Source organism: Sphingopyxis panaciterrae (assembly GCF_011762125.1).
Classification (GTDB): Bacteria; Pseudomonadota; Alphaproteobacteria; order Sphingomonadales; family Sphingomonadaceae; genus Sphingopyxis; species Sphingopyxis panaciterrae.
On record NZ_JAASQN010000002.1, the window covers coordinates 685,590 to 743,260 of the forward strand.

49 protein-coding genes (2 of these 49 cut by a window edge) are annotated in these 57,671 nt (G+C 63.5%); 19 read left to right on the top strand and 30 right to left on the bottom strand.

The annotated features are described in order from the left end of the window. From FHR22_RS10805 to FHR22_RS10830, 6 genes are all read left to right on the top strand, one after another. Positions 1 to 285: the 3' end of a TonB-dependent receptor plug domain-containing protein gene (locus FHR22_RS10805; RefSeq protein ID WP_166941920.1), read on the top strand. Its footprint begins 2,352 nt before the window's first position; the window shows 285 of its 2,637 coding nt (coding positions 2,353–2,637); the start codon falls outside the window, past its left edge; its stop codon occupies positions 283 to 285. Then, on the top strand, positions 285 to 1,415 hold the full coding sequence (locus FHR22_RS10810; RefSeq protein WP_243853644.1) for a pyridoxal phosphate-dependent aminotransferase: 1,131 nt from the start codon (positions 285 to 287) through the stop codon (positions 1,413 to 1,415). Before FHR22_RS10805 ends, FHR22_RS10810 begins: the two co-directional genes overlap by 1 nt. Then, positions 1,412 to 1,969 (top strand): GNAT family N-acetyltransferase, encoded by a 558-nt coding sequence (locus tag FHR22_RS10815; RefSeq protein WP_166941922.1) that lies wholly within the window; start codon positions 1,412 to 1,414, stop codon positions 1,967 to 1,969. The genes FHR22_RS10810 and FHR22_RS10815 overlap by 4 nt, the downstream gene beginning before the upstream one ends. 137 nt (positions 1,970 to 2,106) lie before the next feature. Continuing rightward, complete coding sequence (locus tag FHR22_RS10820; protein WP_243853645.1) at positions 2,107 to 3,432, top strand: alginate export family protein; 1,326 nt, start codon at positions 2,107 to 2,109, stop codon at positions 3,430 to 3,432. 30 nt (positions 3,433 to 3,462) lie between these two features. After that, positions 3,463 to 4,659, top strand: a complete 1,197-nt coding sequence (locus FHR22_RS10825) for a molybdopterin-dependent oxidoreductase (RefSeq protein WP_208417617.1) — start codon at positions 3,463 to 3,465, stop codon at positions 4,657 to 4,659. A gap of 17 nt (positions 4,660 to 4,676) precedes the next feature. Next, positions 4,677 to 4,976: a cytochrome c gene (locus FHR22_RS10830; protein ID WP_166941924.1), complete on the top strand. Its 300-nt coding sequence runs from the start codon at positions 4,677 to 4,679 to the stop codon at positions 4,974 to 4,976. A gap of 149 nt (positions 4,977 to 5,125) precedes the next feature. Here the strand turns inward: FHR22_RS10830 and FHR22_RS10835 are convergent, their stop codons facing one another. Next, a complete protein-coding gene (locus FHR22_RS10835; RefSeq protein ID WP_166941926.1) occupies positions 5,126 to 6,235 on the bottom strand; it encodes a helix-turn-helix transcriptional regulator in 1,110 nt (369 codons plus the stop codon). Between the two features lie 234 nt (positions 6,236 to 6,469). Between FHR22_RS10835 and FHR22_RS10840 the strand changes: the two genes are divergently transcribed. The 5 genes from FHR22_RS10840 (at position 6,470) to FHR22_RS10860 (ending at position 13,112) form a co-directional block, all read left to right on the top strand. After that, a complete protein-coding gene (locus FHR22_RS10840; RefSeq protein ID WP_166941928.1) occupies positions 6,470 to 8,509 on the top strand; it encodes a TonB-dependent receptor domain-containing protein in 2,040 nt (679 codons plus the stop codon). Between the two features lie 180 nt (positions 8,510 to 8,689). Continuing rightward, complete coding sequence (locus FHR22_RS10845) at positions 8,690 to 9,556, top strand: alpha/beta hydrolase (RefSeq protein ID WP_166941930.1); 867 nt, start codon at positions 8,690 to 8,692, stop codon at positions 9,554 to 9,556. Positions 9,557 to 9,594: 38 nt separating this feature from the next. Continuing rightward, on the top strand, positions 9,595 to 10,116 hold the full coding sequence (locus FHR22_RS10850) for a hypothetical protein (protein ID WP_166941932.1): 522 nt from the start codon (positions 9,595 to 9,597) through the stop codon (positions 10,114 to 10,116). Positions 10,117 to 10,131: 15 nt separating this feature from the next. Further along, positions 10,132 to 11,322, top strand: coding sequence for a serine hydrolase domain-containing protein (locus tag FHR22_RS10855; protein WP_166941934.1), 1,191 nt, complete (start codon positions 10,132 to 10,134; stop codon positions 11,320 to 11,322). A gap of 5 nt (positions 11,323 to 11,327) precedes the next feature. Continuing rightward, positions 11,328 to 13,112 (top strand): aminopeptidase P family protein, encoded by a 1,785-nt coding sequence (locus FHR22_RS10860; RefSeq protein ID WP_166941936.1) that lies wholly within the window; start codon positions 11,328 to 11,330, stop codon positions 13,110 to 13,112. A 122-nt stretch (positions 13,113 to 13,234) separates the two neighbouring features. On the opposite strand, the gene FHR22_RS22765 is transcribed toward FHR22_RS10860, so the two are convergent. The 8 genes from FHR22_RS22765 to FHR22_RS10900 form a co-directional block, all read right to left on the bottom strand. Further along, positions 13,235 to 13,465 carry a phosphatase PAP2 family protein gene (locus FHR22_RS22765; protein ID WP_425057439.1) on the bottom strand — a complete coding sequence of 77 codons (231 nt, stop codon included), beginning with the start codon at positions 13,463 to 13,465 and terminating at the stop codon, positions 13,235 to 13,237. Between the two features lie 60 nt (positions 13,466 to 13,525). Next, the gene (locus FHR22_RS10870; protein ID WP_166941938.1) at positions 13,526 to 13,720 is read right to left on the bottom strand and encodes a phosphatase PAP2 family protein; all 195 of its coding nucleotides are present in this window, start codon (positions 13,718 to 13,720) and stop codon (positions 13,526 to 13,528) included. Beyond that, positions 13,708 to 13,935 carry a hypothetical protein gene (locus tag FHR22_RS10875; protein ID WP_166941939.1) on the bottom strand — a complete coding sequence of 76 codons (228 nt, stop codon included), beginning with the start codon at positions 13,933 to 13,935 and terminating at the stop codon, positions 13,708 to 13,710. The genes FHR22_RS10870 and FHR22_RS10875 overlap by 13 nt, the downstream gene beginning before the upstream one ends. 65 nt (positions 13,936 to 14,000) lie before the next feature. After that, complete coding sequence (locus tag FHR22_RS10880) at positions 14,001 to 16,382, bottom strand: TonB-dependent receptor domain-containing protein (RefSeq protein WP_166941940.1); 2,382 nt, start codon at positions 16,380 to 16,382, stop codon at positions 14,001 to 14,003. Positions 16,383 to 16,386: 4 nt separating this feature from the next. Beyond that, on the bottom strand, positions 16,387 to 17,337 hold the full coding sequence (locus FHR22_RS10885; protein WP_208417618.1) for a FecR family protein: 951 nt from the start codon (positions 17,335 to 17,337) through the stop codon (positions 16,387 to 16,389). Further along, entirely contained in the window at positions 17,324 to 17,902 is a 579-nt protein-coding gene (locus FHR22_RS10890; RefSeq protein ID WP_166941942.1) for an RNA polymerase sigma factor, read from the bottom strand. Before FHR22_RS10890 ends, FHR22_RS10885 begins: the two co-directional genes overlap by 14 nt. 113 nt (positions 17,903 to 18,015) lie before the next feature. After that, positions 18,016 to 19,329 carry a lipopolysaccharide biosynthesis protein gene (locus FHR22_RS10895; RefSeq protein WP_243853646.1) on the bottom strand — a complete coding sequence of 438 codons (1,314 nt, stop codon included), beginning with the start codon at positions 19,327 to 19,329 and terminating at the stop codon, positions 18,016 to 18,018. Beyond that, positions 19,319 to 20,521 (bottom strand): hypothetical protein, encoded by a 1,203-nt coding sequence (locus tag FHR22_RS10900; protein WP_166941943.1) that lies wholly within the window; start codon positions 20,519 to 20,521, stop codon positions 19,319 to 19,321. Before FHR22_RS10900 ends, FHR22_RS10895 begins: the two co-directional genes overlap by 11 nt. A 38-nt stretch (positions 20,522 to 20,559) precedes the next feature. Between FHR22_RS10900 and FHR22_RS10905 the strand changes: the two genes are divergently transcribed. Beyond that, positions 20,560 to 21,339, top strand: a complete 780-nt coding sequence (locus FHR22_RS10905; RefSeq protein WP_341786605.1) for an HAD family hydrolase — start codon at positions 20,560 to 20,562, stop codon at positions 21,337 to 21,339. Positions 21,340 to 21,499: 160 nt separating this feature from the next. Here FHR22_RS10905 and FHR22_RS10910 read toward each other — a convergent pair whose 3' ends face one another. The 7 genes from FHR22_RS10910 to FHR22_RS10940 form a co-directional block, all read right to left on the bottom strand. After that, the gene (locus FHR22_RS10910; protein ID WP_166941945.1) at positions 21,500 to 22,699 is read right to left on the bottom strand and encodes an LptF/LptG family permease; all 1,200 of its coding nucleotides are present in this window, start codon (positions 22,697 to 22,699) and stop codon (positions 21,500 to 21,502) included. Next, complete coding sequence (locus FHR22_RS10915; RefSeq protein ID WP_166941947.1) at positions 22,699 to 23,874, bottom strand: glycosyltransferase; 1,176 nt, start codon at positions 23,872 to 23,874, stop codon at positions 22,699 to 22,701. Before FHR22_RS10915 ends, FHR22_RS10910 begins: the two co-directional genes overlap by 1 nt. After that, positions 23,871 to 24,371 carry a DUF2141 domain-containing protein gene (locus tag FHR22_RS10920; protein WP_243853647.1) on the bottom strand — a complete coding sequence of 167 codons (501 nt, stop codon included), beginning with the start codon at positions 24,369 to 24,371 and terminating at the stop codon, positions 23,871 to 23,873. Before FHR22_RS10920 ends, FHR22_RS10915 begins: the two co-directional genes overlap by 4 nt. A gap of 14 nt (positions 24,372 to 24,385) precedes the next feature. Then, positions 24,386 to 25,306: a hypothetical protein gene (locus FHR22_RS10925; RefSeq protein WP_243853648.1), complete on the bottom strand. Its 921-nt coding sequence runs from the start codon at positions 25,304 to 25,306 to the stop codon at positions 24,386 to 24,388. A 67-nt stretch (positions 25,307 to 25,373) separates the two neighbouring features. Next, positions 25,374 to 26,120, bottom strand: a complete 747-nt coding sequence (locus tag FHR22_RS10930) for a DUF2334 domain-containing protein (protein ID WP_166941951.1) — start codon at positions 26,118 to 26,120, stop codon at positions 25,374 to 25,376. A 2-nt stretch (positions 26,121 to 26,122) separates the two neighbouring features. Then, on the bottom strand, positions 26,123 to 27,229 hold the full coding sequence (locus FHR22_RS10935; RefSeq protein ID WP_166941953.1) for a glycosyltransferase: 1,107 nt from the start codon (positions 27,227 to 27,229) through the stop codon (positions 26,123 to 26,125). Between the two features lie 2 nt (positions 27,230 to 27,231). Next, the gene (locus FHR22_RS10940) at positions 27,232 to 28,050 is read right to left on the bottom strand and encodes a hypothetical protein (protein WP_166941955.1); all 819 of its coding nucleotides are present in this window, start codon (positions 28,048 to 28,050) and stop codon (positions 27,232 to 27,234) included. A 94-nt stretch (positions 28,051 to 28,144) separates the two neighbouring features. On the opposite strand from FHR22_RS10940, the gene FHR22_RS10945 reads away from it, so the two are divergent. Then, positions 28,145 to 29,227: an endonuclease/exonuclease/phosphatase family protein gene (locus FHR22_RS10945; protein ID WP_166941957.1), complete on the top strand. Its 1,083-nt coding sequence runs from the start codon at positions 28,145 to 28,147 to the stop codon at positions 29,225 to 29,227. An 18-nt stretch (positions 29,228 to 29,245) separates the two neighbouring features. Here FHR22_RS10945 and FHR22_RS10950 read toward each other — a convergent pair whose 3' ends face one another. The 4 genes from FHR22_RS10950 to FHR22_RS10965 form a co-directional block, all read right to left on the bottom strand. Further along, positions 29,246 to 32,287, bottom strand: coding sequence for an efflux RND transporter permease subunit (locus tag FHR22_RS10950; protein WP_166941959.1), 3,042 nt, complete (start codon positions 32,285 to 32,287; stop codon positions 29,246 to 29,248). Further along, entirely contained in the window at positions 32,284 to 33,327 is a 1,044-nt protein-coding gene (locus FHR22_RS10955; RefSeq protein WP_166941961.1) for an efflux RND transporter periplasmic adaptor subunit, read from the bottom strand. Before FHR22_RS10955 ends, FHR22_RS10950 begins: the two co-directional genes overlap by 4 nt. Continuing rightward, positions 33,324 to 34,682 (bottom strand): TolC family protein, encoded by a 1,359-nt coding sequence (locus FHR22_RS10960; protein ID WP_166941963.1) that lies wholly within the window; start codon positions 34,680 to 34,682, stop codon positions 33,324 to 33,326. Before FHR22_RS10960 ends, FHR22_RS10955 begins: the two co-directional genes overlap by 4 nt. A gap of 220 nt (positions 34,683 to 34,902) precedes the next feature. Continuing rightward, complete coding sequence (locus FHR22_RS10965) at positions 34,903 to 35,154, bottom strand: EamA family transporter (protein WP_341786606.1); 252 nt, start codon at positions 35,152 to 35,154, stop codon at positions 34,903 to 34,905. A gap of 503 nt (positions 35,155 to 35,657) precedes the next feature. On the opposite strand from FHR22_RS10965, the gene sciP reads away from it, so the two are divergent. Then, positions 35,658 to 35,942, top strand: a complete 285-nt coding sequence (gene sciP, locus FHR22_RS22295) for a CtrA inhibitor SciP (protein ID WP_166941965.1) — start codon at positions 35,658 to 35,660, stop codon at positions 35,940 to 35,942. Positions 35,943 to 36,319: 377 nt separating this feature from the next. Here the strand turns inward: sciP and FHR22_RS10975 are convergent, their stop codons facing one another. Then, the gene (locus FHR22_RS10975) at positions 36,320 to 37,135 is read right to left on the bottom strand and encodes a fused MFS/spermidine synthase (RefSeq protein WP_166941967.1); all 816 of its coding nucleotides are present in this window, start codon (positions 37,133 to 37,135) and stop codon (positions 36,320 to 36,322) included. 39 nt (positions 37,136 to 37,174) lie between these two features. Between FHR22_RS10975 and FHR22_RS10980 the strand changes: the two genes are divergently transcribed. Then, on the top strand, positions 37,175 to 37,378 hold the full coding sequence (locus FHR22_RS10980) for a hypothetical protein (protein ID WP_166941969.1): 204 nt from the start codon (positions 37,175 to 37,177) through the stop codon (positions 37,376 to 37,378). A gap of 161 nt (positions 37,379 to 37,539) precedes the next feature. On the opposite strand, the gene FHR22_RS10985 is transcribed toward FHR22_RS10980, so the two are convergent. From FHR22_RS10985 to FHR22_RS11000, 4 genes are all read right to left on the bottom strand, one after another. Then, complete coding sequence (locus FHR22_RS10985) at positions 37,540 to 37,728, bottom strand: hypothetical protein (protein ID WP_166941971.1); 189 nt, start codon at positions 37,726 to 37,728, stop codon at positions 37,540 to 37,542. 123 nt (positions 37,729 to 37,851) lie between these two features. Continuing rightward, positions 37,852 to 38,157 carry an alkylphosphonate utilization protein gene (locus FHR22_RS10990; protein ID WP_166941973.1) on the bottom strand — a complete coding sequence of 102 codons (306 nt, stop codon included), beginning with the start codon at positions 38,155 to 38,157 and terminating at the stop codon, positions 37,852 to 37,854. Positions 38,158 to 38,217: 60 nt separating this feature from the next. Next, a complete protein-coding gene (locus FHR22_RS10995; RefSeq protein WP_166941975.1) occupies positions 38,218 to 39,879 on the bottom strand; it encodes a sulfate permease in 1,662 nt (553 codons plus the stop codon). Next, on the bottom strand, positions 39,876 to 40,196 hold the full coding sequence (locus tag FHR22_RS11000; RefSeq protein ID WP_166941977.1) for a helix-turn-helix domain-containing protein: 321 nt from the start codon (positions 40,194 to 40,196) through the stop codon (positions 39,876 to 39,878). Before FHR22_RS11000 ends, FHR22_RS10995 begins: the two co-directional genes overlap by 4 nt. 142 nt (positions 40,197 to 40,338) lie before the next feature. Between FHR22_RS11000 and FHR22_RS11005 the strand changes: the two genes are divergently transcribed. Both FHR22_RS11005 and FHR22_RS11010 read left to right on the top strand, forming a co-directional pair. After that, positions 40,339 to 40,830, top strand: coding sequence for a DUF983 domain-containing protein (locus tag FHR22_RS11005; RefSeq protein WP_341786607.1), 492 nt, complete (start codon positions 40,339 to 40,341; stop codon positions 40,828 to 40,830). A 30-nt stretch (positions 40,831 to 40,860) separates the two neighbouring features. Continuing rightward, complete coding sequence (locus FHR22_RS11010; RefSeq protein ID WP_166941979.1) at positions 40,861 to 42,525, top strand: Na+/H+ antiporter; 1,665 nt, start codon at positions 40,861 to 40,863, stop codon at positions 42,523 to 42,525. 130 nt (positions 42,526 to 42,655) lie between these two features. Here FHR22_RS11010 and FHR22_RS11015 read toward each other — a convergent pair whose 3' ends face one another. After that, positions 42,656 to 49,687, bottom strand: coding sequence for an autotransporter outer membrane beta-barrel domain-containing protein (locus tag FHR22_RS11015; RefSeq protein WP_166941981.1), 7,032 nt, complete (start codon positions 49,685 to 49,687; stop codon positions 42,656 to 42,658). Positions 49,688 to 50,025: 338 nt separating this feature from the next. Between FHR22_RS11015 and FHR22_RS11020 the strand changes: the two genes are divergently transcribed. Continuing rightward, positions 50,026 to 51,474, top strand: coding sequence for a sensor histidine kinase (locus tag FHR22_RS11020; RefSeq protein WP_166941983.1), 1,449 nt, complete (start codon positions 50,026 to 50,028; stop codon positions 51,472 to 51,474). Continuing rightward, positions 51,471 to 52,163 (top strand): response regulator transcription factor, encoded by a 693-nt coding sequence (locus tag FHR22_RS11025; protein ID WP_166941985.1) that lies wholly within the window; start codon positions 51,471 to 51,473, stop codon positions 52,161 to 52,163. The genes FHR22_RS11020 and FHR22_RS11025 overlap by 4 nt, the downstream gene beginning before the upstream one ends. 287 nt (positions 52,164 to 52,450) lie before the next feature. Here FHR22_RS11025 and FHR22_RS11030 read toward each other — a convergent pair whose 3' ends face one another. The 4 genes from FHR22_RS11030 to FHR22_RS11045 form a co-directional block, all read right to left on the bottom strand. After that, the gene (locus FHR22_RS11030; RefSeq protein ID WP_166941987.1) at positions 52,451 to 53,992 is read right to left on the bottom strand and encodes a class I adenylate-forming enzyme family protein; all 1,542 of its coding nucleotides are present in this window, start codon (positions 53,990 to 53,992) and stop codon (positions 52,451 to 52,453) included. A gap of 153 nt (positions 53,993 to 54,145) precedes the next feature. Next, positions 54,146 to 56,341, bottom strand: a complete 2,196-nt coding sequence (locus FHR22_RS11035) for a TonB-dependent receptor (protein ID WP_166941989.1) — start codon at positions 56,339 to 56,341, stop codon at positions 54,146 to 54,148. Positions 56,342 to 56,465: 124 nt separating this feature from the next. Continuing rightward, a complete protein-coding gene (locus FHR22_RS11040; RefSeq protein ID WP_166941991.1) occupies positions 56,466 to 57,206 on the bottom strand; it encodes a hypothetical protein in 741 nt (246 codons plus the stop codon). A gap of 47 nt (positions 57,207 to 57,253) precedes the next feature. Beyond that, positions 57,254 to 57,671, bottom strand: the 3' end of a protein-coding gene (locus tag FHR22_RS11045) for an MFS transporter (RefSeq protein ID WP_243853699.1). The gene runs 827 nt beyond the window's last position; the window shows 418 of its 1,245 coding nt (coding positions 828–1,245); the start codon falls outside the window, past its right edge; its stop codon occupies positions 57,254 to 57,256.

Below are 57,671 nucleotides of genomic sequence, written 5' to 3' on the forward strand. Positions count from 1 at the left end.
TACCGGACCATTCCGACCGCGTCGGGCGCCGCGGGCAATGTCGATGTGATCCAGCGGCTCAAGCCCAAATGGGTGACCGATTTCAGCTTCACGGGGCAGGTGACGTCCAATGTCACCGCGACCTTTGGTGCGAACAATATCTTCAACATCTATCCGACGAAGAATATCGCCTCGACTCCCGCGCTCACCGGTGCCGACACCTTCGGCGTCTTTCCCTACAGCGAATTTTCGCCCTTCGGCTTTAGCGGCGCCTTCTATTATGCTCGCCTCGGGTTCAACTTCTGATGGTGGGCGCGATGATCGGCGAAGGCCATGGAGGTTTCACGCGCCGCGACTGGCTCGCCGCGACGGGCATGGCCGCGGTCGCTATCGCCGTGCCGGGCACATCCAACGCAAAAGCAGCATCCGCCGCACCGATCCGCCTCAACCTCAATGAGAGCGCTTTCGGTCCGTCACCAAAGGTAGCGAAAGCCATCGAGGCCACGCTCGGCAATATCGCCCGCTACGTCGAACAGCCGGACGTCGACCGGCTCGCCGAACAGATTGCAAGGCACGAGGGCGTTGCAGCCGGGCAGGTCGTAATCGGCGAGGTGCTCGAACCGCTCGGCCTCTATCTCGCACGCCAGCGCAAGGGTGAGGGAAATGTCGTCTATTCGGCGCCGGGCTATACCGCGCTCATCGATGCTGCGGCGCCGCTCGGCGGCGTCGGAAAGCCGGTGCCGCTCAATGCCAGACTCGAGAATGATCTGCCCGCGCTGCTCGCGGCAATCGATGCGGAGACGCTCGCGGTCAATCTCGTCAACCCGCACAATCCCTCGGGAACGGTCAATGAAGCGGCCGCCTTCGACCGCTTCCTCGCTGAGGCGTCGGCGCGTACGCTCGTCGTCGTCGACGAAGCCTATCTCGAATATGACGATCTCGCAGCCCGCAGCGCAATCCGCCAGCTCCGCACCGGCGCCAATATCCTCATCTTCCGCACCCTCGCCAAAGCCTATGGCCTTGCGGGGCTATCGATCGGCTATGCGATCGCCCCCGCCCCACTGGCAAAGGGTCTACGCGATGCCGGCATCGGTGCGCCGCACAGCCTAAGCCGCCTCAACCTCGCGGCCGGATCGGCCGCGCTTGCCGACCAGGCCTATATCGCGCGCGTCCGCGCGTGGACGCTGGCCGGGCGGAAGCGGCTTGAGCAGACCATCGACGCCCTCTCGCTCGATCGCACCGACAGCCGCGCGAACTTCGTCTATTTCCGCACCCCCACCGCCAACGCGCTCCGCGCCGAAGCCGCCAAGCGCAATATCCTGATCGGACGCGCCTTCCCGCCGCTTGACGACTGGGTGCGCATCACCGTGGGAACACCGGGCGAGGTCCAAGCCGTCGTGAAACTGCTTGGCGACACCGTCAAGCCGCGAGCGTGACAATTGCTCCGCTCGCGACCGCGCGGCTCCATCTTCTTCCGCTGACGCTCGACGACGCGCCTGCCATCCAGCGCATCTTCCCGAAATGGGAAATCCTCCGTTGGATGGGTGGATCGATACCTTGGCCCTACCCTGCCAACGGCGCTAAGAGCTTTCTTAAGGGCATCGCCCTTCCCGCCATGGCGCGAGGGGAAGCCTGGCACTGGAGCATCAGGCCGAAAAGCGATATCGACCGGCTGATCGGCATCATCAGCCTCGGGGACATACCCGACGACAACCGCGGCTTCTGGCTCAGCCCCGACTGGCAGGGACAGGGGTTGATGACCGAAGCGAGCGACGCCGTCACCGCCTATTGGTTCGAAACGCTCGGCCGTACGCATCTGCGCGTACCAAAGGCAGCAAACAACCCGGCATCGCGGCGAATTTCGGAACGCCAGGGCATGCGGGTCATAGATCGCTTCCGGAAAACCCTCGTCTCGGGCGAGCAGGATATGGAGTTGTGGGAAATCACACGCGACGAGTGGCGCGTCTCGCAACACGCGCCACGGGCATGAAGTGATCAAAGTCTTGAACGCACTCAAAGAAGACGCTAGCCGACAGACACCGGGGCGAAGCAACCTCCCGGACAAGCGCAGCGTGCGCTCAAGCGTTGCCTTTTGGTCCCCGCGTGCGCGGGGATGAGGAGGTTTGTTTGAAGCGCTTTTCCTTTCCGATCCTGCTACTCGTCTCGACTACGGCCCATGCCGAAGAGGGTCTGACGCTGAGCGCCAACACGCGCCTGCGCTACGAGACGATCGAAGGCCAGCCCCGCACTGGCTTCAACGAGTCCGACGACCTCTTCAGCATCCGCACGATCGTCACCGGCGAATATCGCACCGGACGGCTCAGGCTCGGCGCCGAGCTCTACGACAGCCGCGTCTATGGCGGCGATGCGGGAACGCCGATCACGACGGGCGAGGTCAACACGCTCGAACTGGTGCAGGTCTATATCGGCTATGAGATGCCCGACGCCTTCGGACAGGGGAGGAAGCTTGCCCTGCAGGCCGGCCGCTTCACCCTCAACCTTGGATCGCGCCGCCTGGTGGCCGCGGATGATTATCGCAACACGACCAATGGCTACACCGGCATCCGCGCCGATCTCGCCTTTCCACAAGACCTGTCGGCGACGCTGATCTACACGCTGCCGCAGGTCCGCCTCCCGGACAGGCGCCCCGACGTCGTCGACAACCGCGCCAAGTTCGATCGCGAGAGCTTCGACCTCGTCCTCTGGGGCGGACTCGCCACGAAGAAGCTCGCGAACAAGCGCGGCGCCGTTGAACTCTCCTATTTCCATCTCGGCGAGCGCGACTCTCCGAAGCTCGCAACGCGCGACCGCTCGCTCGATACGATCGGCCTGCGCCTCTATCGCGACCCCTCCGCCGGCCGCGCCGACTTCGAGAGCGAGACCTTCTACCAGTCCGGGTCGATCAGCGCCTCGCTCGTGCCCATCGCCGCCAGGCTCGACGTCTCGGCTTGGTTCACGCACACCGAGATCGGGTATAGCTTCCGGCATCCATGGTCACCGCGGATCGCGATCGAGTTCGACTATGCGAGCGGCGATGGACGCGGCGGCAAATTCACCCGGTTCGATACGCTGTTCGGCATGCGGCGCGCCGACCTCGCGCCCGCCGGCCTCTATAATGCGGTCGGCCGCGCCAACATCGTCTCGACCGGCCTCCGCATAGAGACCACGCCAAGCAAAAAGCTGGATGCCTTTGCAGCCTATCGCCCGCTTTGGCTCGCCTCGCGTTCCGACAGTTTCTCGACAACGGGTGTTCGGGACGCCAGCGGGAGCTCGGGCCGGTTCGCCGGCCACCAGTTCGAAGCACGTGTCCGCTACTGGCTGATACCAAAGCGCATCCGCCTGGAATGGAACGGCCTGCTTCTTGCCAAGGGGCGCTTCCTGCATGATGCCCCCAATGCCCCGCCCGTCGGCGACACGATCTACAACAGCTTCAATGCGACGATCAGTTTCTAGGAGTTCGGCCGACATGTTGACAGATCGGGCATGTGTGAAGACAAGTCGGTCATGATGTCGCGACGCACTTTGCTCGCAGGCGGCGCGAGCGCCGCTCTCGCACTGCCGGTCCTTGCGAAGGACATGGTCGATCTGCGTCTGCCGGGAGGCCCGAGCCTCCGTTCGCTCGATCCCGCCTTTCCCGGCAAGGGCAAGCTGATCGTCCAGCGCGTCCACCCGCCCCTCCTCGAAACCCCTTTCTCGGTCTTCGACCAAGGCGTGATGACGCCAAACGACCAATTTTATGTGCGCTGGCACTATCCGATGCCGACCGAAATCAAGGTGACGGATTTTCGGCTGCAGGTTCGCGGGGCGGTGAAAGCCCCGCTTTCGCTGGCGCTCGAAGAGGTCGTGAAGAGCGGCGAAATCATCGAGCTCGCAGCGGTCAACCAGTGCGCCGGCAACGGACGCGGCCAGTTCGTGCCCCGCATCCCCGGTGCCCAATGGGGTCCGGGCGCGATGGGTAATGCCGAATGGCGCGGGGTGCGGCTCCGCGATCTTCTCGACAAGGCCGGTTTGAACGCTGACGCGAAGTTCGTTCGCTTCGGCGGGCTCGACGAGCCGCCGGTGCCCGACGCGCCCGCCTACCGCAAGTCCGTACCGATCGATATCGCACGGCGCGACGATGTGATGGTCGCCTTCGCGATGAACGGCGAGGCGCTACCGCTGCTCAACGGCTATCCGCTGCGCCTTGTCGTGCCCGGCTGGTATGCGACCTATTGGGTCAAGATGCTGAGCGACATCGAAGTACTGACGAGCGAGGACGACAGCTTCTGGATGGCGAAGGCCTATCGCATGCCGACCGTCCCCGTGAAGCCCGGCGACAAGGATTTTCCGACGACGCCGATCGGCGCAATGGTGCCGCGCGCGTGGATCACCAACCATGCCGACGGCGACAGGATCGCGGCCGGCAAACCCATCGAACTGCGCGGGATTGCCATGGGCGGCGACTGCGGAATCGCAAAGGTCGATGTTCTGATAGGCGACAAGATTCTGTGCGCGACGCTTGGGCCCGATGAAGGACAATATGGCTTTCGCCGCTGGTCGCTGACCCTGCCCGACGCCGTCGGCCCGATCGGCCCACGCTGCACCAATGTGAAGTCCGTCAGCCAGCCGCTCGAACAAGACTGGAACCCCAACGGCTACGCACGCGGCGGCGTCGAATTTATTTCGCTGGTACAGGCATGAAGCGAGTCCTGGCCTCGATGCTGCTGCTCGCGCTCTCAGCCTGTCAACCGGGCGAGACCGTCGAGTTCGCCGATGCTTCGATCGAGCTTCCCGAAGACGTTGTGGCCTTTCCGGTGCGAGCCGGTTCGGACGCAATGATCCGCAATTGCTCGGCCTGCCATTCGCCCTCGATGGTCCTCAACCAGCCGAAGCTGAAGCCCGATCAATGGGCAGGCATCATCAAGAAGATGAAGGACGTCTACAAGGCGCCGATCAACCGAGCGGACGAGCCCGCAATCCAGTCTTATTTGAAAGCTACCAGCGCCCCGCTGCGCTGACCGCTAAGGACGTGTCGTGAAAACTGGCCGTTTGCAGACTGGCAGCTTCGCAGGGGACAACCGCGCAAAGCAGACACGAACGATGCCAGTCTTCGAACTGATCTCGCTCACGCGCGCGATCACGGGCACGTGCAACAGGCAGCGTGCCCTCAAGGCTCCGATGGAACCCTGCGTCGCAATTCTCTCGGAGAGGCGCCGAAGCGGCGTTGGATGGCTACGGTAAAACTCGACGGGTAATTGTAGCCGACCGCATAAGCGATTTCGGTAATCGGAACCTCGTGACGGTTCAGCATCGCAAGTGCATGCTGCATCCTGAGTTCGCTGACGAAATTGAAAACAGTCTGCCCCGTCAGTCGGCTGAAATTGGAGCAAAGGCCGGTACGGCTAAGCCCCACCTCGCGTGCGAGATCGTCGAGCGATGGCGGCGCTACATAGTGTTCGCGCAACAGATCCTTTGCCTTGTTGACGGCCCGACCAATGAATGCGGAAGGCTGCACCAAGCCGATATTATCTTCCTCTTCCAGCGTTCCGAAGGTGTGGCAAAGGATCTCGACAGCCTTGGAACGAATGAAAAGCCACCGGTTTCGCCCGGTCAGGGAACAGTTTTGCAAATCTTCCAAGCAACGGAGCAGCGCCGGGCCACAGTTCAACTGCTTCGCCACCCTGTGAGTCAACTCATTTGCGAGAAAGGCCCTGATCGTCGCCGGCAGCTGCTCGTCGCACGGATAGAGGCGCTGCAGCGCATCGCGATGGACGATGATCTGCACGGCCATATGGTGCCCGACTGAAACAAATTTCGCGGGAGGAATATTCGGCGGCTCGATGATCACCCCGGCGCTTCGCCCGCGGATATCGAGCATTTCATCCTGCGACGGCAGATACTCGCCATCGCCGTCGAGGGCGACGCGTATCCGCAAGACATCGGGGGTAGAAATGGCGCAGGCGAGCGGCTCGGAAAGGTTTATGTCGCTGACTACCACGAAGAAGCCGTCGGACAGTCCGCAGAACTCGGACGTCCCGCTGACAAGCGAATTCGCCATGATCATGCGATAGTGGCAGGGTTCGCCGAGCGGCAGATATCGGTCGATAGGGACGATCGGTTCCACCCGAGCCCGCTCTAGCGCATAGGCTTGAACGGGGAAAACCGCCGCAATCCGCTGAAAGGGTGTCGGCGCGGTTTTTTCCGATAACCACGGCTTGATCGCGGTACCGCTGCCTGCGGCTTGCGTCGCCGATCGGCCACCAACCATATGCAGCATGTCGCACTCCACCGATTGCATTCGACCCGATATCAAAACAGTTATGTACGTAATCGAAAGCGCGCGGTCAAACTGACGATTATGCCGTCGTCATTGAGTTCCCTGGGGAGCCAAACTCGCCACAGAACAAAAATGGGGGAAGTGATGGACCGATGGATGTGCGCGTTACTGACAAGCGCTGCGATGCTTCCCGCCGGGGCTTATGCTCAAACAACCGGGCAAGCTGACTCGGGGGTGGACCAGGAACAAGCAAGCGACATCATCGTGACGGCGCAGCGATACCAGCAGCGGCTTCAGGATGTCCCGATCTCCATCAGCGTGATCGGTTCCAAGGAACTCGGCGCCCGCGCGGTCGCCGAACTCAAGGACCTGCAATATTCGGTGCCCGGGTTTTCGACCTTCGAATATGGCGTGGGCCGCCAATTCGTGCAGATGCGCGGCATCTCGAACACGATCGGGTCTTCGACCGTCGGCATCTATCTCGATGAAACCCCATTGGGCCTCGATACGCAGGGAGAGGTCCTCAACGTCCGCCTGCTCGATCTCGAACGGGTCGAAGTGTTGCGCGGGCCGCAGGCGACGCTCTATGGCCAGGGTTCGATGGGCGGAACGATCCGCTACATCCCGGCCGCGCCCAGGCTCGATGCGGTGAGCGGATCGGTTGAGGGCGAATATTCGTCCACGCGGGGCGGCGAGAGCGGTGGGAGGGTGGTCGGCGTTCTGAACCTGCCGCTCGCGACCGACAAAGCGGGCTTGCGGCTCGTCGCCGGCTATGAACGGATCGGCGGGTTCATCGACAATGTCGATACCGGCGAGAAGAATATCAACCAGGCCGATATCTACACGCTGCGAGCCAACCTGCTCGCCCAGCCCACCGACCGGCTGAGTCTGTCGCTGCTCGGCCTTTACCAAAGATCGGAGCAGGACAATCAGGATTTCGGCGTCGGCTACCGGACATCGGCGTTGGTCCCCACGCCGATCAAGGACCGCTACACGCTGATCCAGGCGAAGCTGAGCTACGATCTCGATTTCGCCGAACTGAGCGTCTCGGGCAGCTATATCGACCGGCACAACGAGATCCAGTTCGACTTGTCGCCATTTTATGTGCCTGCACTACCGCTGCTCGGCATTCCGCCCGGGTTCATCGACCGCATCGCCTACCCGGCCGAAACCGACTATAAAATCTACAGCGGCGAAGTGCGGCTGGCCTCGCAAAGCGCCGGGCCGTTGGGCTGGCAATTCGGCGGCACCTACCGCGATTTGAAGTCCGCCCAGCTTTCAGAAACCAACACGGCTCCCGGCACGCTGCCCTTTGCGATCCTCGATTTCGACCAGTTCAACCGGAACAAATCCTATGCGCTCTATGGCGAATTAAACTATGCCTTTACCCCCAGGCTCAAGGCGACCGCGGGTCTGCGCTATTTCAGCGATCGCAAGCGACAGATCACCGACAGCTCCAGTTTCGGCGTATCGACGCTCGACGTGAACAAGGGTCGTTTTGAAACGGTCAATCCGCGCTTCAACCTGAGCTATGAATTCACCCCCGATTCGATGGTATTTGCAAACGTCGCCAAGGGCTTCCGCAGCGGTGGTTTCAATACCACCTCTGCCGGCGGCGGCGTGTTTACCATTCCGCCTTCCTATGATCCCGACCAGATCTGGACCTATGAACTGGGCACCAAGCATCAATTGTTCAGCAACAAGCTGATCCTCGACGCCAGCGTCTACCGCAGTGTATGGTCGAAGGTTCAGTCCTATACCTTCGCCCCCGGCAGCGCGATCCAGATCGTCACCAACTCGGGCAAGGTTTCGGGCTGGGGCGTCGATCTTTCGGCAACCGCGCGGCCGACCCGTTCACTGACGCTCAGCGCGACCTACGGCTGGAACAATCTGGCGTTCGACACGGCAACCGGCGACAAGGGCAAGGGCGACCCGATCGACGGCGCGGTGCGCGAATCCTGGTCGGCCTCGGCCGATTTCCGTCCGACCCTGACCGATACCATCACCGGCATCTTCCGCATCGACTATCAGCATGCCGGCAAGGGACAAATCACCCTGCGGAACTTCGCCCCGCCCACGATTGTCGCACGCCCCGGCCGCGATCTGGTCAACCTTCGGATCGGGGCATCGATCGGACAGGTCGAAGTCGCGCTGTTTGCGAACAATCTGTTTGACGAGAATGTCCCGAACATCATCGGCCCGTTCGGCGTGATCAACGAGAATGTCGAGCAGCGCCCGCGCGTGATCGGCATCGGCACCAGCATCAAGTTCTGACGCCGCCGAAGACAGGACAATAGCTAATCGGCTCCGGCGATTCCTTGGAATCGCCGGGCCTCGATTCGGAAATGGAAGTAGATGAAGCACATCGAACAATCTCGTGAGAGCAAGCCCGCAGCAACCCCGGAATCATCATCGCTCGAACGGTTCAGACCTCACCCCCTGCCGGCCGCATCGATGTTTCCCCGCACGCATTATTTCGAGATCGATTCGGAAACGGCAGGCGCCCGCTATGCCGTTTGGGTCACTACGCCGATCAGCTATGAAAAGGACCCCGATCGCCGCTTCCCCGCGATCTATTCGCCCGATGGCAATCGAAATGCGCCGCTGGCCGCGAGCCTTTGCGATCTCAATGAATGGGATCTGATGGATATGTTCGAACCGACAATCCAGATTTGCGTCGGCTATACCGACGAAGACGCTGGCCGCGCGCTGGCCGTCCGCGCGCGTGACCTGCTGCCGCCGGCCGAGGCCCTTCCCCACGGCATGGTCGACGATATGCGGAAAGTCGTCGACAGCGGAGTGCTCAACCGGGAGGGGATCGAACTTTATATCCAAAATCTGCAGAACCCTGCGGGCGACCGCTTCCTGGCCTTCCTTACCGAGGAACTCCATCCTTTCATCATTCAGAATTTCCGCGTCGAGATCAACAGCCTGGGCCTGTTCGGCCATTCCTATGGCGGCCTTTTCGCCACCTATGCGGCGCTTCAGGACAAGACGATCTTCCGGAACTTCGGCGCCAGCAGTCCCGGCATTCTCATCGAGCGATCGGTGATCTTCCAATTATATGCCAACGCCGCGGCGAGTGGCGGTTTGTCGGACCGCAATCTCCACATGACGGTCGCCACGCGCGAGGTCACCGATCCGGGGACCTACCAGTCGATGGTTGCCGGTGGCACGGTCGAGTTCATGCGGCTGGCTGGCACGACGCCGCTCAAGGGTTTGAATTTCTCCAGCCGGCTCTTCGATGATGAAACCCACATCACGGTCAAACCATCCGCGATGCACAATTTCCTTCGGACATTCTATCTGAGGCATGCCTGATCCGGCCGGGGCGGCAAGGCATCCCGAAGGGTGAACAGATGACAATACCCCTGATATCCGTGACAATCGTCAACCACCTCGGCGCCGACATCGCCGCCGAACCCGGTGCCGTCTGGGCCGATATCGTCGATATGTTTGTCGAGGCCCGGCAATGGCGGACCGAAGGTTATGCGATCGAGCCGGTCGACGATCCTGCAGCGGTCTTGGGTGGCTACCATATGCAGATAGAGCAAGATGGCGTCGCGGCCGATCAGCGGATCGTCCACATCACCGAACGCGACGAGACCGCGCGCCGGCTAAGCCTATTCGTCGAATTCCTGTCTGTTCCAAGCGTGCTTGTTTACGCCACCTATCATGCACAGGCGGCGCCGTGCGGCGCGCGCTATATGATCGATTGCCATACGCAGATGGGCATCGAACGGCCGATGAACCGCAGCAGAGCGGCTGTCGCGACCGCGATCGACGGCTTGAGCAACCATTTCGAGACGCATCTCAACGGTTATCTCGGCAGGGTGAAGGCGCGCCTCGAAACCCTATCCTCGCAACCATCGCCGGAATAAAAGCTGGAGAAATTCATGACCCGATTTGATTTCACGCCCTCCACCGCCTCGGACGCCGGCTTTGCGACCGAACCGCTGCAGGAACTGCGCCTGTTTTTGCAGACCGTGGTGGGGAACGGCAATCTTCCGGGCGCCGTGATCCTTCTCGCGCGCGGCAACAAGCTAGTGTTACATGAGGCCATCGGCCAGAGCGACATCGACCAACCCACGCCGCTTCGCACCGACGCGATCTTTCGCCTCTATTCGATGACCAAGCCTTTTACCGCGGTCGCAATGCTCCTTCTCTACGAGGAAGGGAAGTGGCGCTTCGACGATCCGCTCTCGAAGCATCTTCCCGAGTTCAAGGGACTCACTCAGCAGGCCGGCAGCCTTGCCTGGCGCGAGCCGGTGCTCTGCGACCTATTCACCCACAGCAGCGGCCATGGCCTCGGCCACACGATGGAAGAGATCATGGCGACGGTCAGCAAGATCGACACCTTCGGAGCGAGCTCGCTGACCGACCTCATCGGTCGTTACGCGCAGGTGCCGCTGCGATATGAACCTGGAACGCGCTTCGAATATAGCATCGCCATGGACCTTCAGGCATCTATCATCGAACGGATCACGGGCCTTCGCTACGATTGCTTCCTGGTGGAGCGGGTCTTCGGCCCGCTGGGGATGACCGATACCGGCTTTGCGCTGACCCATGCGCAGAATGCGCGGCTTGTCCCCGGCTATGCGATGGACGCCGAAACGCAGCGGCTGCGGCCAGGCGATGCGCTGGAAATGCAGGAAATCACCTTCCCGCTGGGTGGCAGTTCCTTCCGCTCGACCGCAATCGACTATGCCCGTTTCGCCCGCATGCTGCTCAATCGGGGAAGTCTTGGCGACACGAGCATATTGAAGCCCGAAAGCGTCGACCTGATGCTGACCAACATGCTGTCAAACGATTTCCTCGCGAACGATTACAACACGCTCCACTATGTCGTCGGGGGCGGCAACGGCCACGGCATGAACGGAATGGTCTGCATCGACCCGGCCAAGGCGGGACGTCCGGTCGGCGAGGGGACTTATGAATGGGCGGGCGCCCATGGCACCTGGTTCTGGGCCGATCCGGAAAACGACATCGTCTTCGTCGGCATGACCCACCGCGCCATGCCGCATCCTGAAATCGCGCCGCTCAGCATCCTGTCTCAGGATCTGGTGTACCGCGCGTTTCGAAACTGAAGGCCATGACCTTGCAGCACAATCACCGCCTGGCCGCCTTGCGTGCCCAACTGGATCGGATCGGACTGGACGGCTTAATCATCGCCACGGGCGACGAGCATATCACCGAGTTTCCGGCACCTTATTCGCGGCGGCTCGCCTGGCTGACCGGTTTTACCGGATCGACCGCCAGCATCGCGGTGCTGGCCGACAAGGCCGCGATCTTCGTCGATGTTCGCTATACCGGGTCGGTTCGCACCCAGGTGGATGGCGCGGACTGGTCCTATCAGGATGTGCCGCAGACCAGCGTCGGCGCTTGGCTCGCCGACCATGCGCCAGGCCGGCGGATCGGCTATGATCCCAGGCTCTATACCCGATCAGCGCTCGCCGCGATTGGCGAGAAGGTGATGGGCACGGCCGAACTGGTGCCACTGTCCGTCAATCCTATCGACACGCTCTGGAGCGACCAGCCCGCGCGCCCGACCAGCCCGGCCTTCGTCCAGCCGATCGAGCTGGCAGGCAAGAGTTCGGCGGACAAGCGGAGGGATGTCAGCGAATGGCTCGCCTCGATCGAGGCCGATGCCTGCGTGCTGGTCGCGCTCGATTCGATTGCTTGGCTGTTCAATATCCGCGCGAGCGACGTCGACATCGTCCCGCTCAACTATAGTTTCGCGATCTGCCACCGCGACGGCACCGCCGACCTGTTCGTCGATCCGCGCAAGATAGACGAGACTGTGCGCCAGCATCTGGGCAACAGCGTCAGGTTGAAACCTTATGACGACTTTTACACAGCGCTGGAGGCCATGCCGGGCAAGCTCGTCTCGGTCGATCCCAATCTGACGCCGGTGGCGATCTACGCGGCGCTGAAAAAGGGGAACGCCGTAATTCGCGCCGATCGCGATCCGGCCGTGCTGTCCAAGGCGGTCAAGAATCCGGTCGAGATCGAAGGCATGAAGCAGGCGCATATCCGCGATGGTGCTGCACTAACTCGCTTCCTCCACTGGTTCTCAATCGAAGCGCCCAAGGGAAAGCTCACCGAATCGTCGGCGGCCGCCCGGCTCAACGAGTACCGGCGCCAGACCTATCGATATCATAGCTTATCGTTCGAACCGATCTCGGCCGCCGACGGCAATGCGGCGATTCCTCATTACTGGCCGACGCCCGAAACCGACGCTCCGATCTGTCCAGACAGTATCTATCTGGTCGATTCCGGTGGCCAGTATCTGGACGGAACCACCGACGTGACCCGAACGGTTGCAGTCGGCCAGCCGCGCGCCGAGGTCAGGGATCGGTTCACCCGCGTGCTGCAGGGCTATATTGCACTTCAGACTATAATTTTCCCAACCGGTACGGTCGGTAGCCGGCTCGATGTAATCGCGCGCATTGCGCTCTGGGCGGGCGGTGTCGATTGCAGCCATGGTATCGGCCATGGCGTCGGCCATTTTCTCAACGTTCATGAAGGGCCAGCCTATTTCGGGCCATTCGCCAGACCAGGTGAAGCCGCGATTGAAGCCGGCATGATATTGTCGAACGAACCAGGATTCTACAAGGCAGGTGATTATGGCATCCGCATTGAGAATCTGATGGTCGCGGTCGAACGATCAGTCGAAGGCAGTGACAATAGGATGCTGGGTTTTGAGGCCATCACCATGGCGCCCATCGACCGCAACTTGATCAACGTCGATATGTTGAGCGACGCCGAAATCGATTGGCTGGACGGCTACCACGCCCGCGTTTTCAAATTGCTGAGCCCGCTGATGTCGGCCGAGGAGCAAGCTTGGCTGGAAAGGGAGACGTCTTCCGTCCGTTAAAAGGAAAATGCCGATGTCGACAATTGGCCGTTAGGTGTCGGTCCGCTTGTAAGACCGAAATGAGAGAAGCAGACATTGTCGCGAGCCCCACTGAGACATGAGGTAAAAGAGGGATCGATAGTTCAGGTGCCAACGCGAGCCCGTAGAGGGGCGATCCTCCACATGATGCTCCAGCACAGAAGAGCCCATCCGCCGCCGAATGCGCAACCGGCGAGGACGTCGCTCGGCCAATGAACGCCGAGATACAGACGTGAAATGCCGATCGACACCACGAGCAATCCCGCCGCTCCGGCAACATAGATGCGGCTCGACCGGCTCGGCGCCAATCCGGCAGCGAGAACGGCAATGGACAAATAGACGATAGCGGAATTCGCCGCGTGACCGCTCGGGAAGCTCGCACTTCCATAAGAAGCTCAATGCTCGACGACGGTCGGCCGTGCCCATCCAAACCAGGCCTTCAGCAAGCTCATCACGAGCGCTCCCGATGCGCATTGGGCGACGAGGAACGGGGCGAGTGGTCCCCGCTTGAGCGTCGTCAGCAAGCCAGCGGAAAAGAGGACAACCAGCGTCAGGGTGGTGACGTCGCCCAGCGCGGTCAGATCGAGCATCGCCGCCCGCATGGCACCGCTTTCGCCGAACAAGGCCGCACCCAATGCAGTCCAAGGGTATCATAGGCATTGAGCTCGCCTTCGGCGACTTCCGACGCGAGCTTGAAGATACCGAGCGCGACGAGCGCCGCGAGCGCCATCGCCGCCGTGACAAGTATATCCGGCCGACGCGCCAGCAATCGCTCCGACGTCAGCAGTTTCAGGAGCTTCTTCAATTTCGCGCCTCTCGCAACATGAGACTTCCAAAGGTCGGCCTGTCCTTCAATAGGAGGCGCGCGCGTCAGAATCCGGCTCGAATGCCCAATCGTATCGTCAGCGGCCGCAGCGGCGTGATCTGTTTGCCGGCGGCGACGGTAAACGGATTGCCATAGGAGAAGGTGTTGCCACTCGCATTGAGAAGGTTGGTGGCGTTGAGCGAAAGGGCCCAGCCTTTCGCTGCGACGAGCGCGGCGGACAGATCGACCTGCGTCGTTTCGCCATGGTCGAGTATGAGCGGCGCGGTAGTGCCGAGGCTAGACGCCCCGATCAAGCGCACGGTTCCGTCGAGCTTGAAAGTCAAATCGGCGGACAGCCGGCTCTCCCACGCGGCACTTACGCGCGCGCTGGTCCGCGCGATATTCGGCAGCGGTCGCTCGTCAGCCTCCTCGAGCCCCTCTGCGGGATTCGTCAGCGCGCTGCGATTGAGGAACAGCGCGCCGTCGAAAGACAGATGATCGGTCGCACGCCAGCGGCCGTTAATCTCCGCGCCATAAACCTTACCGCGGCCGATGTTTTGGGTAAAGGGCAGCCCGTCTGTCCCGATCAGGTCGGCCTGGATGCTGGTCCAGATCGAATAAAAGGTCGTGATACCGCCCGAGAAACGGGGCGTTGCCATGTTGGCTTCGCTCCCGAACCTCATCCCGAGTTCCGCGGTGTGGATCGAGTCCGAATCGAACCGCTGCGCGGTGTTGATCTGTCCGCCCGTGATCGCGATGCCGCCGCTCCGAAATCCGCTTTGATAGCGAAGGAAGGTCAGAAGTTCGGGGTTCGGTTTCCACGACAGGGCCGCGGTAGGGAGCAAACGGACCTGCCGGCGCTTCGGTTCGAAATCCTCACTGGCGGCGCCCATCAATTCGCCGATCGTCTCGGCGAAGACGACCCGCCCGCCGAGCGTTCCCGACAGGCGCGGCGCGATCCGCTGCGTCGCCTCGCCGAAGAGGGCAATCTCCGTCTTCCGATTGCGCAGCCGCGCCAGCGTGACGAGTGCGTCGAGCGGACCGAGACGGCGGTCGATGCGATCAATGTTACGGACGAGGCTGACACCCGCCACCCAGCTGTTACCCGACGGCCCGCGGCGCGAGAGGCGCGTTTCGTGGGTAAGCAAGCGAATCGTCTCATGCCCCTCGAACATCTGCACCCCGGGATTGCCGCCATATCCGGTCGCATCGAAGGCATCCGAGAGATCATGGTCGACGATCCCCGTCGACGAGATGAGCTTAAGGTCGCCCCAGCCCTTCGCGACTTCGACTCCCGCCGCCTTGAAGTCATTGTCGTGCGGCTGGGCAAAGTTGGCGGCATGCGTGCGGCGCGGCTGGTCGGTTTCGGCATATTGGCCGTCGCGCGTGTCGATATTCTGGAGCAGCGCGTTGAGATCTATCGTCCAATTGTCGCCGGGCTCGATCCGCAGGTTCGCACGTGCACCATCGATACGCGTCCGGTTGGTATTCTGCGTATCCAAGGTGCTGTTATCGATATATCCGCCCTCAACCTGCTTATAGCCGACGACCCGAAGCGCGACACGGTCGACGAGGATCGGAATATTGACCATTCCTTCCATGTCATATCCGGGTTCCGCACCGCGGGTCAGCGACCGGCCGACGGCCGCCGAGGTATGAAAGCCGCCAGGGTCCGCCATTTTGGGCACGATGCGAATGATGCCGCCGAGCGCGCCTGCACCATAGAGCGTGCCTTGCGGGCCTTCGATCACTTCGATGCGGTCGATGTCATAGAGGCGGAGGTCGGGCTCGGGCGCATTATAGGTAAGCCGAAGGTCGCCGAGATAGATCCCCACCGTCGACTGCGTCGGTCCGGAAAAGCTGCTGTCGGCGATGCCGCGCACGAACAATTTATTGCGGCCCGGCCCGAGGTGGGTCGAAGTCAAGGTCGGAATGCGTGCGACGAAGGCGCCGGTACCCTGGCTTTCGCTGACACCGAGGCTGCCAACCGACTCGATATGGGCGGTACCTGGATAACTGTCGAGCGCCTGACCCTGCTTCGTCGCGGTGACGACGATTTCGGTGGGCGGCGGCATCGGCGCTTCCGCGCGCGGCGCTTCGCGAGCCGGCTGTGGAGCCGCGACGGGCTTCGGCTTTGGGCGCGGCTGCGGCGCCGGAACGATGCGAACCGTCTCCGCATCGACAATCTGATAGGTGAAGCCGGTGCCCCGCAGCATCATCGTGAGCGCCTGTGCAATCGTCATCCGGCCGCGAACAGGCTTGCTGCGCGCGCCCGCAAGGCGCTGGTCGATCCCGCCGATCGAAATCTGCGTCTGATTGCCAAGCGCGATCAGTGCATTGTCGAGGCGCTGGGCCGGGATATTGAAGTTGCGGCTTTCCGCCGCCGCCGCCGGGTTCGCGGCAGCGATGGCGATGGCCGTAGCCGGAAGAAAGCGGTTCCAGGTCACCGGATCAGCGCGTCAATTGCCATCCTTTGGCACTATGGCGGGCATGAACGCCAAGCAAGGACTCCAGTTGCCGGAAGAGCCTCGCTTCGTCGCGATCAACCCGAATAACGCCCGAAAAGCGCCGACTCGCAAGATCCGGCGACACGGTCACCGGTGTGCCGAGCGAACGCGAAAGATCGAGCGCGATCATGGCGAGCGACGCATCGTGATAGCTCAGCCTTCCTTGGCGCCACCCGCCGACCGAGGCCGGATCGATCGCCGTCACGACCGCCGCGGATTTCCCGCGCTGGACGCGGAGCTGCTTTCCGGCCGCAACCGTCACGGCCCGGGCGCCGGGATCATATTGGACACTACCCTCGGATACGCCGACCTCCAGACCGTTCGCCGACTGCCGCACGTTAAAGATCGTGCCGAGGTCGCGAAGCGTCCCGTCTCCGGTTTCGACGACAAATGGACGGGCGCTGTCATGCTTGATCGTGAAGATCGCCTCGCCGGTGTCGAGGCGCGCGAAACGCTCGGCCTTCCGGTCGATCCGAATCGTTGTGCCTCCGTTGAGAGCGATCGTCGATCCGTCGCCAAGAGCGATTTCGCGCGTTTCGCCGGGATTCGTCATAATCACTTCCATCCCCGGCGACCGCAGCAGAAACGGCGACAAGAACAATGCGAGGACGAGACTGGCGGCGACGGAGAGGAACGCCGTGCGTCTAAACCAGGGGCGGACACCGGGCTCATTGTCATTGGTGGCGCGCCGCGTGTCTTTTTCCGCGACCGGGGTTTCGGCGAGTTCGTCCGACAGGCGATCGTCGGCGAGCGCCACCGCGTCATAGGCATCGGCGTGCGCCGGATCAGCCTCCATCCAGGCGGTGAACTCGGCCCACAGCGCGCCATCGGCCATCGGACCTTGCAGCCGCACGTGCCATGCAATGGCCTCGTCCATGACGTTACCGGTCCCCATCATCGATTCCTTCCGCCACTTGACGTTGCGGCGCGTCGATATCCACATCCAGCTGCTGCTTGAGCTCCAGAACCGCGCGGTACCCCCGTTGCAAATGCTTTTCGACCGCGCTCACGCTGATGCCCATTTCCGCAGCGAGTTGCTTCTGCGGAGTGCCGTCGATCCGGACCGCCCTGAAGGCAAAAGCTGTGCGTTCGGGCAAAGCGTCGAGCACAGCATCGACCCGCCTGAGCTGATCACGTGCCACGAGCGCGCGCTCGGCCGATGGCTGCGCGTCGCGCGGCGCGGCAATGCTTCCATCGATGTGCCCCTTCGTCCATTCCTGTTCCCGCGTGCTGCGACGCTGCGCCGAACGGCGCCGGTCCAGGACCAGATTTTCGGCGGTTCGATAGAGATAGGCAAGCGGCTCGGCGATCAGGCTCGCGTCGATATCGGCGAGCTTCAGCCAAAGGTCCTGCAGAATGTCTTCGCCATCGCCGTCGCCGCGGAGACGAACGCGCAGATAGCGCGACAAGGCCGGCCGGTTGGCCATGAATATCGCTTCGAGCCCATTGGCTTCGGTCATCGAACGCTGCGCACTTTCATCTTCGCCTGCGGGGCAAGCCATGGTGTCTGCCCTATATGGCGCGAAGATGAAAGGCGCGAGGCTGCGCGAAGATAGCAAAGCAAGCGGCGCATTCATGGATTTTGCCCCGTCGCTCGCCACAGGGCGAAGCCGAGCAGGGTCGCGGCGACCACCGCCTGCAACAAGGCATGATAACCGGCGCCTACGAGACCGGCGGCGTGGGTAAACAGGGGCAGCAACGACATGAGGCCCAGCCCGGCTATGGCATTGGCAGTCACCGACAAGCCGGGGCGCCCGACGGCGATCAGCGCCGCACTGGTCGGCGGTCCCGTCATCGCGACCACGCGGGCCAAAGTAAGCCAGACCATGATCACGGCGGCCCCTGCGAAGGCTTGTCCGCCGATCAGCACCGCGATCTCTCGCGAGAAGAAGGCAAGAAGGACGAGAAGCGGTAGCGCCGTGGCAAGAGCAATGCCGATACAGCGAGCAAGCGCATGCCGGATTGCGCCGCCACCCCCGCCTCCGGAGGCCAGGCGGGCAAGCTCGGCATAGGCGGCTTGCCCCAGCATTTGCGCGGGCTGCGAAATGACAATCGTCGCACGGTGTGCGATCGAATACAGGCCCGCCGCCGTCGGCCCGAGCATCGCGCCGACGATGAGCGGTGTCAGCCGGCCCGTAACATCGCCGAGCATGATGTCGGCATTTGCGGTCAGCATGAAGCGGCCGAGCCCCACATGTTCGCGCCGCGCGTCCGCTATGGCGCCGAGTAAAGGCTGATCGAGCAGGTGACGGCGCGCCAGATAGATGGCCGCTATCCAGAGCGACGCTCCCTCGACAATCGCCGCGACAAGCCATGCGACGAGAAAGGCCGTCAGTCCCAGATCGAAGGCGATGATGATCAGGGTGCCGAGCAGCCGCATTATGGGGGTCACGATATTGTGCAATGCGAGGAGGTCGAAGCGCCGCAATATCTGCAGATAGCCGCCCGGGGTCGCACGCACCGTCGCCAGCACGGCAAAACAATAAGGCACGGCCAAAGCCTGTGCTTCCGCCGACCATCCGAGCAGCGGGCCGACGAGCGGCACCGCCAGCGCTGCGACGATCACCGCGGCGGCGCCCGCCGCAAGTTCGATCGCGCCCGTAAAGCGCAGCAGCCGGATCAACTTGGCATGATCGCTTTCCGCGGGCTGGACGCCGTAGCGGACGATCGCGTGCCAACCCGGGAAGGCGACGAGACCGCCGACGAGCATCGCGAAATAATTGACGAGCACCAGTACGCCATATTGCTCGGGCCCGAGGATGCGTGCGGCGGCGACAACATAGACCAGGCTGATCAATCCGGCCGCCGCCTTGCCGCCAAGCAGCAGCCCGAGATTCTGGTATATCCGGCGAACCGGTCCCGGCCGCGCCTTCGCTTCAGTGAGCAAGGCGGCTATCGGCGGACACGCCCTCGGCCTTGGCACCGCTGGCCAGACACGCGATCGCGCGCGCGGCGCGAACCGAAGACGGCTCGGAAGTCAGGTCGAAGGTATGATCGAATAGCCGTCGTTGTACCGAGCGATAATGAGCCGGATGATCCGCCACGGCTTGCTGAAGAGCATGATCGAGATCGCGCGCGTCCCGGATCACCGGCCCCGACTGCCAATGCGCGAAATTGGGATCCCGATCGGGGTCGATGCCGTGGCTGTTGAGGAAGAGGCAAGGCCGCGGCGATTTGAGAAACTCGTAGATCTGGCTGCTGACGTCGCCGAGGTAGATGTCCGCCCCATTGGTATAGCTCATATCGGTCAGCGCGGTGCTGCCGAGATCGATATGGATATTCGGGGCAGCGGCATAGCGGGCATGCAGTTTTCCGGGCAGGCCGAACCGAAGCTTGTCGATCGTTACCGCCATCGGCCGCTCGAACATCATGATGTGCGGCGCGAAAATCAGATTGTAGCGATCGCTGGCAAGGAAATAGTCCAGCACCGCCCGGCCCTGCTTGTACCAGGACGAAAGATGCGGCGAGACATGCGGATTGTAGAGAACGATCGGCCTGTTACTGCCACGAAACTTGATCGGCCGCCCCTGCCCGGCCGCGATATCGAACTTGGGATAGCCGGTAATCGTCAACCGCTCGGGCCGCACCCCCGCCTCGCGGGTCAGCCGGTCGCGGATCTTCGGGCCTGCTGCCAATATATGGTCGAACAGCGCCGCGGACTTGCCGAAGCCGATCGCCCGGTCCCCCGCGCCATGATCGGTCAGGACCATGCGGAGCGATGAAAGTCCGTAGCGGGTCTTGAGAATGAGCGAGGTTCGCTCGGTCACGACGAGCAGGTCAAGCGACCGGAAAAACGCAAGATTGTCACGGTATATCAGCAATTTCGCTGCAGGGAGGACGCGTCCCAGCATGGCGTCGAGGCTTCGCGACGCGGCCGAACGCAGTGCCAGTGCAACGAAGCGGATGCCTGCGGGCTCGGTGCCGCCCATCAAGCGGACGGCCTCGCGTGCCAGCAGATCGTTGGTGGTCGCGACGATGATTTCCGCCCCCATAGCCGAACGCGCCAGCGCCATCGCCACAGGCAGGCTGTGCGCCATTTGGTGAATCTGGTCATGGTTGAAAAGAAAGGCGATCCGCATGGGAGGAACGACGCCGCGGCAGCGCACTATCCGCAGCAGTGCGGAAAAAAATTCTGGCGACGTCCTACCTGCGGAGGAACTCGCCCATGCCATCATCCCGTCCGCTCTCGATCTTCGATCTCGACCGCACCTTGACCCGCTACGGCACCTGGTCACCGTTCCTGCTTTTTGCCGCACGGCGCCGCGCACCATGGCGGCTCGCCTTCGCTCCGCTCGTGCTGGTGTTGATGGCCGCGTACAAGGCCCGCCTGCTATCGCGAAAACGGCTCAAGCAGGCCATGCAGCGACTCATGCTCGGGAGCGCGATCGATCTCGATAGTTTGACCTGTCTCGCCGGCGCCTATGCTGAGGAGAGTCTTGCGCGGAATATCCATCCCGGTGCCATCGCGAGCATCGCCGCCGAGCGGGCAGCCGGACGGCGTATCGTGATCGCCTCGGCCGCGCATCTTTTCTATCTTGAGGCGATCGCCGAGCGGCTCGGCGTCGCCGATGTCGTGGGAACCGCGTCGATATGGCACGGGCGCAATCTCACCCCGCAAATCGCCGGCGAGAATTGCTACGGCAAGGACAAGCGGCTCATGCTCGAACGCTGGCTCGCGGGTCAGGAGATCGATCGCGCGGATGTACATATTCGATTCTTTTCCGATGACCTTTCGGATCTTCCAACCTTCGAATGGGCGGATGAGGCGGTGGCGGTCAATTCATCGCAGAAGCTGCTTCAGCTGGCCTTGCGGCGCGGCTGGACGATCTACGACTGGCGCCAGCCCCGTTCAGCGCGCGCCGGGAACCGGACGATCGGGCGGACTGCGCTAGGCTGACGGCGCTTCAGCTGCGGCAGTTAGTTCCGTGTCGCGAAGCGCAGCAGATTCCACCAGACGGGTGCATGTGGCAGCCATCGAAAACCGCTTTCGCGCGATGCGCCATCCTGCCGGGCACGCGGCTGACGCAATCGACCGTGCACCCCGCCGCCAGCTCCGGTCATCGGCCCGCAGATGCCATCGCCGGCCTGTCGGCGGGCAGGCGCATCATCAACCGGTCGAGCTGCAACCCGCGCGTCAGATAGCGCGCGGGTTGGCTCGCCCACACCAGCATCGCTTCGATCGTGCCTGGGCCGCGGAGACTCTGGAGACGCAGCAGCGCGCTGGCGACGCAGCCAAAGCCGAAAAGGACCGCCAGCTGAAGGAGGGGCGCCAGCGCATGCGCGCTGTCCTCGATTGCGACGATCGTCTGGACGAAACCGACGATCAGCAGGATGCCGACGCCAAGCCCAAGCGCCGAGGTCGATCGTTTGGGCGGAATCCCCAGCGTGAAGCCGAAGAAGGGAATGAGGACCACAAAGGCGGCCGTCACAAGCCGGCTTCCGAGCGCCGCCCGCGCCGCTATGCGCTCGGACGCCGACGGAGCGCGAGCGGCGACGCGCCACAAGGCGCCAAGCATCAGCCGGTCGTTTCGATGACGAGGCGTCAGGCGCGAGGGCTTCGCCGCGACCAATTCTATGGGCATTGCCATCGTCCGAAACGATGCGAGTTCAGGATGGCCGCTCGAACCGGTCGTGACGACATGGCCGTCAAAAAGTTGCAGCAAGACGCCCTTCTGCCCGCCGTTGATCACCACAGCTTCGCGCGCCGCGACCGTAAGGCCGCGGTTCTGGACAAAGAGCCCGCTAAAGACACCCGTGCCGCGGTCGACCGAGTCGACATGGAACATCGTCCCGGGGCGCGGAAGAAGAAACTCGCCCGGCGAGATCGAAAGGCCCAGATTGCCGAGCGCGATCGAGGCGCCGAGAGCATCGAGCCGTTGTTCACCGGCCGGTTCGACATAGGCCCGAAGGCCGGCATGGAACAACGCCACCGCAAGCCCGAACAAAAGCGGCACGCGCAGGAGACGGCCGGGGGACAGTCCTATCGAGGCGAATATGTCGAGTTCGCCTTGAAGCGCGAAACTGCGGAACACGACCGCGACCGACAGGAGCACCGCAATAAGAAGGCCGATCCCGAGATATTCGGGGACGAGGTAGAGCATCAGCTTGACCAGCACGGCGACGGGCTGTTCGACATTGTCGAGCAGCGTCATGAGCCGGCGGCTGTTCTCGAGCGTGAGCAACAGAATGATGATGATACTGACCGCCGCGAAGGGACGAGCGAGCCTCCGCGCGATATAGAGGTCGATCGCGGACATTAGGCAGCCCTGCGCGCAGGCGCGGCGAAAGCGCGATAACGCGTAAACAGAGCCGCGAAATGATCGTCGATAAGCGGCACGGCAGCTGCGCGCGTCGCAGCCGCAGCGGCGACCTGTTCGCGATTGCGCGACAGAAGCTCCGTGATCGCCCGCGCCGCCGCCGCCGCATCGCCAGCTCGATAAAGCACGCCATTGTCGTCCCCCACGAAGTCGGCGGCGCCCCCCTCGTCGGGGACGATCAGCGGAAGACCCGATGCCGCAGCCTCCGCTGCGACAAGCCCGAACGTCTCGGCTTCGCAGCCGTGGACCAGGGCATCGGCGCTCGCCAGGACCTTTGCCAGCAGGGCCCGATCGGCGATCGGCGCGAGGAGATGGACATGCGGATTGTCGCCGATCTGCCGGACGAGGCGCGACCGGTCACGGCCGTCGCCCACGAGAATCAGCCCGACCGGGCGATCCTGCGATGCGGCAAGGCAGGCGTCGATCACGAGCGGCCAGCGCTTTTCGCCGCTATGGCGACCGACCCCGATCAACAAGCTCGCGTTTTCGGGAAGCGCACACCGCGCGAGAAGGTCGCGGCGCAATCCGCTATCGCGGTGCGCGGGCGAAAAGACACCGGGATCGACGCCCATCGGAATCGTCTCCACCCCGGCTACACCGCCTGCCCGCAATCGCGCCGAAAGATGACGGTTCGCGCTGACGACGCCATCGAAACGCGCACCGAGCCGCCGCAGATGGCGCCAGAAGAGGTCGAAGCGCCTGTCGATCATCTCGCGGCTCCCGAAACGGGCGAACCAACGATAGGCATATGCCGCCAGCGGGTCGGCGTGCATGATCAAGGTGCGGGGTGCATTTCCCTGCCAGTCAGCGACGATGGTGGCGGTCCGCCATGGCGATGAGGCTTCGACCAGATCGGGGCGCTCGGCATCCAGCCGCGCATGGACGGCCATTGCGTCGTCGAAGTAGCGGTAGCGCCGGTCGACGAGCAGTTGCGGGTTCGCGATGTAGACGATCGTGCCGCCGCCCGGTCGCCGCTCGACATGATCGTGCGAGCCCGGCGCGATGACGACGATCTCATGGCCCATTGCGGCGCCAACCGCGAGCTTTCGGTCGACATAGGTTTTTACCCCGCCGCCATACGGCGTGTAGAAAGCGCAGACGTCGACGATCTTCATTTGCGTTCCAGCGGTCTATATTTGAGCCCGCTCAGATAGTTCATCACAACCTCGGTCCGCGCCGGGCCCGTGCCGACCACCACCGATGCGGCAAATGCCTTGGGTTTCGACCAGCCAAGCTTCGGATTGCCACCGAACCCCAGCCCCTCGGACAATTTGTCCCATTTCAGATTATGATTGCGGTCGTGGAGGACCGACAGGCTGTAACGACCAGGTCCGGGAACCCGCAGGCAGAGCGTGACGGGACCCGAAGGCGGCAGATCCAGATCGACACGGCGAAACAGCTTCTTCGCGTTGATCAGGACCGCGTCGTCGGCAAGGAAATCACTGTCGTTGACGGGATAAAGCTCGGCGCGCACCATGCCCTTGCGATCCTTGAGGCCGGCCACCGCGACGATGAGTGCGGGCCCCGGCTCATTTTGCCGGCATGCCGCCTCCGCCTTGCCGAGCGAGGGGTCGGGTTTGACAGGAGCCGCTGCGATGAGCAGCAGGGCCATCGCCGTTGCAGCCCTCATGACCGGTGCGCCGCCGCGAGCTCGGCCAAGGTCAGTACCGCGCCGAGGACGAGGTGCACGAGCAGGATCAACCCGGCGATCATTGCGATCAGCGGCCCGATCGCGCCGTCATGGCCGATCAGGAAGAGCGCGACACTGGCGAAGACCAGATCCTTGTTCGGGACGAAAGGCAGGCGCGTGACCACCAGTTGCAGGGTGGCGAGAACAAGCAGCCAGCCGGTGGACACGGAGGGCAGCGCACTGCGCCACATCACACCCGAAAGCAATGTGGTGAGCAGCAGCCGGCCGGTGTGCACGGCGAAGATCATCCACAGCTCGGAGCGGGACAGCGAGAAGATGCGATGGCGGAAGGCGAGCAGAAGGAATGACAGGCCGATGATGACGGCGGCCGATAGCGCCACGGTGCGACCGTGCAATTCAGGGGCGACCTCTCCCAATACCGGCCAGGCAAGGGCGAGCATCGCCAGGGTCATGAGATTGCCGGCAACCGCCGAGAGGATGCTGACATCCTTGATCGCGCCAAAGGGCGCGGCCGCCATCTTGGCGCGATGCCGCGCCCAGCTGTAGAAATAGGCCTCGCCGCTGTAACCGAACAAAATCTCGTTGCTGACGAGCTTGCGCAGCAGGGCAAAGAAACCCGCGCGCGGGATATTCCAGAGCCGTTTGAAAATGATCCATTCTGACGCCGGCAGAGCCAGATAATAAGCGACGAAGGCCATCCAGAAGATCGGCGACGCCGGAATACCCCTGAAGAGCTCCGCAAAGCCGATGCTCGCGAGCTTCGAGGCGAGCGCCGCAAGGAGGGCAAGCGACAGCCCGAGGGCGATATATTTTTGCCAGGGATGTTGATCTTGAAGGAGGGGGCGAAGGCGCCCCGCCCATGTCGCCTGCGTTTCACCCAATGCTCGAGAAGCCATCAATCACCTTTTGGCAGCGGTTCCTGAGGGACTGACGCCAACCCATCGGCAAATCCGCACCACCGATTCAGGAAAATCGGCCGGGCAGAAGCTCGGCGTAGGCCGAAGGCCGGTGCGTCCGCGCAAAGGCCGAGAGCGCGCGGGCGATTTCCCGCAGAAGCCGCGGCGAGTCGACATCGTGCGGATGGACGGCGAGGCGGACCGTCGACGCGCGGGCGAGCAGCCCCGTCGCGAGACGCGACCAAAGGATCGAGCTCGCGATGCGTGCCCGCGAGCGGCTGGCGTATGTGACGACCGGGCCGCGCGCGAGCACCGCCGAAGTCTGCGGATTCCAGACGCGGAAATGATCTTCGATCATCAGGACGTTCTGCGCCGCGAGCGCGGCGAGGCTGTCCTCGCCATAGAGCCAGGCCGGAGCGACGAAACCTGCGATCGGCCGTCCGGTCAGCTGCTCGATCATGTCGCGGCCTTCGGCAATCCGCGCTTCGGCATCGAGCGTCGAGAGGCCCAGGAACTCACCCTCGCCGGCGGTCATGCGCGATGCCTTCCAGCGCGCAGCGGCACCAGCATGGTCGCTCTCGTCGATATGGGTAAAGCCGTGCAGGAATATCTCGCAGCCAGCGTCGGCCCACCCACGCAGGCGCCTCTCGAACTGCGGGTCTCCGGTCAGCCGTCCCCGCCGGTGAAAATCGGGAACGACGAGAAGCGCGTAGCGCCCTGCCCCCACGGCCGCTTCGACGATCGGGACAAGCCGGTCGAGACGCGCGGCGTGAACCGGCGTGACATCGTGGATCGACGCAAGGAGGCGGCGCACGGTCACGGCGTCAGACGGTCGAAGAGGGTCAGATAATCGGCTGCCGAGGCGCCGAGCCTGTGCCGGTCGGCAACCTGCCGCGCGGCATTTGGCGAAGGCGGTGTCCGGCGCAGCTGCGCGACTATCGCGGCCGCGATAGCTTCGGGCTGACGCTGCCGGACGATCGCCCCCAGTTCGGGCGACGGGAATATTTCGGGCAAGGCAAGCGAGCAGTCGGTCGTCACGATCGGGACGCCGGCGGCAATCGCTTCGACCAGAACGGCGGGATAGCCTTCATAATGCGAACTCATCAGATAAAGGTCGGCGCGGGCGAGATAGGGTGCGATATCGGGGACGTGGCCCGGCATTTCGACACGTGCCGCGACGCCAAGCCTTTCGGCTTCGCGCTCGAGCCGGCCGCGTAGCGGACCTTCGCCGAGGATCAGCAACCGCGCCTTCAGCGCGGTGGGGAGTTCTGCGAACGCCCGAATGGCGGTGAGCAGATCCTTTTGCGGTGCGAGGCGCGCCGCGCAGAGGATGAGCGGTGCAGGCTGGAGGCCCGCCCGGCCATGCGGCGCGGCAATCTCGTCCTCCAATATGGGCTCGGCGATTTCGGTAATTGCGTAACCCGGGAATACCGACCGGGCCTCGGCGAGCAACGAGGGCGACATCGCCACCAGCATGTCGGTTGGCGATGCGGCCGCGCGGATTGCCGCGTCGGCGAGTGCGCGCACATGACGTCGCAGCCCCGCGCGGCGGATCGGATTGCTGAGCTTGCTGACGAAGATCGGCCGTTTGGCGAAGCGCTGCCGCCCCAGAAAGGCGAGAATGATGAGATGGAAATTGCCGGGGGAAAAAATGATGTCGGGCGCCTCATGACGTATGATCCGCGCCATGCGCCATCCGAGCTGAACGCGGGACCAGGGGCTGCGCACCGTTTCGGGGGAGCAAGTCCTGACCGCAACCCCCGGCGCGACGAGCGCGCGTGCGGCGCCCCTCTGGGTTCCGCAGATGATCGTTACCTGCCTGCCCGTTTCCGCCCAGCGATTGGCGAGACGAATGGCGATGCGTTCGCTGCCTCCGGTCGAGAAGTCATGGAGGATAATGGCAATATGCTTTGCACCGGACATGGTCAGAACTTCTCTTTGAGAAACAGTTGGAGGCGTGCATCGCGGCGCTGAACGTCGCCGTCTTGCTGGTCGCGAAAATCGATGCCCATCGGCAGGCGCCCTGGCGACCCGGCTGGATAGATGCTCGCGGCAAGCCCCCAGCCACGAGCCATGCGCGGTGCGCCGCCGGCAAGGTCGGCGATGCGCTCGACCATCGATCGGTGCTTCGCCGGACCGATATCGAAGAGCGTGCCGGCCAGATCGAGGCGATCGTCGCGGGTCCAGTGCAGGGTGACGGCGCGCTCATCGGTCCGATAATTGCGATGCGGGCCGACGATGAAAGCCGGGCGCCGCCGCTCGACGGCATATGTACCGGCCAGCGTCAGCGCGTCGCGCGCCGAGATGTCCCCGGTCATGTCGGCCCCGACCGCCATCATGGAAAAGCGCCGATATTCGAAGCGTTGCCCCGCCGTCGCCCCGGAGACCGACCGTCCGCGCATGGCCGCAAGATGGAAGGTCCCGCCGGCCCATTCGCCGCCACCCGCATGGCTCCTGATCGTCCCGATCGCGGCGACGTCGCCGCTCTGCACGATCGACGACGGCAAAATCGTCGCCGGACGATCGACCGGAACAGTGGGCAGCGCCGGCGTTGGCTGCCTCCAGGTTTCGGCCAAAGCGACATGCTTGATGGAGACGTTCCCGGCCGCCTCCTGCGCCATGGGCGGGCATGGAAACGGCAGGATGACTATGGCCGCGGTGCCGATCGCTAGAGCCCTCATCACATATCCCCTCGGGTTCGCAGGCGCGCCATCCGGTCGGGCGCCTTGGGGATCAGACGCCATGGGCTGGGCATTTCCGCACCCGCCTCGATGAAGTGCGGATCGCGGTGTCCCGCGGCGTCAACCAGCCGGTCGGAAGCCGGAAGGAGACGCGCAGATGAGCAAAAGGGTGATATGTCTGGGCGGTCTGATCGCGATGGTCCCGATGCTGCTGGGGCCTGCGGCTCCGCCCGCCGTACCCGTAGCGCCGCACGAACAGTTCCCGAAGGCCGCGCCCGGGGGCCTGTCGATCATGGCCTATAATGTCAAAGGCCTGCCATGGCCCCTTGCCTCGGATCGCACGGCCGACTTCGCACGCATCGAGGCGCGGCTTCTCGCCATGCGGGCGAGCGGCTCGCAGCCGCACGTCGTTATCCTGCAGGAAGCATTCACACCGCCTGCGAAGGCAATCGCGCGGCGCAGCGGCTATCCTTATGTCGTGGAGGGGCCTTCCCGCGATTTGCAAAGCCCGGTTCGGCCGGAGGCGCGCGATCGCGATTTCATCGAGGGCGCCAGCTTCTTCAAGGGCGAGCGGTCGGGCAAGAAAGTCTCATCGGGACTGGTTCTTGCGTCGGACTATCCGATCCTGTCGGTGCACCGCGAGGCGTTTCCCGCATTTGCCTGCGCCGGTTATGATTGCCTTGCCAACAAGGGCATATTGATGGTGACCATCGCGGTCCCCGGGAGCGCGTCGCCGGTGACCGTGGTCACCACCCATATGAACAGCAAGAAGTCCTCGGGCGTCGACCCGGCGCGCTCGCTCTACGCCTATCGGCGTCAAGTCGAGGCGATTGACCATTTTCTCAACCGATACCGCAATCCGGATCTGCCGGTTATCCTCGCGGGAGATTTCAACGCGAGCTCCGCCGAGCGTCGGACCTATCTCACCGCCCACAGCGCCGCGAACTGGACCACGAAACGCAGGCTGCCGATCGACAATGCGCTCCAGCATTGCCTTAAGCCTCATACGCCCTGCGGCGGCGCTCTTCCTGCCATTGCCACGACGGTGTTCGAGAAAGGCCGCGACTGGCAGTTCTTTTCGCCCGGCTATCGTAGCTCGATCCAGGTGATCGGGATGGCGGTTCCGTTCGGCCGCGAGCGCGACGGCACGATGCTGTCGGACCATGTCGGTTATGGCGTGACCTACCGCCTGACCCAGGCGCTCACGGGGCATTCGCCGCGCCGTCGCTCGGCCGCCTGACGGCCAGCGCGGAACCGGTCAGCCGGTAGGCTCGGGCTTGCGCGGAGTCAGGGCGAACAGCATCGCGGGCAGGAAAAAAAGCACCAGCGGGACCGCGGCGATCAGTCCGAAGATGATCGCGGTCGCCAGCGGCTGCTGAAGGCCGGCGCCCCGGCTGAGTCCAAGCGCAAGCGGCGCAAGTGTCAGGACCGCGATCAACGCCGACATCAGGATCGGGCGCAACCTCTTCCGGCCGGCCTCGAGCAGCATCGCTGCCGTCACCGGCTTGTCGCGCTCGATCTCGGCGAGGAAGAATATGACAAGCTCGGCGACCATGCCGACAACCATCGTGAGCCCCATCAGCGCCGAGATATTGAGCTCGATCCCCATGATCCACAAGCCGATCATCACCGCCGCTGCGGTAAGCAAGACCGTTGCGATCGCGGCCGCAGTCCAGCCCGCGCGCTCGAACAACAAGGTGATGAGCAAGGCGCTGAGCAGCAGCGCGGCGCCGAACACCAGGGTGAGATCGGCAAAGCTCTTTTGCTGTTCGGCGTAGAGCCCGCCATAGTCGACGCGTACCGACGCGGGCAGCTTGAGCTGGCCGACCGCACTCTGGATCTCGGTCATCGCCGAGCCGAGGTCGCGGCCTTCGAGCCGCGCCGTCACGGCGATATAGGGCGCGAGATTCTCGCGCGTAAGTTGCTTCTGCCCGCCCCGGACCGTCACGGTCGCGACCGCCGCGAGCCGGATGCTGCCGCCGTCGGGCGCGACAAGCGGCAGATTTTCGATGCGCGCGACGTCGCTCCGAAGATCCTCGGGCGCGCGCACGCGCACGTCGATGAGCTGGGTGCCGATGCGGACCTGCGTCGCCGAAGTACCGCCGACCGCCGTTTCGAGTTGCGACGCGATGCTGTCGGGATCGAGACCATATTGCGCGGCAGCGCCGGGATCGACCGCGATGCTGATCGCATCGCCCGCAACGCGCAGGCCATCGACAACCTCGACGACGCCCGAAATCTTGCCGATGCGCTCACCGATCGCCTTGGCCGCCGCTTCGAGCCCCACAGCGTCGTCTCCGAACAATTTGACCTCGATCGGCTGGGGAACCGCGGTCAGGTCGCCGATCAGATCTTCCATGAGCTGGATCAACTCGACCTCGAGCCCGGGGACTTCGGCGGCAATCTTTTCGCGCATGTCGGTCATGACCGCTTCGATGTCGCGGCGCGATCCGCCCTTGAGGCGAATGAAATAATCGCCTTCGTCCGCCTCGGTGAGGCCCCCGCCGAGTTGCAGCCCGGTGCGCCGCGAATAGCTGGCCACCTCGGGTGTCGCCGCGATGATCGTCTCGACGCGCCGCAGCAGGGCGTCGGTGTCTTCAAGCGACGCGCCCGACTGTGCTTTGTAATCAAGGACAAATCCGCCTTCGTCCATCTTAGGCATGAAGCCCGACGGAACGTTGCTCCAGGCCGTGTAGCCACTCACCGCGAGCAGCGCCGCGACCACCGCCGCGAACATGGCCGGCCGCCCGAACGCCCGCGCGCTGGCACGGCCGTAGCGATCGAGCAGCGGACCCAGGATCTTGTTGGCGCGGTCGGCGGCAACGACATCCTTTTCGCGCAGCCAATGCGCAGCAACGAGCGGAATGACGAACCGCGCGAAGAGCAACGATATGAGCAGCGCCGCAACCATCGTGATCGCGAGCGCCTTGAAGAACCCGCCGGTGACGCCGCTGATGAACGCGAGGGGCAGGAAAACGACGATGGTCGCCGCGGTCGAACCGAGAAGCGGCATGCCCATTTCGGCCGCGGCGGCGAGCAGCGGCCGGGGCGCGGTGAGCCGTTGCTCCTGCATGCGCCGCATCACATGTTCGAGCATCACGACCGCGTCGTCGACCACCAACCCGACCGCTGCCGCCATGCCGCCGAGCGTCATCATGTTGAAGCTCATACCGAGCGCGTAAAGGAGCAGGCAGGTCGCCGCGAGCACGGCAGGCAGCATCAGGCCGGTGATCACCATCAGCCGCGCCGACCGGAGGAAGATGAAGAGTATGATGCCGGCGAGCACGGCGCCCATCAGGATCGCATCGCGCACCGCATTTGCCGCGCCGACGACCAGCTCGGACTGATCGTAGAAGGTCGTAACCTTGACCGACGGCGGCAGATGGAGCTCGGCGAGACGCGCGTCGACCGCCTTGACGATGGCGACCGTATCGCCCTTCAGCGCCTGCCGGACATTGACGAGCACAGCCTGTTTGCCGTCCGAGGTCACGCGAGTGAATGCCGGAGCGGTCGAGGGCCGGATTGCGGCAATCTGGCCAAGCGTGACCACCCCTGCCCCGCCAGCCGCTGCCTTGATCGGGACAGCCGCAAGATCGTTCGCATCGGCGACACGGTTTTCGATCAGAACCAGATAGAGACGATGCCGATCCTCGATCTTGCCGAGGCCGCGAACCATATTTGCCTTGCCAAGCGCAGTGACGACATCGGTAAGGCTGATGCCCAGCGACTGCAGCCGCGCAGGGTCCACATCGACCGCGAACTCACGGGGGCTGCTTCCCAATATGTCCACGCCGGCAACACCCTCGACCGAGGTCAACGCAGGCAGGATCTTGAGATCCGCGATCGTGCGAAGCGCTTCGGGGCTGAGACTGTCCGACGTCAGGGCGAAGCCGGTAACCGGAAAAATCGTCGGATCCGAGCGGCGGACGGCAAAGCTCGTGCCCGGCGGCAAGGTCGGGAGCAATGTCGCCAGCGCGCCCTGGGTCGATTGGGCGGCGGCGACCATGTCGTCGCCCCACCCGAAATTGAGCGCGACCTCGGCGCTGCCGCGGCTCGTCACCGACCGGACGTTGGTTACACCGGGCACGGCGCGGAGCCCGATTTCGATGGGGCGCGTAATCTCGGCTTCCATCTGCGCGGCGTCGCGGTCCCCGGCATCGACCGAGACGACGACCCGCGGATAATCGATGTTCGGGAAGAGCCCTACCGGCACGCGCGTCGCCGAGACGGTACCCGCAAGCGCGAGCAGGATCACCGCGAGCCAGATCGACCGCGCATGCTTGCTGATGATGTCGGTCATTTCTTCCGGCCCTGGATGCGGACCTTCATCCCGTCCTCCAGCGCCGTCACCCCAGCCGTCGCAACATGTTCGCCGGCCTTGAGCCCCGACGCAACGCCGATCCTATCGCCGGTTCGCGGACCAACGACGATATCGCGCCGCTTTGCGATATTGTTCATGACCGTGAAAACGAAGGGCTGGCCGCCATCGTCGAGCAGTGCCGCATATGGAATCGTAATGCCGCCTGCGATATTGCCTAGCGAGACCCGGCCGGTGAGGCTTTCACCGGCGCCCACGCCCCGCTCGTTCGGGATCCGGACATAGACCGACGCCAATTTGGTCACCGGGTCGACCACATTGTCGACCGACGCCACGGGGACGTTGAACGACGCTTTGCTGCCTGCCGCGGTGACCTCGACATAACTTCCTGCCGGAATGCGCCGCGCAATCGCGGGATCGACGCCGAAGCGCGCGCGTAGATCGCCCTCCTTGACGAGCGACACGATCGTCGCACCGGCCGCAACCAGTTCGCCTGCGCTTGCCCCGACGACTTCGACCGTTCCGCTTGCCGGCGCGCGCAGTACGAGCGCCCCGTTTCGCGTGGCGAGGCTCGCCCGCGCCGCGTCGGCCGTCTGCTTCGCGGCACGGGCTGTTTCGACCTCGGCATCGCTCACCAGCCCATCGGCTCGGAGGCGCCGTGCCCGGGCGTGCGCAAGATCGGCGGCGTTGGCATTGGCCGACGCGGTAGCAAGGTCGAGGCGGGCGGTTGGGCTCGGGCTCAATCGCACCAGCACCTGGCCGCGACTTACCCGGCTTCCGACCGGCGCGTCGATCGCCTGGACGATCGCCTCCATCGGAGCCGACAATGTGTATTTGCCCGCCCCATTGGCTTCCGCTGCCCCATAGAGCGTGATCTTCTCGTCGATATTGCCGGTCGTCACCGCCGCGACGTCGATGGTTGCAACCGGATCGGCGGTCGCGGCCGTATCGGTCGATGACTGACAGCCACCCAAAGAGAGGCCGAACAGGAGCGGGAGAAAAAGCGATTTCCGGTCGATCATGGGGTCCAGGATTCCTGCGGTGCGCCGACGAGCAATTCGAGCGCGATCGTCTGCTCGGCGATCGCCTGTGCGGACTGGAGAAGGAGCAATTGGCGGTCGCGAAGACTTTGCTCGGCAACCTCGGCGGTTGCGATTGCAAGATCGCCGCGCTGCGCGGCGCGGCGGCTTGCCAACGCAAAACTCTCTACGGCGGGCATGCCGGCACGGAGCGTCTCATATTGCCGACGCGCGATCGCAAGCCCCGACACGGCGGCGGCGATTTCGGCGCGCGTCTGGAACAGCCGCGCGTCATATTCCTCGCGCAGCGCCTCCCGGGTGGCCTCGGCAACGGCAATTCCGCCGCGATTGCGATTCCAGAGCGGCAGAGTGAACGCGATCGATGGACCGAGCAGCTTGTTGCCGCCGGTATCGCGAGCGCCGTTAATCGTCAGGTCGAGATTCGGGAACTGGTCGAGAATTGCCCGCCGGACGGCGGCCTCCTGCGCATCATATCCCGCGCGCAGCGCATCGAGATCGCTGCGGCCCGCAACAGCGAGCGAAAAAAGGCGGGCGGCATCGGGTACGGTCGTCGGCAGCGGCGCCGGTGACAGATGCAGCGCATAGTCCGGCGGCAGACCGAGCAAACGATGAAGTTCGGACCGCGCAGCGGCAAGATCGGTCTGCGCGCTGCGAAAATTGCCCTGGGCATCAAGCGCGGCGATGCGCGAGGATTGCACCTGATCGGGCGAGATGTCGCCGCGGCCCGCCGCCTTCAGGTAGCGGGCGAGAAGCGCTTCGCTTGCTTCGGCGCTGGTCGATGCATTGGCGAGAGCCTGCTCGAGCGCAAGTACGCGCACCGCTTGCAGCCGGGCGTTGCATGCGGTCTGCCACTCGGCCCAGGCGAGATCGAGCCGGACCTGTCGCGCCTCCGCGATCGCTTGCGCGCGCTGAACTTTTTGCGTTCGCAACGCGCCCAGACTGAAACCCAGCGCGCCCGCGATATTGTCGAGCGGATCCGGCCCCGAGAGAATATGGTCGACCCCGAAGCTGAAGGTCGGGTCGGGAAGGAGGCCAGCGGCGAAGACCTGCGCATCGTTCACGCCGGCACGGGCGCGCTGCGCCTTGAGGTCGGGATTGGCGATCACGGCAAGGATCGCAACGCCATTGGGATCAAGCGGCGCCGAAAGATCGAGGGCAACGGGTTTCAGATAGGGCCGGTCGATCGCTATCGCGTCGCGCGACACGATAGCGGCCAGCGGGGCGTTGAGCGACGATGCGGCCAAAGGATCTGTAATCAGCGGCTTCGGCTCGTAATGCGCGCAGGCTGCCAGCGGCAAAAACAGCAGTAGCGTCGAGGGCCAGAACCGCTTGATCATGTTCGAACGATAGCCGGTTTGCGTCTGGACGCACCTATTAACACCTCGACTCATTCACAATATCGGGATCGTACGGATTTGACATTGGGCTGTTGACGCCGCTGCGGCGCGATATCCGCACCCCCGGGCGAGAAATGCTGCGGGACACGGGTTGCCGCCACACTCAGGCGGGCCGAAACGCAATGAGCACGACACCCGCGGTGATGAGACCGACGCCGAGCTAGGCGCGGACCGACAAATTCTCGCCGAGGAACCAGACACCGAAGAGCGCCACGAGTACGACGCTGATCCTTTCGACGGGAGCGACCTCGGCGGCCTGCCCGAGGCTCATCGCCCGGAAATAGCAGAGCCAGGAGGCACCGGCCGCGAGATCGGACAGGATGAGGAAAAGCCATGCGCGCCGCAGCAATGTCGCAGGCGACTGGAAACCGCCCGTTATAAGCAAAAGCGCCGCAATGAAGATCGCGATCACCAGCGTACGGTGAAGGTGGCGTAATTGGGATCTACACGTTCGACTCCGAGCTTGGCGAAAACGGCGGTGAGCGCGGCGAAGCAAGCCGAAAGCAGGGCCCAGGGGAGCCAGTTCCGGCGCCATCGTGCGACAATGCGCGCGCCGCGCTGACCGCGCAAGCTTTCAGGCGCTGCAGTACACGGGGGTGACCCGATCGCGAGCAGGCTTCATTCACACAAATTCGACATCCGCCAAGCGGCTGGCCCTCTTTGTAAACGCTGTGAGTGACATTGGCCGGTTGCGATCGGTCTGCTTTGGTAAAACAACCGATGAAAATGGACATCAGTCACTCTATCGCTCGAAAACTAAAGGCATTGACGCACGTCCTGCCATGCCCACCGCCTATCCCCGCACAGCTCGTCGCAAGGTCCATCCGACGGAAAGCTTTTGTTAACGCGTTTCGCGCAGGTCTGGTGTGGAGGGGGGGCACGAAGCGGCGGCGCCGCGCGAATGGAGAGTTCGCTGTGCTCGAATATAAGGCCGATCGGCCCACATCCGTCATGGGTCCATTCGGTCCGTTGAGCCTCACGGATTTGCCGTCGTCCGGCACGACATATTGGGTAAGTCGCCGTAAGGCCGAGGTTTTGGCGGCCATCGACGGCGGGATGCTCGCGATCGAAGAAGCGTGCACCCGATACCGGTTGAGTCTTGAGGAAATTGCCACATGGCGGCGATCCATCGACCGTGCCGGCATTCCGGGCCTGCGCGTTACGCGCCTTCAACAATATCGCGAACATTCTACCGGATGAGTTTCGGTGCCATCCCGAACCTTTCGACACATCCTGCTTCGTCAACACGACGAAGCTTGTTCCAGCTAGCGCAGGCAGCGACCAGGCCTCTTTCTTTTCATACCGCCGCCGCTGTTATGCAACCTCATGCCCCGCAGAATGACAATAGCTGGACAGATCGAGCGATTGATTGAGAGCCTTTGCGGTGCGTCCATCTGCGACGACTGCATCACCGACCGGCTCAACCTGTCGGTTCGAACCCAGGCCAATGTCGTGACACGCGAACTCGGTCAGAGCGAAGAATATGACCGAGCCAAAACCTCGTGCGGACAATGCGGCGCGCTAAAGACGACCATTCAGATCAAAGCATAGGGTTCGACGGCGATAGCTCCTCGATTTCAGTCAGCCGACCATAGCGAGGCTATCGACAGCGACTGCGATCCGTGAAAGCTGCCCTCGATGCTGTCGACAGGCCCGATAGCCGACGGTTTGGCGCCGTCCAATATTTCGTTCGCCAGAGACGAGAATGACATCGGATGGGCCCGATCGAGCTTGCGGGCGGCCTGCAAAAGCGCGGCATGATCCAGGGAAGCTAGTCCATCTCTGAATGCGAATATGATATGGTTCATCCCTATTTTTAAGGGGAGATCGATCGTGGATTCAAAGCAATCCCTTATACGGGACAGGATCGAACCATGCTTCCAGTGATCATCGCATAGATTGACGACGAGGATGCCGCCAGGGTTCAGCCGCGAGCGGCAATCGCGGTAGAATTCCGAAGAGCAGAGCTGGGCCGGCTGGCCATCCTTGTCGAAACCATCGACGAGCAGAATGTCGCAATGTCCGCTATCCCGCCTGACGAATTCAGCTCCATCCGCGCAAATGATCTCGAAGCGCTCACTCTCGGGCGGCATGAAGAATTGCTCCCGAACCGCGATCACCTCAGGGTCGATTTCGACCGCGACGATCGAGGTGTCCGGAAGATATCGGTGGCAGTATTTTGCCAGCGATCCGCCGCCGAGCCCGATGATCTCGATGACGCGGGGAGAAGGGTTGAACAGGAGGAATCCCATCATCCGGCGCGTATAGTCGAGGATCAACATGTCCGGATCGTCGATACTCATCGCGCTTTGCACGAAAGCCCAGTTTGCGAGGAGGCTCCGTATATTGCCCAGTTCGAAGACGAGCGGGGCGGCCAGTTCGCCCGGCTCCATCGGCGACGCGTGGTGATGTTCGGTCCCATAGCGTTCAAAATGGCGCTGTTCGCGGTCGATATCGTCGAGATGATCGAGAAAGTGATCGAGTTCGGTTTCGGCCTGATCGTCAACCGGGAAGTCCGATCCCGTTTCGGGTTCGCAAGCGATCCCGCTCTCGACCGCGAAATCTTCCGCGGACCTATCGGTCATCGTCGCGGCGCTCGTTCTGCCGATCATGTGATCGCCCGCCAGCAACGGTAACCCCGACAAACAGGACGAGCAGCAAGATGGAGATGAGGATGATCAGGAATATCGTCATATGTGCCTCCCGCAAGGACGTGTCGATTGTTCGAAGGCCAGGCTGCCGGCCGCGCCGGAGCGCCAAACGAACCCCATCCGGGTCATCATCGCCGCGGCCGGGATCATTGGCTTAGCCGCTGCTCGAACTGCAATGCCTTCTGGTACATCTCGCGCCATGCAACGGCCGCACGAAGGGCCCGGTCCCGTACGTTGGGAAGCGACGCCTCCTTCGCTTCCGCCTGACACGCCTGCATGCCAGCCAGATAGAAGCGGCTGTTGCGCGCGGTCAGTTTGGGATTTTGGGAAATCATGTCACCAGTTCCGTTTCTTCGCGTTTGTGAAGGAACTCCATCGCAAGGCTCCGCCTTCGCCGATCCGTGGACGGCAGAACGGCCCACCCGGCGCTGCCCTGCTACAAGATATCGGTAGCGAAACTAACGCTTGCGCACGAACTCGGCGCGCAGCACGAGACCCTTGATGCTTTCGTGACGGCAATCGATCTCCTGCGGATCGCCCGTCAGGCGGATCGACTTGATGACCGTCCCCACCTTGAGCGTCTTGCCGGCTCCCTTGACCTCGAGATCCTTGATCAGCGCGACGCTGTCGCCATCCTGAAGCAGGTTCCCGACCGCGTCGCGAACCTCGACCTGCGAGGCTGCGGCCTTGCGTTCCGCAAGCTCCGACGCCGGCATCCATTCGCCGCTTTCCTCGTCATAAACATAGTCGTCACTGTCACTCATTTCATTCTCCAGACTTGGTCAGAATTGGGTTTTCGCGGCCGCCGCTCACAGCGGCCGCCGTCATTTCGCCTCCGCCAGATCAACCGCGAGCGCCTGCGCACCCGCATAATCGGCCGCATAGGCGATGCGCCCCGCCGCTTCGCCAAGGCCGATCCGCCCGAGCATCGCCCGCGGCTGGGGCTGCACGCCCGAGACGATCACCCGCGCGCCCGCCAGCCGGGCCTGTTCGACAAATTCCCCAAGCGCTTGCGCGCCGCTCGCATCGAGGAGCGGTACGAGCCGCATCCGCAAGATGATGACGCGCGGCGACTGACCGACGCGGCGCAGCGTGTCGAGCAGCTCGCCCGCGACGCCGAAAAAGAAGGGACCGGCGATCCGGAACACCTCGACCCCGGGCGGCAGGTCATCGCGCTGGTCGAGATCCTCGGCATCGAGTTCGGCGTCGCGCCGCCCGCTTCGGTCGACCTCGACCGCTTCGGCCATACGCGCCATGAACAGCAGCGACGCAAGCGTCACCCCGACCGCGATCGCCACCGTCAGATCGACGAGGACCGTCAATCCGAAGGTGATCAGCAGCACCGCCCGGTCGCTGTTCGGCATCCGCAGCAGCGCGAGGAAGCGCTGATACTCGCTCATCCCCCAGGCGACCATGAACAGGATCGCGGCGAGCGCCGCCATCGGCACATAGGCCATCAAGTCCGTGCCGAAGAGGATGAAGACGAGTAGAAATGTCGCGTGCATCATGCCGGCAACGGGCGTCTTCGCACCTGACCGGATATTGGTCGCGGTGCGCGCGATCGCTCCGGTGGCCGGGAGGCCGCCGAAAAGCGCCGATCCGAGATTGGCGACGCCCTGCCCGATCAGCTCCTGGTTCGAACGATGCCGCGTCCCCGCCATGCCGTCGGCGACGACCGCGGAGAGCAGCGCTTCGATCCCGGCGAGGAAGGCGATCGTGAAGGCCGACGGCAGGACGGCATGGACCTTGGCGAGCGAGATGTCGGGAAACGACGGCACCGGAAGGCCCGCCGGAATGTCGGGAAAGCGCGAACCGATCGTGTCGACCGGCAGGTTTAAAAGTGCCACCGCAACGGAACTCGCCGCTACCGCGATCAGGAAGCCCGGCAGGCGCGGCGCGAATTTGCGGAGCGCGACGATGATCGCCAACGCGCCCGCACCGACGCCGATCGCGGCCCAGTTCGCGCTGGGCAGTGCCTCCAGATAAACCTGCCACTTGGGGAGGAAATCGGCAGGCACCTTGTCGATGGCGAGACCGAGGAAATCCTTGACCTGGCTCGAGGCGATGATGACCGCGATCCCGGCAGTGAAACCGGTGACAACCGGATGCGGGATATATTTGATCATCTGGCCGAAACGGAGCAGGCCCGCTGCGATGAGGATGAGCCCGGCGAGCAAGGTCGCGATTAACAGGCCGTCATAGCCGTGGCTCGCGATGACGTTGAAGATCACGACGACGAAGGCGCCCGTCGGGCCGCCCACCTGCACGCGCGATCCGCCGAGCGCCGAGATCAGGAATCCCGCGACGACCGCGGTAATGAGTCCCTTGTCGGGCGAGGCCCCGCTGGCGATGCCGAGCGCCATCGCGAGCGGCAATGCGACGATCGCTACCGTAAGCCCAGCGATCGCGTCGGCGCGGAACGTGGCGGCGGAATAGCCTTCGCGAAACACCGTGAGGAGTTTCGGCGTATAGGCCCCGGTCTTCACCGAATTTCGGGCCGACTCGGAAATTTGGCGGACAGAAGCGCGCGGCCGGGCCGGCTGGGATCGGCGTCGGCCCCTTCCCGCAGACGCACCCCGCGTCCGGTCCCGACGCTCGACGAATATTCGCCGAGCAATTCGATTCCGGCATTTTCGAGCGCACCGACCACCTTGACCAGCGTGTCGATCACGCCGCGGACCTGCCCGTTCGAGGCTTCCATGCGCTGGATTGTCGGAAGCGAAAGCCCGGCCAGTTCGGCCAGCTCGCGCTGGTCGATCCCGAGGAGCGCGCGCGCCGCGCGCATCTGCTGCGATGTGATCATATCAGCCCCTTGATGTTTTATACATCATTTATCAGTCTTAACACCATCATCTCATGCTGTATATATCGATGATGCAAGACTATCATTCAGCACACCCCGGCTCGAAAGGACCGTCACCGCTCCGCGATGGCGAACGCGGCTGATGCCCGATTTCATGTCGTCGCCCTTCGACCAGATCCCGGCAAAGAAGCCACCCCCGCCCGCGGCCGCCCTGCAGGCGGGGCCAGTCAATGCCCTGCTACCGGAATCGGGATGGGGTGCCATCCATCGGGGCATGTTCGGGCACTGCCCTCGCTGCGGCGGTGCGAAGCTGTTTCGCGCCTTCCTCAAGCCGGTGGACCATTGTTCCGCATGCAAGCAGGACTGGACGCATCAGCAGGCGGATGACTTCCCGGCCTATGTGTCGATCTTCCTGACCGGACATATCATGGCGCCGGTAATCATCGCCCTCGTTAAGGACACTTCGCTGTCCCTGCCCGCCCTCGCCGCGATCATCCTGCCACTCATGGTCGGGCTGATGATCCTGTTCCTCCAACCCGCCAAGGGTGCCATCATAGCCTTGCAATGGTGGTTCGGCATGCACGGGTTCCCGAAGGAACGGCGCTCCCCGGAAATATCCAACCACGAAGAGTGAGGCTTGCCCGGAGCGGCAACCGCCCTCTAGATGAGCGGCAATCCCACCCGATGGAGCGAATTTCTGGACACGGTATCGATCATACTCTTCCTGCTGCTCGCCGTCGTCGTGAGCGGCGCGATATCCCGCATGCTGCCGGTGTCATTACCGACGCCGCTCGTGCAGATTCTGCTTGGCGCGGGGATCGGCCTGTCGACCTCCTACCGCGTCGAGCTCGATCCCGAGCTGTTCCTGCTGCTTTTCCTGCCGCCGCTGCTGTTCCTCGACGGCTGGCGCATTCCCAAGGACGAGCTGCTGAAGGACCTCTCGACCGTCGTCGAGCTTGCCCTCGGCCTCGTCCTCATGACCGTCATCGGCATGGGTCTGTTCATCCACTGGATGATCCCCGCAATGCCGATGGCGGTCGCCTTCGCGCTCGCCGCCGTCGTGTCGCCGACCGATCCGATCGCGGTGTCCGCCATCGCCGCACGCGTGCCGATCCCCAAGCGGATGATGCATATATTGGAGGGCGAGTCGCTCTTGAACGATGCCTCGGGCCTCGTATGCCTGCGCTTCGCGATCGCCGCCGCGCTGACCGGAACCTTCTCCGCCGGCGCGGCCGCGCTCAACTTCCTGTGGGTCGCGGGGATCGGGCTGGCAATCGGCGTCGCGGTGACGCTGTCGGTCACGCGCGCCAAGGCGTGGGTGGCAAAGCGTTGGGGCGAGGATACCGGCTCGCAAATCCTCGTCAGCCTGCTCATCCCGTTCGGTTCGTACCTGCTCGCCGAGCATGTCCATGCCTCTGGCATCCTCGCGACGGTGAGCGCTGGCGTGACCATGACCTTCGCCGAAATATCGCGGCAGGCGATGGCGGTCACACGGATGCGCCGCAATTCGGTGTGGGACACGATCCAGTTCGCGCTCAACGGGATCATCTTCGTGCTGCTCGGCGAGCAATTGCCCGCCATCCTCGCGGGCGCAAAAGAAACGGTCGCGCTCACCGGCCATAGCGCGCCCTGGTGGCTCGGCGTCTATATCATCGCGATCGTCGCAGGGCTCGCGGCTCTGCGCTTTCTGTGGGTATGGATATCGTTCCGGCTCACGATCCTTCGCAAGCGCGACAAGAATATCGAATTTCAAAGCCCCAACTGGCGACTGGTCGCCGCGATGTCGTTCGCCGGCGTGCGCGGGGCCATCACGCTCGCGGGCGTCCTGACACTGCCGCTGGCCTTGAACGACGGCACCCCCTTCCCCGCGCGCAACCTGGCAATCTTCCTGGCGGCGGGCGTCATCATCGTCTCGCTCATTCTTGCCAGCATCGCATTACCCCTTCTGCTGAAGGGGTTGATCATGCCGCCGGACCCATCGAAGCAGGCCGAGGAGGATGCGGCTCGTATCGCCACTGCGGAGGCCGCGATCCGCGCGATCGAGCAGCGACAGCACGGATTGGCCGAAGAACGCGGCGAAGCCGATCTCTATGCGGCCGCCGGAGCGCGTGTCATGGATTTTTACCGCGAGCGCATCGAAAGCCGGACCAACGGCCTTTCGGATGCCCGCAAGGCGGAAGAACAGCTCGTGCGCGAGTTCCAGCTGGTCGGTATCAAGGCCGAACGCGAGGCGCTCACCGCGCTCGGCCGTTCGCGCGCCATCGGCAGCGGAGTTGCACAGAAACTAAGTCGCGAGCTCGATTTGTCCGAGGCACGTTATCGCGGCTAGTGGCCAAAAGTAGAGCGTCAGCTTCCAGCGAAAATGCCAAATTGCCGCCGTTAGCCGAAGGGGTTCGGATGGTCGCCTTCGCACACTACATCCGGCATCCTCCTCAAATTGGGCTTTCCACATCGTCCACTCAGAATCGCATACGCAGCCCGGCGGTGCCCTTGAGGCTATAGCCTTGGCCGAAGTCGGCGAGCGCGGTGTCGCCGGCGACCTCGGTGTAGAGGGTGAAGCGGCGGCCGCCCCAGCTATAGCTGCCGCCAAGGCCAAGCTCGCCCGTCAGGCGCTGGCCGCGGTTCTCGATCGCCGTGTCCGACACAAGGACGCGCGCACCATCCAGCCATTCATAGGCGAGGTTGACCGTCGCATAGACGTGGGTCTGGCGCTCCTCGCCCGTCGCGCCGTGGCTTTGCTGATGGTCGAGCGACACGCCCCAGCGCGTCTTAAGGCTCTCGCCCTTGTCCGCCGACACCGCCGCCGCGAACGGATCGGCGAAGCGATCGAAGCCGACATGCGTGTAGGTCATCTGGACCTGCGGCGTGACCGTCAGGTTGCCGCCGATCTGCGAACGCTTGCCCAGCTCGACGCTGAACGCGCGGCCCTTGCCGTCATTGCCCTCGATCAGCGCGCCGAGCACGTCCGACTTGAGGTCGCTTTCGAACCAGCTGAGCTTCGCCTGGCCATCGACATAAAAGCCCCACGGCCCGTACCAGGTCAACGACGCCCCGACGCCATAGCCCTTGGTGTCGATCGATCCGTTGCCGAAGAGCGACGCGACCGCGGTGTCGGCGGTGCCATAATGGGCGCTGATCCCGCCAACGAGCGTCGCACCATCACTGCGCCGGGCGAGCGTCGCGTCGGCGCCCATCTGCGCCTGCCAGCCGTCGGTCCTCTGATCGCCGCCGCTGGTCGTGAAGGCTGCTTCCGGGCGCAAGCGCTGCGATTCGAAGCGACCCCAGATGCCGGTGCCATCCGCGCCGGACGTCCCCGCCCACGAGCGGTTGCCGATGCGCTGCTGCAGCGTCGGCAGGCCGTTCAGCGCCTGCAAGGCCCCGACATAGGCTTCATAGACCGGAACCCCGGGCTGATAGAGCGGTCCCCCGCTTCCGGGCTCAGCCGCCGAGCGTAGATACCAGTCGCCATCCTGCGGGGTGGCGACGCCATTTTTAACCAGGCGATAGCCATAAGCACCCGCAATCAACGTCTGCTGGCCGCCGAACAGATAGTCGCCAACAAGCGCAAAGCTGCCGTTCGATGCGCCCGCGACATCGACGATCTTGATGCCCTCGACGGTCGGCACGCCAAGTCCGCCACGGTTGGTGACGCGAACCGTCGTGCTGCCCGAGGTTGCGCCGCCGACGATGAGACGGTCGGACACCGAGCTATCGCCGCCCAGTTCGGTCTCAATCTCGAGCACCCCGCCACGGCCTTCATAGTCGCCAGCGATCGTGAGCGTCCCGATGCTGCTGCCCGGTGCGACGACGCCGCTGTTGACCAGGCTGCCGACCCGGCCGCCGCCCTCGAGACGTCCGCCCGAGGCGACATTGACCGCGCCGCCGAGACTGCCCTGCACCGCCAGCGTTCCCGCCGTGACATTGGTTGCACCGCCGAAGCCATCGTTGTTGCCAGTGACGAGCAAGGTGCCCGCTCCGGCCTTGGTCAGCGCTCCGGCGCCCGTGAACTGGCCACCGAAAGTGAAGCGCGTGTCGGCGGCGGTCGCGATGGTGCCGGGGCCCGCGATCGCCATCTCGCGGTCACTCAAGAGGTCGGCGCTGGTTGCAAGCGTCCCGCCGTCAAGCGTCACCTTGTCCCCCGCCGCGCCGAGATTGTCGTCGCGCGCAATCTGAACCGTGCCGCCGTTGATCAATGTGCCGCCGGTGTAGCTGTTCGTGCCGCCGAGGATCAGGGTCCCTGCGTCGGTCTTGACCAGCTCGACCGAACCGCCGAGCGCCGCGTTGATCGTCGCCTTGAAGCCCGCGCCGAGAGTGCTGCCGTCGCCGACGCGGATCACCGTCTGCGGCGTGTCGAGCGTGATGCCGTCGCCGACGATGACATAGCCGTCCGCCGCAAACTGCATTCCCGCGACAGACACTGCGCCGAGCGCATCGTCGACTGTGACGGTCCCCGCCGTCCCGCCGAACACGGCGAAAGCGCCGTCCGTATAGGCCGCATTCACCGCCCCCGAGGCATCGGTCCAATGATCATTGCCGGCACTCGCCTGCCACACCCCATTGCCGCCATTGATCGCGCCGTCATTCTTCGGGCCGACCGCGCCGTCCCAGAAACTCAGTCTCACAATATCGGCGTTGACCAGATTGACCTGCCCCGCGATCGACGTCTGAAGCGTGACATGGCTGTCTGCCGGCAACGTCCCGAAATCGAGGCCGTTGTCGGTCAGCGTCCCGCCATAGTTGAAGACGCGGTACACCCCGATGCCAAAAGCGCCGCCCGTCGGCACCGTCACGTCGATGGTGCCATCGAGGATCAAATTGCCCCCGACGACCACAAGATCGTTGAGCGCGCCGCCCGGAACATTGGCTTCGCCAAATTCGAAATCCAGGCGGGTGCTCGCGGCGAGCGACAGATCGCCGCCGATCGTCAGCGTGCCCGGCGAATTGCCCGACGAAAGCCTGCCCTCAACGGTTACATCGCCGCCAATCGTGCCGATACCGCCCAGCGTCGCGTCGATGCCCACCGCAACATCGCCGGCCAGCGCGGCGCTCGAATGGCCGACGCCGCCGACGATCAGCGTGCCGCCCTGCACCGTCGTCAGCCCGGTATAGCTATTAACGCCGTTCAGCGTCAGCGTACCGGTGCCCGTCTTGACCAGCGAACCGCCCGTACCGCCGCCGCCGCCAATAGCGCCGCCATCCTGAATGACGCCGCCGATCACATCATCCTTGCCAAGCCCTCCGAGCGTGAGGGTCTTGGACCCCAGATAGACCGCGCCGCCGCCCGAGAGCGAACCGATCGCAATGCCACCCGCCGTGAGGTCCGAAATATCGGTCCTTCCACCGGCATCGACCCTGACCGTGGCCCCATCGGCGGTGTTGGCGCCATGGAAACGAATGGCGCTTTCCGGCCCGCCGGTAATGACGGCGTTGCCGGCCGTGCTATTGCCATAGAAATCGACGGTCGCGTGGGCGGTGATTGTGGCGTCGCCCGCGGAGCTGTTCGTGTTGAAGGAAAGCCCCCGTCCCGAGGTCGTGAGCTTCGCATGCCCCGCCGAAGACGTCCCATAGAAATTCATGGCCCACGCGCTGACAATCATCGCCGTTCCTGCCGACGCATTGTCGTCAAATCTCAGTGACGCCATGTTTTCGAGGCTGATATCGAGGTTTTCGGCGCTGGTATCGCCTGAAATTTGAAGCACGGTGCTGCCCACGACATTCACCGGCCCGCCGCCGAGCGCTCCAGTCGCCGCAGCGTTGAGCACACCCGCCGAGATCGTCGTGCCGCCGTTATAGCTATTGCTGTTCGTCAACATCAGGGTGCCGGCGCCGGTCTTGGTCAGCATCCCGGGGCCAGAGATAACGCCCGACAATGTCAGCGCCGCATCGGTCTGCAATTTGCCGCCTCCAGCCTCGATCAGGATGGCCCGGCCGCTGGCGAACGCTGCGGTATTTTTCAGCGCGCCGCCATCGAGCGCGATCCCGCCTGCGGCATCGCCCAGATTGGCGTCCGCGGACACCGACACGGTGCCGCCGCGAATGCTTGTTCCGCCCTGATAGATATTGCTCCCTTGCAGGATCAGCGTGCCGCCTTCGGTCTTGCTGAGGCCTCCGCTACCCGCGATCACCGCCGCGATCTCGGCACTTTCGCCCGCCAGCACGCGAACCTCGGCATCATCACCGTCGATCAGAAGCGTCCCTGATCCCGCGAGCCGATAACCGCTGTCGACAAACTGAAGCCCCTCGAAGCTTTGCGTGCCCTCGACCGTAATGGTGCCGCCATCAAAGCCGCCCGGCGCATTTTTGAACACCGCATGATGCCCCGCCCAAGGCACCAATATGTCGCTGCCCTGGTTCAGCCATTTCTCGTTCGCGGCTTTCCAGACCCCGTCGCCGCCCTGCCAATGTTGCAACCGGTCGTCGCCGACGGCGCCGATGAACAGGTCGACATTCCCGCTCCCCGCATCGAGGCGGTACAGCGCGGGATCGGCGAGCGGCGGCGTGGAGCCGATCGCAAGGCCCTTGTCGGTCAGGCTCCCGCCATAGGTCAGGATCCGGTAATAACCGAAACCTGCCGCTCCGTCGGCGCCAGCGCCGCTCTGCGCCAAGTTCAGCGTGCCATCGAGAGTCAGATTGCCAACGACGTCAATGGTGTCGCCGGTCCCCGGCGCGCCCGCCGAGCTTCCCGGACTGCCGAGTTCATAATCAAGGAACGATCCGGACGATAGCGTCAGATTGCCGTCGATCGTCAGCTTGCCCACCGAATTTCCGGGCGCGATTCGCCCGCCATCGCCGACGCTCGTCGTCCCCACCGTGCCCGAACCGCCCAGCGTACCGCCGCTGTTCACGCTGACAGTCCCGCCCAGCACATTGTTCACCAACAATCGGCCGCCATCGACGATGGTGTCACCGGAAAAGCCCGAATTGTCGGCGGTCAACGTGGTGTTGCCGGCATAATGGTGGACGAATCCCGCCCCACTGCTCCGGCTCTCCAGCAAGGTGTCGAACACATAGGCGCCGTCGGTGTGATTGAAATTGAGGCTGGCGCTATCTTCGTAAAACATCAGCCGAGGCGTATGAAGCGTGCCCGCCGCAGCGGCGTCCGCAGAGTCGGTCGTGGCCCCGCCAATGTTGATCCGGGCCGCGCCGGTCGCATTCGCCTGGCCCATGGTGATCCCATATTGCACGTCGAGCACGCCGCCGTCCGACAGGGTGATCGCGCCGACAGACCCATTGCCATGGACCGCGAGCCCCAGCGTGCCGATCTCCGCCCGAGACCCCGCGCCGCTGACCGCCATCGTCCCCTGTCCCAGAGTGCCGCCATTCCCGCCGCCAAGATAGAGGACGGCGATCGAAGCGAGCCCGCCATCGGCGACTGCCAGGCTCCCTTCGCCGGCATTCCCGACGGTCATCTGAAAGCTGCTCGTCAAGCTGGAGCCATTGCCTGCGACCGTGGCGCTCCCGCTGGAGCCCGTGTCATATCCGATATCCCATTGGCTGGCCGCGGTCACCGAGCCGCCGCGGACGATCTCCATCGCGGCGCTCTCGCCCGCGCCCGACCCGATCCTGTTATTCGCGGTGGAGTAATTCGGCTGCACCAACGCCGCGCCATCGATCCGCAGCATGCCATCGCGTACGTCGAACATGGCTACCGCGTTGTCGCCCGTCAGCGTCAGCATGCCCGCGCCGGTCTTGATGAGCCGACCGTTGCCCGACATCGCGCCGCCATAGCTTCCGTCGACCGATTGGTCGAAAATGACGCCGCGGACGCCGGTGCCGGCCCCGAAAGCCAGGTCGCCGCCGATGCTGCGCGTGTCGCCCCTCAACGAGCCCGCGCCGATCGACCAGTCCTGCGCGCCCATGCCGGTCAGCGTCCAGGTGCCGGCGCCGGTCTTTTCGAAATGTTCGAAACCCCGATAGTCCTCGAACGTGCCGATCCGGCCGACATCGAAGCTGCCGTCGGCGGCGCCGCCGAGCACCAGCCAGTCATTGCTTCCGGCGGCGGTCGCATCGACACGGCCTATGATCGCGGAGCCCGTCTGCAATTCCAACCTGTTGGTTCCACCGGTGAAGACGATCGCCGACGCTCGCCCGCTCCCGTCGCCCGACAGGCCGCCCGCAATCGTCCCCGAATTGACAATGGTCAGGTCCGACCCGGCGATGCCCGCAGCCCCCGCCCCATCGCTGCCGTCGTTTCCCCCCACGCCGCCGACACCGCCCGCAATCGATCCGCTGTTGAGGACCGTAGAGCCGGTCCCGCGCACGCCAATGCCGCCGTCGCCGCCGTCGTTAAATGGGTAACGCCCCGGTGCCCCATCATCATCCAGCTGGCTGCCGCCGTTACCTCCGGTGATGGTGGCGCTATTGGTCAGCGTTCCGACACCCATGGCGACGCCTTCACCACCGAGACCGCCAATGATGGTGAGTCCCGAGGCGTTTCCGCGGATCGCGCCGCCATCGCCGCCGCTGATCCCGCCCTCGTTCATCACCGCCGCACCGCTGAAGGCAAGGCCCACGCCGCCGCCACCGCCCACGACGTCGCCGTAATCGCCCTGGGTGACGAGCCCGCCGTCACCGCCGCTGATCGTGCCGCTATTCGTCATCGTCTCGCCGGTGAAGGAAAGGCCGCCGCCGCCCGCACCGCTAGCGCCTCGGGCCGCGCCGCCATCGCCGCCGCTGATCGCGCCGCCGTTCGTCACCATTTCGCCGGTGAAGAAAAGGCCGATACCGCCATCGCTACCGCTATATTGGAAGCCGTCGCCGCCACCGACGCCGCCCCTGATTGCGCCTATATTCTCAACCGCCCTTCCGGAGAAATTAAGCCCGTTCCCACCGATACCGGCCGCGGGGTTACTGGAACGACCGCCCATACCGCCGCTGATCGAACCTGCATTTTTCACCGTACCGCCGGAGAAGGAGAGGCCGGCGCCGCCCCCGCCGCCATCGCCGAGGACGGGACCACCACCCGCGCCGCCATTGCCACCGGACAGCGCGATGTCAGCCTGTATAGAGATCGTCGCGGCCAGATCGCCATCAAATATAGCGCCATCGCCGCCGGCACCCCCGCCCCCGCCCCCGCCACTTCTGCCACCGAAAACGACGCTGCCGCCGCTGCCGCCATCGCCGCCTTTCATGTCCCCGGTCGGATCGCCCGTAAGGACCCCGCCATGCGCGCCGCCGCCGCCGCCGCCGCCGCCGCTGGCGTCCGTACCCAAGTTGCCATTGCCACCGTCCGCGCCCGGAGACGCGCCCGCGGTGCCGCCCGTCCCGGCACCGGCGCCCTCGCCATCCTGCCCGGCCTGCCCGGGATCGCCGCCGTTGCCGCCAGCCGACGTCCCTGCGGCACCCGCCCCGCCTTTCGCATACGGCAGCGACTGCGCCTGCACGGGGCAGGCCGAAAGTGCCAGCACCGCCACCCCGGCGAGCGCCGTCGAGCATAGAAGGCCAAGCGGCCGTTTCGATGGGTGACGCTTCGGGGTCGGGGGGACGGGCATGATGGATTCTCCGCACGATCATGGCCGTCGCCACCAAAGTGGCCGGCCGCTGCCCCGTTCGGCGACGGGACCCGGAAATTTCTACAAGCGATCCACGCCATTGCGCCGGATCGGCCCGTTCCCAATTTCCTTTTCTGATCAGGTAATTGGAATATCGTCGACGCCGCATCGAACCCGCCAAAGATACATCCTGGGGAGCAGCCAGTTCCACCGATCAATTCCGATGAATTCTGACCAATTCTTGCAATGCTTGATCCCGCCGACGCGGTCGCCCAAACTACAAGCCATTGAGTCCCGGCAGGAAATCGAGAAAGGCTGTTTCATGCGCACGCGCCGACATGCTTGATCTCAAGACGATTCTGGTCGTCACGCTGGCAACGGCGAGCCTTCAGGCGGTCGTCTGGATTTTTGTCTGGCGCGCGTGGCGCCATCTTTATGAGCTTAAATTTCTGGCGGCGGGTTTTGTCGCAATCGCGGTGGGGGTGCTGCTGATGATCATGCGGCAGGATCAGCCCGCGGCGTGGGAGATCATCTTTCACAACACGATCATCAAACTCGGGCTTGTGCTGCTCGCCGAGGGCCTGGCGCGCTTTCTGGGGCAACCGCGCTATAGCTGGGTCGGCATTTCGTTGCTCATTTTCCAGATCATCGTCTGGAACAGCGCGGTCGCCGAAGATCCGGGCAATATCGCAATCCGCATCCACGCATCGACCTTCTTCACGGTCGTCCTGATGTCGCTGATGTGCCTCGGCCTCGCACGCGACCGGACGCAGCCCCCACTACTGCGCTGGACCACGATAGCGGTGCTCGCCGAATATATGGCAGCCAGCATCGTCCAGAGCATCTTCGAGCTCCAGCTGCCAGCCAGCTTTCAGAGCGCGCCGATCCTCGCCGACCGCAACTCCTGGTATCTGCTGCAGGGCACTTTATTCCTGATCGCGCTCTTTGCCTGCCTGCTGTTCATGGTGAGTTCGCGGCTGTCGGCCGATCTGCGCGAAAAGAACGAAATATTGTCCCGCGAGGTGGTCGAGCGGCGGCGGCTGGAAAGCCAATTGCATGCAAGTCTCGAGACCGAACGCGCATTGCGCGAGGAGCAGGCCGATTTCATGCGCATCGTCAGCCATGAATTCCGCACCCCGCTCGCGATCATCCGCAACGCGGCGGAGATGATCAGCCTCGTCGGCGACAAATCACCGCAGGCGACCCGCGAACGGCTTGCCGGTATCGACGAAGCGCTCAATCGCCTGTTTTCGCTGATTGATCGCTTCATGACGAACGACCGCGATCACAGTTTCCAGCCCGAAGCGGTCCGAATCGGATCGATCATCGCGCAAGTCCAGACGCATTTCAGAATGACCAATCGCGGCGATCGCCTGGATATCGCTGTCGACGATCCGGACATCGTGTTCCTTGCCGATTCCGAAATGATGGCGACGGTCGTCATCAACCTGGTCGACAACGCCCTCAAATATTCGCCCGCCGATCAATCGGTTCATATCATGGTCCGAAAAGAGAGCCGATGGATGGTGATCGAGGTTCGCGATCGCGGCATGGGTATTCCCGATGCCGAATCGGGCAAGGTCGGGCGCCGCTTCTTTCGCGCATCCAATGCCAAAGCGGCGACGGGGACCGGCCTGGGCGTCTATTCGGCGCGACGCTTTCTCGCCTACCACGGCGGCACCTTAGAACTCGCCCCCAATGGCGAGGGGGGAACCGCCGCCATCATACACATCCCCTTACCGAAAGGGTTGCCTGACCGGCTCCCGTCGGAAGAGGTCGCGGCATGATGCAAATCCTGATCGTCGAGGACGAACCGCGCTTGCGCCAGGATCTGGGCGATTATCTGGAGTTGAGCGGCTTCGCGGTTGCAACGGCCGGAACCGCACAGGCGATGCGGCAGGCGCTGACGGAAGGCCCTGCCCCCGCGATCATCATCCTCGACGTCGGGCTACCCGACGGGAATGGCTTCGACCTGGCGACCGAAATCCGTGCAGCGCATCGCTGCGGCATCATCATGCTGACCGCGTTCGGCGACAGCGACAGCCGCATCCGGGGTTTCGACAGCGGCGCCGACATCTATCTCGTCAAACACAGCACCTTGCGCGAAATCGAAGCCGCGATACGCAGCTTGTTGCGGCGCACCGCCAATCCGCCGGCGCTCGGGAACGATGCCGATCGATGGATATTGGACGCCAGCAACTGGAGGCTGATCGCGCCGAACCGCCAGGCGCTGAAACTGACGGCAACCGAGTTCGCCTTTCTGACCTTGTTGTGTCAGCAAAAGGGCGAAGTCTGCCGCCGTGAAGAACTGGTAGAGGCCCTCTCCAGGCCGCGGGTCCAGTTCGACAATCGCCATCTCGACGCCATCGTCAGCCGGCTGCGGCGCAAGATCGAAAGCGCCACCCAACTCCCGTCGGCGATCAAGGTCGTCTATGGTGTCGGCTACACCTTTACTGCCCCCGTAATGGTGGAGTGAGCTTCGGATCAGCTACGCATTCCAAATTTCCTCTGTTCCAATCTTCAATCACGCCCAATGGCGGGCACGGAAGCAAGAACGAACGGCAGCAAGCGGGATCAGCTTTGAACCAACTGAACGTCCAATTTCGGGCGCTCAGCTGTCGCTCGACTGTGCCGATCGAATAACGATTTCGAGGCTGACGTTCAACGCATTCGAACAGACCCTGCTGATCCAGTATGGTATCAGCGCAGGCATCGATTGATTCAAGAACGGGTGGCGGCGCAACGCGATCAGCTCGGACGGACCTACACGGCGGTGCTGCGATTTTCCCAGAAAGGCGCGCGCAAGTCACGTTTCAGCACCTTGCCGGTTGGCGACAAAGGCAAGGTCGCGCGAATCTCTAGCGAGCGCGGACTCTTGTATGGAGCGATTTCTGCCCGGCAATGGTCGCGCAAGGCTTGAAGTTCGATTTCCGCGCCTTCATGAAGCACAAGCACCGCATGGACCGCTTCGCCATATTCGTCATCGGGGATTCCCACCACCGCCGCCTCGCGCACGGCCGGATGCCGAAGGATGACGTTCTCGACTTCGCCTGAAAAGACATTCTCACCACCGGTAATGATCATGTCCTTGGCGCGATCGCAGATATAGAGAAACCCGTCCTCATCCTGATAGGCGATGTCACCGGTCCGAACCCACCCATCTTCGGTTATCGCTTTCGCGGTCTCCTCGGGCTTGTTGAGATATCCGGTCATCTGTCCGGGGCCCCGTGCCCAAATTTCCCCGACCTCACCCAAGGCAACCGGATGGCCGTCCGCATCGACGACCTTGACCTCCACGGTCGTGAAGGGGGTACCCACCGACAGACCCTTGGGACTACCGACGAACTGCCAGCGCGGATGCAGGAACGAAATCGCGGGTCCCATTTCCGTCTGACCATAGGTGTGGACCAGTGAAACCTGAGGCAGATCCTCTTTCAGCCTCGCCAGGATCGGCTCCGGCATGGGGGAGCCGCCGAAGAGCAGTCCGTTGAGCGACTGCAGCTTCGCTGGCGCATAGGTCTTATCTTCCATCATCATCTGCACCATCGTGGGAAGGATGAGGAGCTTGGTGACCTTCTGTTGTTCGACGTTCCGGACCAGTTGGTCGGCGACGAAGCGCGGCATGAATATATGCGTACTGCCGCTGACAAGGCCGGCCTGCAGCATGATGCCGCCAGCCACATGAAAGAGCGGCGCCGTATGCAGCAGGCGATCTTCTTCGCCGATACCTGTCGCCATGGCGACGCTGATCGAATTGATCCACATCGCACCGTGCGAAAGCATCACGCCCTTCGAGCGGCCCGTGGTACCGCCGGTATAGAATATACCCGCAAGATCCTTGGGTGCCGGCTCATACTCTGGCGCACGATCGCTGGCCTTGATCAATTGCTCGCTGACAACATCTCCGGCAGCGCCTTCGGCGTCGATGCCAACTATCAATAAATCGTCGCGGGCGGTCCGAAGCAATTCAGCCTCGGTCAGAAAATTGCGGTCGGCAAACAGGACGCGAATGTTCGAATCCTCGATCGCATAGCCATTCTCGGCCGTCGACCACCGGATGTTCATCGGCACAATGACGGCCCCAGCCGCCCAGATCGCGCACTCGGCCTCCAGATAGGCCCGGCTGTTGAGAGCGAGAATTCCGATGCGATCACCGCGCCCCACGCCGAGGGACCGCAGCCCTTCGGCGAGCCGCAGAACGCGGTCTTCAAAGCGGCGCCAGTCGTGCTGCGTCTCGCCCTCGATCATCGCGACTTCGCGCGCCCGGAAACGGGCGTGCCGGCGCATCGCCTGGAGCAACGACATCAGGCTCTACGACGAAGCATGTGCGAGGGCGCATCGAGACGCGCGCCGTACCGGATCTGTAATGACGGAATTCAAATCAACCTCCCATTTTTATATTTTTGGATATCCATGTCCGGATCGGCTTCCCGGCAGCACGGCGGCCGCTGCTGCGCCTCAGAATTTCGTTTCGAGTGTCACACCATAGGTCCGCGGTTCGCCAGGAGATGCCACGGTGCCGACGCTCGCCGCCGAGGCGGTCGTCGCATAATATTTGTTGGCGAGGTTGCGGCCCCAGACCGAAATCTTGTGGTGATCGTCGAAACTAATCGAAGCGCGGGCGTTCACCAGCGAGTAGGATTTCTGGAACAGATAATTATCCGGTTCCCAGAAGAAGCCGTCGTTATAGGTGTAGGTGACATTGAAATCGGCGGTCAGGCCCGATTGGAGCGGCAGCGAATAATCGACCGCGACATTGCCGGTCACGCGCGGCGACCGGATCAGCTCCTTCCCCGCTGCGTCCCCGATTACGACAGCATTTCCTCCCGCCGGAAGCGGCACCGCAAAAGCCGCGCCGGGGAAAGATTTATACTCGCCCTTCAGATATTCGAAACTGCCCGAGAGACGAAGCCGCTCGGTCACGAGCGCCTCGAAATCCACGTCCAGACCATAGACTTCGGCGCGGGCAGCGTTTCGAACGGTCTGGACGCCGAGCACGAACTGGCTGAGCTGGATGTCGCGAAAGTCGTAAAAGAAGGCCGCGATATTCAGGCGAAGTCGGCGATCGAACAGACTCGACTTGAAGCCAAGCTCATAGGCGTCGAGCACTTCGGGGCGAAAAGGCGGGTTGGTGAGATTGCTCGGATTATACCCCCCGCTTCTAAAACCGCGGTTGTAGCTCGCATAAGCGAGAACATCCTCCGCAAGATCATGGTCGACAGCGACGCGCCAAGTCAGCTTGTTGAAGGTTGCATCGGTGCCGTCCGGCACGATGGTGGGACGGGTTACAGTCCCATCAAGCGCTGTCAGGATGACGTCGCCCGAAAGACCCCGCTTTTCCGAATTGTAGCGCGCGCCCAATGTAATGCGCGTGCCCTCGGCAACTGAATAGGTGCCTTGGGCATAGCCGGCATAGGCACGCGTCGACTGCGCGCCGTAAACCGCGCGGGTGATAAGCGTCGGGAAACTGGTCCCCGAAAACAAGACCGACTGCCGTCCATTGGCGTCGAAAAAATAGGCGCCGGCGGTCCATTCGAGCGCGTCCGGCGACCCTCCGGAAAGCTGAAGCTCTTGGCTGAATTGACGCTCGTGAACCGCGGTTTCGAAACGGAGTACCGGTGCCGCCGTTCCGTCGCCATCGAACGCGAAGGCGTAATTGGAACGCCGGTAGGCAGTGATGCTGGTCAAGGTGATGTCGTCAAAGCTGTGCGTTGCGGTCAGACTGACGCCCCCCGCCCTCGACCGGAAGAACTGGTCGAAGCTGGCCTGGACGCCGTAGCGAGGCCCAACATAAGGTTGCCCGTTGCTCCCCAGAAACCCATCGGCGAAGCGGGTTGCAAGGCCGGTGTCCGAATCCCACTCGCCATAGTCACCGGACAGCACAATGCGGGTATCGGGGCCGGGCTCGATCAAGATTTTCGAGCGCGCGAGAAAACTGTCGCTGACGTTGACATCGGTGCCGGTCACCGTGTTGAAGCCCCATCCCTTGCCCTGGTTGCGATAGTCCAGCGCGAGATCGGCCGACACATCCTGGGCAAGGCCTCCGGTTACATAACCACTGGCCGTTACGGTTGCGTAATTCTGATACCCCGCCTTGGCTGTAAATCCGGGGGTCGAAGAGGGATCGCGCGTGATGATCTGGATCAGGCCGCCCGTCGCGTTCCGGCCGAACAACGTTCCCTGCGGCCCCTTGAGCACTTCGACGCGCTCGACATTCGCGAGGCTGCCCATCGCGGTCGCCTTCGAACCATAATAGACGCCGTCGACATAGGTCGCGACCGGACTTTCAACGCCTGGGCCATTGCTCGAGCTTCCGATACCGCGCAGGAAGGGTGAGCTCAGCCCGACGCCGCGAACGACCACGAGGCCGGGGGTGACCATAGCAAGATCGGCCGTATTCTCGATACCTGACGCTTGCAGCCGCTCCCCCGAAAAGGCCTGCACCGCGATGGGAACCGATTGGAGCGACTGCTCGCGTCGCTGCGCCGTAACGACGATATCCGACAGGCCGCCCCGTACATCGGGATTCTCGGAAGAGCTGGAGGGAGCGGACGGCTGCTCCGGCGAGCCCGGCTTCTCCTGCTCCTGCGCCCAGCTCGGTGGAGTAAGGGTCAGCGCCGCGATACCCACCAAAGTAAAAACGATTGCGCGCATGGCCAGATCCTTCTGCCTGTGCCGGTCGGATTCTCCTGTCGGCATGCAGAGGTCTGATTAATACCGATCCGTAAGTCAATTGAAATTTACGTATCGGTAATTCGATGCGCGTTGCAGGGACCGGCTATGCTCCGGGCGTCGACCAGCGGATGAGCGTGGAATCGCTTTTCGCTTCCAGAACATCGAAGTTTTCGTCCGCGGGAACGAAAAGGAACTGGCCTTCGTCGACGTCGGCCGCGCCGGTTTCTCCCGACACGAACAAGGCTCCCGCCTCGAGATAATAGACCTGGTCGCGGTGCGTCTCGGAAAGGCGTGCGCGCACGCCGCTGGTCAAAACAATGTGCGAAAACTCCATGCCCGGGGTGTCGAACATCACCCGATGCATCACCCCCGGTTCGGTGGTCACGAGCGGCGCCACGTCGGCGGGGTTTCGGAACTGCGGCCGCGGTCGATTGGGCATGCCCGCGGGATCGCCGATCTGCGTTTGCGGCAGCAGATGGCCCCAGGCCTCGGTACGAGCAGGACTGAACGCGCAGATCGAATTATAGGGCGACGTAACCGTGAATCTCTGGGTCGCCGCGCCGACGGGCCTCCACATGAACAGACCAGCCGCGAAATCGACCACTTCGCCATCGCTTTGCATGCGCGCGCAGCCTGCTGCCGTGTAGCAATATTCGTCGCGATTATATGCATAGGGCATTGCGTAATCGAGCCCGGCGGCCGATCGGTTGAAACCGATATCGATGCTTGCCGGTCCTCCCCGCAGCCGCGAGAGGATGCGGCGATGGACCTGGCGGCCGTCGCGGTGCTCGGCGGAAGACAAATTCACTGTCGGCTCAATATCGTCGGGATCGATTACCTGCATAAAGAAACTCCAAATATGGGTGCGCCGGACGCCGGATTCTGGTCCATTCAGTCTGCGAGAGGCGTCGCTGCAGTCTCCACCCCGAGCAAGACGACAAGAAGCGCTATCCCGAGCAGGCAAGCCGCGAGGAAGAACATGAAGCCCATTCCGCCGAACGCGGTCAGGATCATCGCCACACCAAAAGGAGCGGCGATCAGGACGAGCCGCGATAGCGTCAGTGCAAAACTGCTTCCGCGCGCGCGCAGCGACGTCGGAAACAGCTCGGGCAAATAGACGCCGAGGATCAACGTGCAGACGAGATTGATCGAAGCCATCAGGATCAAGGCCACGGGGACGAGCCCGGACCCGCGGTCCAGATAGGCGCAAATCACCGCAAGACAGGAGGCTGCGATCGAGGTCGCGGCGATCGCCCCGCGCCGGCTCACGCGATTGATGATGAAATATCCCACGACGCTCCCGAGCGGC

Bases quoted from the DNA above. Each gene is read 5' to 3' on its own strand.
- FHR22_RS10810 (WP_243853644.1), top strand. From the start codon at position 285: ATGGTGGGCGCGATGATCGGCGAAGGCCATGGAGGTTTCACGCGCCGC.
- FHR22_RS10825 (WP_208417617.1), top strand. From the start codon at position 3,463: ATGTGTGAAGACAAGTCGGTCATGATGTCGCGACGCACTTTGCTCGCA.
- FHR22_RS10830 (WP_166941924.1), top strand. From the start codon at position 4,677: ATGCTGCTGCTCGCGCTCTCAGCCTGTCAACCGGGCGAGACCGTCGAG.
- FHR22_RS10835 (WP_166941926.1), bottom strand. From the start codon at position 6,235: ATGCTGCATATGGTTGGTGGCCGATCGGCGACGCAAGCCGCAGGCAGC.
- FHR22_RS10845 (WP_166941930.1), top strand. From the start codon at position 8,690: ATGTTTCCCCGCACGCATTATTTCGAGATCGATTCGGAAACGGCAGGC.
- FHR22_RS10850 (WP_166941932.1), top strand. From the start codon at position 9,595: ATGACAATACCCCTGATATCCGTGACAATCGTCAACCACCTCGGCGCC.
- FHR22_RS10855 (WP_166941934.1), top strand. From the start codon at position 10,132: ATGACCCGATTTGATTTCACGCCCTCCACCGCCTCGGACGCCGGCTTT.
- FHR22_RS10860 (WP_166941936.1), top strand. From the start codon at position 11,328: ATGACCTTGCAGCACAATCACCGCCTGGCCGCCTTGCGTGCCCAACTG.
- FHR22_RS10870 (WP_166941938.1), bottom strand. From the start codon at position 13,720: ATGCTCGATCTGACCGCGCTGGGCGACGTCACCACCCTGACGCTGGTT.
- FHR22_RS10885 (WP_208417618.1), bottom strand. From the start codon at position 17,337: ATGGGGACCGGTAACGTCATGGACGAGGCCATTGCATGGCACGTGCGG.
- FHR22_RS10890 (WP_166941942.1), bottom strand. From the start codon at position 17,902: ATGACCGAAGCCAATGGGCTCGAAGCGATATTCATGGCCAACCGGCCG.
- FHR22_RS10900 (WP_166941943.1), bottom strand. From the start codon at position 20,521: ATGCGGATCGCCTTTCTTTTCAACCATGACCAGATTCACCAAATGGCG.
- FHR22_RS10910 (WP_166941945.1), bottom strand. From the start codon at position 22,699: ATGTCCGCGATCGACCTCTATATCGCGCGGAGGCTCGCTCGTCCCTTC.
- FHR22_RS10915 (WP_166941947.1), bottom strand. From the start codon at position 23,874: ATGAAGATCGTCGACGTCTGCGCTTTCTACACGCCGTATGGCGGCGGG.
- FHR22_RS10920 (WP_243853647.1), bottom strand. From the start codon at position 24,371: ATGGCCCTGCTGCTCATCGCAGCGGCTCCTGTCAAACCCGACCCCTCG.
- FHR22_RS10925 (WP_243853648.1), bottom strand. From the start codon at position 25,306: ATGGCTTCTCGAGCATTGGGTGAAACGCAGGCGACATGGGCGGGGCGC.
- FHR22_RS10935 (WP_166941953.1), bottom strand. From the start codon at position 27,229: ATGTCCGGTGCAAAGCATATTGCCATTATCCTCCATGACTTCTCGACC.
- FHR22_RS10940 (WP_166941955.1), bottom strand. From the start codon at position 28,050: ATGGCGTCTGATCCCCAAGGCGCCCGACCGGATGGCGCGCCTGCGAAC.
- FHR22_RS10945 (WP_166941957.1), top strand. From the start codon at position 28,145: ATGAGCAAAAGGGTGATATGTCTGGGCGGTCTGATCGCGATGGTCCCG.
- FHR22_RS10950 (WP_166941959.1), bottom strand. From the start codon at position 32,287: ATGACCGACATCATCAGCAAGCATGCGCGGTCGATCTGGCTCGCGGTG.
- FHR22_RS10955 (WP_166941961.1), bottom strand. From the start codon at position 33,327: ATGATCGACCGGAAATCGCTTTTTCTCCCGCTCCTGTTCGGCCTCTCT.
- FHR22_RS10960 (WP_166941963.1), bottom strand. From the start codon at position 34,682: ATGATCAAGCGGTTCTGGCCCTCGACGCTACTGCTGTTTTTGCCGCTG.
- FHR22_RS10975 (WP_166941967.1), bottom strand. From the start codon at position 37,135: ATGGAGCCGGGCGAACTGGCCGCCCCGCTCGTCTTCGAACTGGGCAAT.
- FHR22_RS10980 (WP_166941969.1), top strand. From the start codon at position 37,175: ATGGCGCTGTTCGCGGTCGATATCGTCGAGATGATCGAGAAAGTGATC.
- FHR22_RS10985 (WP_166941971.1), bottom strand. From the start codon at position 37,728: ATGATTTCCCAAAATCCCAAACTGACCGCGCGCAACAGCCGCTTCTAT.
- FHR22_RS10990 (WP_166941973.1), bottom strand. From the start codon at position 38,157: ATGAGTGACAGTGACGACTATGTTTATGACGAGGAAAGCGGCGAATGG.
- FHR22_RS11000 (WP_166941977.1), bottom strand. From the start codon at position 40,196: ATGATCACATCGCAGCAGATGCGCGCGGCGCGCGCGCTCCTCGGGATC.
- FHR22_RS11005 (WP_341786607.1), top strand. From the start codon at position 40,339: ATGCCCGATTTCATGTCGTCGCCCTTCGACCAGATCCCGGCAAAGAAG.
- FHR22_RS11010 (WP_166941979.1), top strand. From the start codon at position 40,861: ATGAGCGGCAATCCCACCCGATGGAGCGAATTTCTGGACACGGTATCG.
- FHR22_RS11015 (WP_166941981.1), bottom strand. From the start codon at position 49,687: ATGCCCGTCCCCCCGACCCCGAAGCGTCACCCATCGAAACGGCCGCTT.
- FHR22_RS11020 (WP_166941983.1), top strand. From the start codon at position 50,026: ATGCTTGATCTCAAGACGATTCTGGTCGTCACGCTGGCAACGGCGAGC.
- FHR22_RS11025 (WP_166941985.1), top strand. From the start codon at position 51,471: ATGATGCAAATCCTGATCGTCGAGGACGAACCGCGCTTGCGCCAGGAT.
- FHR22_RS11030 (WP_166941987.1), bottom strand. From the start codon at position 53,992: ATGTCGTTGCTCCAGGCGATGCGCCGGCACGCCCGTTTCCGGGCGCGC.
- FHR22_RS11035 (WP_166941989.1), bottom strand. From the start codon at position 56,341: ATGCGCGCAATCGTTTTTACTTTGGTGGGTATCGCGGCGCTGACCCTT.
- FHR22_RS11040 (WP_166941991.1), bottom strand. From the start codon at position 57,206: ATGCAGGTAATCGATCCCGACGATATTGAGCCGACAGTGAATTTGTCT.